The organism is Streptomyces sp. NPDC107522 (genome assembly GCF_055657525.1).
On sequence record NZ_JBVKAU010000005.1, the window covers coordinates 506,267 to 562,051 of the forward strand.

50 protein-coding genes and 1 pseudogene (1 of these 51 running past the window's edge) are annotated in these 55,785 nt (G+C 71.6%); 25 read left to right on the forward strand and 26 right to left on the reverse strand.

Annotated features, from left to right (window positions below; translation table 11 throughout):
* Positions 1–269 precede the first annotated feature (269 nt).
* The 3 genes from ACZ7L6_RS19495 to ACZ7L6_RS19505 all read right to left on the reverse strand — a co-directional run bounded on the left by ACZ7L6_RS19495 (position 270) and on the right by ACZ7L6_RS19505 (position 3,527).
* The gene (locus ACZ7L6_RS19495; RefSeq protein WP_471925411.1) at positions 270–1,361 is read right to left on the reverse strand and encodes an RNA polymerase sigma factor; all 1,092 of its coding nucleotides are present in this window, start codon (positions 1,359–1,361) and stop codon (positions 270–272) included.
* Positions 1,362–1,470: 109 nt separating this feature from the next.
* On the reverse strand, positions 1,471–2,499 hold the full coding sequence (locus ACZ7L6_RS19500; protein ID WP_471925413.1) for a lytic transglycosylase domain-containing protein: 1,029 nt from the start codon (positions 2,497–2,499) through the stop codon (positions 1,471–1,473).
* Positions 2,500–2,582: 83 nt separating this feature from the next.
* Entirely contained in the window at positions 2,583–3,527 is a 945-nt protein-coding gene (locus tag ACZ7L6_RS19505; protein ID WP_471925415.1) for a hypothetical protein, read from the reverse strand.
* A 360-nt stretch (positions 3,528–3,887) separates the two neighbouring features.
* Here ACZ7L6_RS19505 and ACZ7L6_RS19510 point away from each other — a divergent pair, with 360 nt between their 5' ends.
* Together ACZ7L6_RS19510 and ACZ7L6_RS19515 are read left to right on the forward strand one after the other, a co-directional pair.
* The gene (locus ACZ7L6_RS19510; RefSeq protein WP_471925417.1) at positions 3,888–5,387 is read left to right on the forward strand and encodes an esterase/lipase family protein; all 1,500 of its coding nucleotides are present in this window, start codon (positions 3,888–3,890) and stop codon (positions 5,385–5,387) included.
* Between the two features lie 530 nt (positions 5,388–5,917).
* Positions 5,918–6,225 (forward strand): annotated as a pseudogene (locus tag ACZ7L6_RS19515) (hypothetical protein); the annotation flags it as partial.
* Between the two features lie 118 nt (positions 6,226–6,343).
* Here the strand turns inward: ACZ7L6_RS19515 and ACZ7L6_RS19520 are convergent.
* A complete protein-coding gene (locus ACZ7L6_RS19520) occupies positions 6,344–6,910 on the reverse strand; it encodes a DoxX family membrane protein (protein ID WP_471925419.1) in 567 nt (188 codons plus the stop codon).
* A 157-nt stretch (positions 6,911–7,067) separates the two neighbouring features.
* Here ACZ7L6_RS19520 and ACZ7L6_RS19525 point away from each other — a divergent pair, with 157 nt between their 5' ends.
* Positions 7,068–7,394: a nuclear transport factor 2 family protein gene (locus ACZ7L6_RS19525; RefSeq protein ID WP_471925421.1), complete on the forward strand. Its 327-nt coding sequence runs from the start codon at positions 7,068–7,070 to the stop codon at positions 7,392–7,394.
* Positions 7,395–7,460: 66 nt separating this feature from the next.
* Positions 7,461–8,447 carry an aldo/keto reductase gene (locus tag ACZ7L6_RS19530; RefSeq protein ID WP_471925423.1) on the forward strand — a complete coding sequence of 329 codons (987 nt, stop codon included), beginning with the start codon at positions 7,461–7,463 and terminating at the stop codon, positions 8,445–8,447.
* A 260-nt stretch (positions 8,448–8,707) separates the two neighbouring features.
* Here ACZ7L6_RS19530 and ACZ7L6_RS19535 read toward each other — a convergent pair whose 3' ends face one another.
* The gene (locus ACZ7L6_RS19535; protein WP_471925425.1) at positions 8,708–9,472 is read right to left on the reverse strand and encodes an SDR family oxidoreductase; all 765 of its coding nucleotides are present in this window, start codon (positions 9,470–9,472) and stop codon (positions 8,708–8,710) included.
* Positions 9,473–9,606: 134 nt separating this feature from the next.
* Between ACZ7L6_RS19535 and ACZ7L6_RS19540 the strand changes: the two genes are divergently transcribed.
* On the forward strand, positions 9,607–11,247 hold the full coding sequence (locus tag ACZ7L6_RS19540; protein WP_471925427.1) for an alkaline phosphatase D family protein: 1,641 nt from the start codon (positions 9,607–9,609) through the stop codon (positions 11,245–11,247).
* Here ACZ7L6_RS19540 and ACZ7L6_RS19545 read toward each other — a convergent pair.
* On the reverse strand, positions 11,234–12,268 hold the full coding sequence (locus ACZ7L6_RS19545) for a Gfo/Idh/MocA family protein (RefSeq protein ID WP_471925429.1): 1,035 nt from the start codon (positions 12,266–12,268) through the stop codon (positions 11,234–11,236). The two genes, ACZ7L6_RS19540 and ACZ7L6_RS19545, sit on opposite strands and share 14 nt — an antisense overlap.
* 98 nt (positions 12,269–12,366) lie before the next feature.
* Between ACZ7L6_RS19545 and ACZ7L6_RS19550 the strand changes: the two genes are divergently transcribed.
* From ACZ7L6_RS19550 to ACZ7L6_RS19560, 3 genes are all read left to right on the forward strand, one after another.
* Entirely contained in the window at positions 12,367–13,761 is a 1,395-nt protein-coding gene (locus ACZ7L6_RS19550) for a multidrug effflux MFS transporter (protein WP_471925431.1), read from the forward strand.
* Positions 13,686–14,888 carry a serine hydrolase domain-containing protein gene (locus ACZ7L6_RS19555; protein ID WP_471925433.1) on the forward strand — a complete coding sequence of 401 codons (1,203 nt, stop codon included), beginning with the start codon at positions 13,686–13,688 and terminating at the stop codon, positions 14,886–14,888. Before ACZ7L6_RS19550 ends, ACZ7L6_RS19555 begins: the two co-directional genes overlap by 76 nt.
* Positions 14,889–15,203: 315 nt before the next feature.
* Complete coding sequence (locus tag ACZ7L6_RS19560) at positions 15,204–16,196, forward strand: small ribosomal subunit Rsm22 family protein (protein ID WP_471925435.1); 993 nt, start codon at positions 15,204–15,206, stop codon at positions 16,194–16,196.
* A gap of 106 nt (positions 16,197–16,302) precedes the next feature.
* On the opposite strand, the gene ACZ7L6_RS19565 is transcribed toward ACZ7L6_RS19560, so the two are convergent.
* Positions 16,303–16,512 carry a DUF6243 family protein gene (locus ACZ7L6_RS19565; protein WP_471925437.1) on the reverse strand — a complete coding sequence of 70 codons (210 nt, stop codon included), beginning with the start codon at positions 16,510–16,512 and terminating at the stop codon, positions 16,303–16,305.
* Positions 16,513–16,619: 107 nt separating this feature from the next.
* On the opposite strand from ACZ7L6_RS19565, the gene ACZ7L6_RS19570 reads away from it, so the two are divergent.
* Positions 16,620–17,243, forward strand: coding sequence for a TetR/AcrR family transcriptional regulator (locus ACZ7L6_RS19570; RefSeq protein ID WP_471925439.1), 624 nt, complete (start codon positions 16,620–16,622; stop codon positions 17,241–17,243).
* A gap of 182 nt (positions 17,244–17,425) precedes the next feature.
* Complete coding sequence (locus ACZ7L6_RS19575; RefSeq protein WP_471925441.1) at positions 17,426–18,166, forward strand: bifunctional DNA primase/polymerase; 741 nt, start codon at positions 17,426–17,428, stop codon at positions 18,164–18,166.
* Positions 18,167–18,325: 159 nt separating this feature from the next.
* Here the strand turns inward: ACZ7L6_RS19575 and ACZ7L6_RS19580 are convergent, their stop codons facing one another.
* The 6 genes from ACZ7L6_RS19580 to ACZ7L6_RS19605 form a co-directional block, all read right to left on the reverse strand.
* Positions 18,326–19,321: an SCO2278 family lipoprotein gene (locus ACZ7L6_RS19580; protein WP_471925443.1), complete on the reverse strand. Its 996-nt coding sequence runs from the start codon at positions 19,319–19,321 to the stop codon at positions 18,326–18,328.
* The gene (gene efeU, locus ACZ7L6_RS19585) at positions 19,281–20,153 is read right to left on the reverse strand and encodes an iron uptake transporter permease EfeU (RefSeq protein WP_471925445.1); all 873 of its coding nucleotides are present in this window, start codon (positions 20,151–20,153) and stop codon (positions 19,281–19,283) included. The genes ACZ7L6_RS19580 and efeU overlap by 41 nt, the downstream gene beginning before the upstream one ends.
* A gap of 6 nt (positions 20,154–20,159) precedes the next feature.
* Positions 20,160–21,443 (reverse strand): iron uptake transporter deferrochelatase/peroxidase subunit, encoded by a 1,284-nt coding sequence (gene efeB, locus ACZ7L6_RS19590; RefSeq protein WP_471925447.1) that lies wholly within the window; start codon positions 21,441–21,443, stop codon positions 20,160–20,162.
* A 15-nt stretch (positions 21,444–21,458) separates the two neighbouring features.
* Positions 21,459–22,613 (reverse strand): iron uptake system protein EfeO, encoded by a 1,155-nt coding sequence (efeO, locus tag ACZ7L6_RS19595; protein ID WP_471925449.1) that lies wholly within the window; start codon positions 22,611–22,613, stop codon positions 21,459–21,461.
* 176 nt (positions 22,614–22,789) lie between these two features.
* Positions 22,790–23,608 (reverse strand): heme ABC transporter ATP-binding protein, encoded by an 819-nt coding sequence (locus ACZ7L6_RS19600; protein ID WP_471925451.1) that lies wholly within the window; start codon positions 23,606–23,608, stop codon positions 22,790–22,792.
* Positions 23,609–23,746: 138 nt separating this feature from the next.
* Entirely contained in the window at positions 23,747–24,817 is a 1,071-nt protein-coding gene (locus tag ACZ7L6_RS19605) for a FecCD family ABC transporter permease (protein WP_471925713.1), read from the reverse strand.
* Positions 24,818–24,904: 87 nt separating this feature from the next.
* Here ACZ7L6_RS19605 and ACZ7L6_RS19610 point away from each other — a divergent pair, with 87 nt between their 5' ends.
* Both ACZ7L6_RS19610 and ACZ7L6_RS19615 read left to right on the forward strand, forming a co-directional pair.
* A complete protein-coding gene (locus ACZ7L6_RS19610) occupies positions 24,905–25,792 on the forward strand; it encodes a hypothetical protein (protein WP_471925453.1) in 888 nt (295 codons plus the stop codon).
* Positions 25,785–26,468, forward strand: coding sequence for a PhzF family phenazine biosynthesis protein (locus ACZ7L6_RS19615; protein ID WP_471925455.1), 684 nt, complete (start codon positions 25,785–25,787; stop codon positions 26,466–26,468). Before ACZ7L6_RS19610 ends, ACZ7L6_RS19615 begins: the two co-directional genes overlap by 8 nt.
* Before the next feature lie 3 nt (positions 26,469–26,471).
* On the opposite strand, the gene ACZ7L6_RS19620 is transcribed toward ACZ7L6_RS19615, so the two are convergent.
* Both ACZ7L6_RS19620 and map read right to left on the reverse strand, forming a co-directional pair.
* Positions 26,472–27,119, reverse strand: a complete 648-nt coding sequence (locus ACZ7L6_RS19620) for a biliverdin-producing heme oxygenase (RefSeq protein WP_471925457.1) — start codon at positions 27,117–27,119, stop codon at positions 26,472–26,474.
* Positions 27,120–27,252: 133 nt separating this feature from the next.
* The gene (gene map / locus ACZ7L6_RS19625; protein ID WP_471925459.1) at positions 27,253–28,110 is read right to left on the reverse strand and encodes a type I methionyl aminopeptidase; all 858 of its coding nucleotides are present in this window, start codon (positions 28,108–28,110) and stop codon (positions 27,253–27,255) included.
* 69 nt (positions 28,111–28,179) lie between these two features.
* Between map and ACZ7L6_RS19630 the strand changes: the two genes are divergently transcribed.
* On the forward strand, positions 28,180–28,410 hold the full coding sequence (locus tag ACZ7L6_RS19630) for a hypothetical protein (protein ID WP_471925461.1): 231 nt from the start codon (positions 28,180–28,182) through the stop codon (positions 28,408–28,410).
* A gap of 1 nt (position 28,411) precedes the next feature.
* On the opposite strand, the gene ACZ7L6_RS19635 is transcribed toward ACZ7L6_RS19630, so the two are convergent.
* Together ACZ7L6_RS19635 and ACZ7L6_RS19640 are read right to left on the reverse strand one after the other, a co-directional pair.
* Positions 28,412–29,734 (reverse strand): MFS transporter, encoded by a 1,323-nt coding sequence (locus ACZ7L6_RS19635; RefSeq protein ID WP_471925463.1) that lies wholly within the window; start codon positions 29,732–29,734, stop codon positions 28,412–28,414.
* Positions 29,735–29,813: 79 nt separating this feature from the next.
* Positions 29,814–30,416 carry a hypothetical protein gene (locus ACZ7L6_RS19640; protein ID WP_471925465.1) on the reverse strand — a complete coding sequence of 201 codons (603 nt, stop codon included), beginning with the start codon at positions 30,414–30,416 and terminating at the stop codon, positions 29,814–29,816.
* Between the two features lie 109 nt (positions 30,417–30,525).
* Here ACZ7L6_RS19640 and ACZ7L6_RS19645 point away from each other — a divergent pair, with 109 nt between their 5' ends.
* The 3 genes from ACZ7L6_RS19645 to ACZ7L6_RS19655 all read left to right on the forward strand — a co-directional run bounded on the left by ACZ7L6_RS19645 (position 30,526) and on the right by ACZ7L6_RS19655 (position 32,611).
* Positions 30,526–31,599 (forward strand): sialidase family protein, encoded by a 1,074-nt coding sequence (locus ACZ7L6_RS19645; protein ID WP_471925467.1) that lies wholly within the window; start codon positions 30,526–30,528, stop codon positions 31,597–31,599.
* A 37-nt stretch (positions 31,600–31,636) separates the two neighbouring features.
* Complete coding sequence (gene npdG / locus ACZ7L6_RS19650) at positions 31,637–32,362, forward strand: NADPH-dependent F420 reductase (RefSeq protein ID WP_471925469.1); 726 nt, start codon at positions 31,637–31,639, stop codon at positions 32,360–32,362.
* Between the two features lie 63 nt (positions 32,363–32,425).
* Positions 32,426–32,611 (forward strand): hypothetical protein, encoded by a 186-nt coding sequence (locus tag ACZ7L6_RS19655; RefSeq protein WP_471925471.1) that lies wholly within the window; start codon positions 32,426–32,428, stop codon positions 32,609–32,611.
* Here the strand turns inward: ACZ7L6_RS19655 and ACZ7L6_RS19660 are convergent.
* On the reverse strand, positions 32,601–33,401 hold the full coding sequence (locus ACZ7L6_RS19660; protein ID WP_471925473.1) for a site-2 protease family protein: 801 nt from the start codon (positions 33,399–33,401) through the stop codon (positions 32,601–32,603). The two genes, ACZ7L6_RS19655 and ACZ7L6_RS19660, sit on opposite strands and share 11 nt — an antisense overlap.
* Before the next feature lie 94 nt (positions 33,402–33,495).
* Here ACZ7L6_RS19660 and ACZ7L6_RS19665 point away from each other — a divergent pair, with 94 nt between their 5' ends.
* Positions 33,496–34,119 carry a DUF6578 domain-containing protein gene (locus ACZ7L6_RS19665; protein WP_471925475.1) on the forward strand — a complete coding sequence of 208 codons (624 nt, stop codon included), beginning with the start codon at positions 33,496–33,498 and terminating at the stop codon, positions 34,117–34,119.
* 24 nt (positions 34,120–34,143) lie between these two features.
* Complete coding sequence (locus ACZ7L6_RS19670; protein WP_471925477.1) at positions 34,144–37,818, forward strand: AfsR/SARP family transcriptional regulator; 3,675 nt, start codon at positions 34,144–34,146, stop codon at positions 37,816–37,818.
* Positions 37,819–37,847: 29 nt separating this feature from the next.
* Here ACZ7L6_RS19670 and ACZ7L6_RS19675 read toward each other — a convergent pair whose 3' ends face one another.
* The 4 genes from ACZ7L6_RS19675 to panB form a co-directional block, all read right to left on the reverse strand.
* The gene (locus tag ACZ7L6_RS19675) at positions 37,848–38,669 is read right to left on the reverse strand and encodes an ABC transporter permease (RefSeq protein WP_471925479.1); all 822 of its coding nucleotides are present in this window, start codon (positions 38,667–38,669) and stop codon (positions 37,848–37,850) included.
* A complete protein-coding gene (locus ACZ7L6_RS19680; RefSeq protein ID WP_471925481.1) occupies positions 38,666–39,691 on the reverse strand; it encodes an ATP-binding cassette domain-containing protein in 1,026 nt (341 codons plus the stop codon). Before ACZ7L6_RS19680 ends, ACZ7L6_RS19675 begins: the two co-directional genes overlap by 4 nt.
* Positions 39,692–39,814: 123 nt before the next feature.
* Complete coding sequence (locus ACZ7L6_RS19685) at positions 39,815–40,384, reverse strand: DinB family protein (RefSeq protein ID WP_471925483.1); 570 nt, start codon at positions 40,382–40,384, stop codon at positions 39,815–39,817.
* Between the two features lie 169 nt (positions 40,385–40,553).
* The gene (gene panB / locus ACZ7L6_RS19690) at positions 40,554–41,429 is read right to left on the reverse strand and encodes a 3-methyl-2-oxobutanoate hydroxymethyltransferase (RefSeq protein ID WP_471925485.1); all 876 of its coding nucleotides are present in this window, start codon (positions 41,427–41,429) and stop codon (positions 40,554–40,556) included.
* A gap of 202 nt (positions 41,430–41,631) precedes the next feature.
* On the opposite strand from panB, the gene ACZ7L6_RS19695 reads away from it, so the two are divergent.
* From ACZ7L6_RS19695 to ACZ7L6_RS19710, 4 genes are all read left to right on the forward strand, one after another.
* Positions 41,632–43,221 (forward strand): MFS transporter, encoded by a 1,590-nt coding sequence (locus ACZ7L6_RS19695; RefSeq protein WP_471925487.1) that lies wholly within the window; start codon positions 41,632–41,634, stop codon positions 43,219–43,221.
* Between the two features lie 93 nt (positions 43,222–43,314).
* The gene (locus ACZ7L6_RS19700; RefSeq protein ID WP_471925489.1) at positions 43,315–43,944 is read left to right on the forward strand and encodes a TetR/AcrR family transcriptional regulator; all 630 of its coding nucleotides are present in this window, start codon (positions 43,315–43,317) and stop codon (positions 43,942–43,944) included.
* 188 nt (positions 43,945–44,132) lie between these two features.
* Positions 44,133–45,197, forward strand: coding sequence for an endonuclease/exonuclease/phosphatase family protein (locus ACZ7L6_RS19705; protein WP_471925491.1), 1,065 nt, complete (start codon positions 44,133–44,135; stop codon positions 45,195–45,197).
* 106 nt (positions 45,198–45,303) lie between these two features.
* Positions 45,304–46,527: an MFS transporter gene (locus ACZ7L6_RS19710; RefSeq protein ID WP_471925493.1), complete on the forward strand. Its 1,224-nt coding sequence runs from the start codon at positions 45,304–45,306 to the stop codon at positions 46,525–46,527.
* 65 nt (positions 46,528–46,592) lie between these two features.
* Here ACZ7L6_RS19710 and ACZ7L6_RS19715 read toward each other — a convergent pair whose 3' ends face one another.
* The 3 genes from ACZ7L6_RS19715 to ACZ7L6_RS19725 all read right to left on the reverse strand — a co-directional run bounded on the left by ACZ7L6_RS19715 (position 46,593) and on the right by ACZ7L6_RS19725 (position 49,970).
* Entirely contained in the window at positions 46,593–48,533 is a 1,941-nt protein-coding gene (locus ACZ7L6_RS19715) for a S53 family peptidase (protein ID WP_471925495.1), read from the reverse strand.
* Between the two features lie 148 nt (positions 48,534–48,681).
* Complete coding sequence (locus ACZ7L6_RS19720) at positions 48,682–49,305, reverse strand: DUF305 domain-containing protein (protein ID WP_471925497.1); 624 nt, start codon at positions 49,303–49,305, stop codon at positions 48,682–48,684.
* Positions 49,302–49,970, reverse strand: a complete 669-nt coding sequence (locus ACZ7L6_RS19725; protein ID WP_471925499.1) for a DUF3105 domain-containing protein — start codon at positions 49,968–49,970, stop codon at positions 49,302–49,304. Before ACZ7L6_RS19725 ends, ACZ7L6_RS19720 begins: the two co-directional genes overlap by 4 nt.
* A gap of 132 nt (positions 49,971–50,102) precedes the next feature.
* Here ACZ7L6_RS19725 and ACZ7L6_RS19730 point away from each other — a divergent pair, with 132 nt between their 5' ends.
* Positions 50,103–50,537, forward strand: coding sequence for an RrF2 family transcriptional regulator (locus ACZ7L6_RS19730; RefSeq protein WP_471925501.1), 435 nt, complete (start codon positions 50,103–50,105; stop codon positions 50,535–50,537).
* Positions 50,538–50,558: 21 nt separating this feature from the next.
* On the opposite strand, the gene ACZ7L6_RS19735 is transcribed toward ACZ7L6_RS19730, so the two are convergent.
* Positions 50,559–51,752 carry a globin domain-containing protein gene (locus ACZ7L6_RS19735; RefSeq protein WP_471925503.1) on the reverse strand — a complete coding sequence of 398 codons (1,194 nt, stop codon included), beginning with the start codon at positions 51,750–51,752 and terminating at the stop codon, positions 50,559–50,561.
* Between the two features lie 350 nt (positions 51,753–52,102).
* On the opposite strand from ACZ7L6_RS19735, the gene glnA reads away from it, so the two are divergent.
* On the forward strand, positions 52,103–53,464 hold the full coding sequence (glnA, locus tag ACZ7L6_RS19740) for a type I glutamate--ammonia ligase (RefSeq protein WP_433039280.1): 1,362 nt from the start codon (positions 52,103–52,105) through the stop codon (positions 53,462–53,464).
* Between the two features lie 130 nt (positions 53,465–53,594).
* Positions 53,595–55,785: the 5' portion of a SpoIIE family protein phosphatase gene (locus ACZ7L6_RS19745; protein WP_471925505.1), read on the forward strand. 611 nt of this gene lie beyond the right edge of the window; 2,191 of the gene's 2,802 nt are visible here — the first part of the coding sequence; the start codon lies at positions 53,595–53,597; the stop codon falls past the right edge of the window.

The following is a 55,785-nucleotide window of genomic DNA, read 5'->3' on the forward strand; positions in this document are numbered from 1 at the left end:
CTACGGCAGTGTGTCAGCCGTCGGTGCGGGCGGTGAGGCGGACGGTGCGGGGTCGGAGACGTCCGGGACTGCGGCCGTGTCCGTCGGGTCGACGGTGGGGTCTACCGGCAGGTCGGGGACCTCGGGGCTTCGGGGCGTCCAGAGTGCGCCGGGCGCCTGCGGGGCCTTCGGTGTGCGGGGAGTACCGGCAGTCGACGCTGAGGTGGCGGAGGCTTTCGCGTGGGTTGCCGGGTGGGGGTTTGGGAGGGTTTACGGCTGTCTGGGCGTGGCTACGGCAGTGTGTCAGCCGTCGGTGCGGGCAGCGAGGCGGACGGTACGGCGGCGGAGACGTCCGGGACCGTGGCCGTGTCCGTCGGGTCGACGGAGGGCGCCACCGGCAGGTCGGGGACCTCGGGCAGATCCGGCACGCCGGGGACGTCCGGCACCTCGGGGGTCAGCGGGACGTCCGGTGCGGACAGCACCGGCAGCGGGGACACCGGGACCTCCGGGACGGCCGGCACTTCCGGCAGTGACGGCACGGACAGCGGCAGGAACGATTCCCCCGCCGGGGAGTCGGCGGCTTTCCCCTCGTCTGTGGCAGTGGGCGTGTTCCCCTGAGGCGTCCGGCCCGCACCACTGCCGTCGGGCCGCAGCGCCTCCGCGCCGCCCGGCGTGGCGACGGCGGGCCGGGGCGCCGTACCGCCTCCGTCGCCGCTCCCGTCGAGGGCGTACGGCAGCACGAAGCCCGCCACCGCCAGGGTCGCCGCCGTCGAGGCCACGGCCACTGCGTGCACCTTGCCGCCGCCGCGCGCCCGGCCCCACCCGATGAGGAACAGCGCGAACCCGAGCGTGGCGGCCAGCGACTGCCGCAGCGTCCGCCGCGCCCGGGCCAGCAACGACTCGACGGTCCGGTAACTGAGCCCCATCCGGACGGCGACCTGCCCGACGTCCAGGTCCTCCGACTTCAGCCGCAGCGCCTCGGCCTGCCGTGCGGGCAGCTCACCACTGCGCACCGCCAGCCACTTCGCCTCGGCCCGGTCGCACACGGCCTCCTCGACGGGGACGGGGCCGGGGGCGATGAGGGTCGGGCTCGTGCGCACCTGGGCCTCGCGGTTGACCTGCCGGTAGCGGTCGACGCACAGCCGCATCGTGACCGTCGTCAGCCACGCCGCGAGCCGCTCGTCGTCCAGGTCGGGGCGCTCGGCGGCACGCAGCATCGCCTCGTGCACCGCGTCCTCGGCGTCCTCCGCACTCATCGACCTGCGCCGGGCCACCTTGAGCAACTGCTCACGGTGGCTCCACATGCGCCGCCACCGTTCGTCGGCGGCGTCCAGCTCCGCAGGTGTCTCTGCGGGCATGTCCGCAGGCATGTCCGTCGCCATGAGGGCCCCTTCGCGCTCACCCACCGGCGTGGTTCCGTCCGGCGGTGGGCGACATTACCGCCGAGTATCGGCGGTTGTGGAGGGGGTGGCGGTCATCGAGTCCGCGCTGTTACTGGTGAGTGAGGGTGCCGTCGGACAGCAGGTCGTCGTCGGGGAGCTCGATGTCCGGGGTGGGGAGGGGGAGTTGCGGAGTCTCGGTCTCCTCGGGTTCGGCGGCCGGGCGGGACGGAGTGGGGGTCGGTGATGCGGGGCGCGACGACGGCGGGCGGGGCGGGGTGGCGCTCGGACGGGCGGAGGGGGGTGTCGGCGAGGCCTCCTTCGGCTTGGCCGGGGACCGTGACGGCTCGGGGCGTTCCGCGGCGGCGGCAGAGCTGTCCGGGACGACCCTGTGCCCGTCCAGGTAGTACGCGTACCAGGCCCTGACCGTGCGCAGATAGGCCGCCGAGTGGTTGTAGCCGAGGATCGCCCGGTCCAGCTCGGCCGGGACGGACAGGTCCCGGCCGCCCGCGCACAGGTAGCGCCCGGCGGCGAGGGCCGCGTCGAAGACGTTGTTCGGGTCGCTGCGCCCGTCACCGTTGCCGTCCGCGCCCCAGCGGGCCCAGGTCGACGGGATGAACTGCATCGGCCCGACCGCGCGGTCGTACGCCGCGTCCCCGTCGTGGGCGCCGCCGTCGGTGTCCCGGATCAGCGCGAAGGCCACGCCGTCCAGCCGCGGACCGAGGATCGGCGTCACGGTCGTACCGTCCGACGTCACCCGGCCACCCCGGGCCTGCCCGGACTCCACCTGCCCGATCGACGCCAGCAACTGCCACCGCAGCCGGCAGCCGGGCGCCTCGCGCGACAGTCGCTCCTCCGCCCGCCGGTACGCGGCGAACACGCTCGCCGGCAGCGCGGCGGCCGTCTCCGCCGGAGCCTGCGCCTTGTCGCCGTCGCGCTCTTTGGCCCGCAGCGGCGGCAGCTCGGTGCGGTACGGGGCGTCGCCCGAGACGCTCGGGCCGTGCTCGGCGGGCGTCTGCCCCGGTGCCGGCGCCGAGGCGCGTGCCGGGACCGCTCCCGGTGCCTGTGAGGCGGTGAGCGCGACCATCGCCGCCACCGCGGCCGCCGTTCCCCTGACCCGTCTGCCCCTGTCCCCTGCCACGTCCTGATCCCCTCCCTGTGCACTGCTGTCGTCTGCTCTACGTGCCAGGGAGGCGGGTCCGTCGCGGGGTTTGCGCACGTGCGCTAAGGCGGTCGGCGCACCCCGCTCAGCGCCTCCTCCGCCCGCTGGTCGACGATGTGGGTGACCAGGTGCTGGGCCGCTCCGAACACGACCGCCCAGCCGAGGATCTGCGCGGAGCTGTCGAGGTCGCTCAGGCCGGGTACGAAAGCCCCCTTGATGAGCACGATTCCGGCCACCGCGGACAGCGCGCCCACGGGGAACTTCAGCACAGCCGTGGCGAGCGGCAGGCGGAACTTGTACTGCGTGGCCTGGTCCACGTGGAGGTGGTGCACCGCCGCGACCACCGTCAGGGCCGCTCCGATGAGCCCCGCGCACTCCACGGTCAGCACGTCCATCGGGTCGGAGTATGTGCCGGTGACGACATCCGCGCCGGCGGGGGTTTGGGCCGTCGGAGGCGGGCCGTCCACCTTGTGTTCGCCGGTGGGGCAGACGACCCGGTTTCCGGGTGGCTGCGGGCGGAAGCACAGATCCAGGGACTGCTTGTCCAAGTAGCCCCACAGAGCCAGCGCGACAAGCGCCAGCGTCGCCGCCCCCGTGACGATCCAGAGCAGGTCCGCAAGGACACGCACCCGCCGGTACTTGCCGCCCACGGCCGCGTAGGCGAAGCCGAGGGCCCTGACCAGTGCGCTCCGCTGCCGGTCAGTCAGCGGCCCGTCGCGGGCCACGACGCTCTCGGCGATCTCCTCGACGGCCTGCCGCTGGGGGCTGTCCTCCGCCAGATGGCGACGCACGATGCCCAGGACTTCGGGGGCTCTCGCACGCACTTCGTCGTCGGAAGCGAGGGAGAGCAGATCAGTCTCGGCGGCGCGGATGTTGGACCAGGCGCGTTCGAGGGTGCCGGATCTGGGCCGGAACCGCGATGCGTTCAGGCACGCTTCCTCGGCTTGCTGGAGATGCCGCTCGACTCCTTCGAGCACGGCCTGCCGTCGGCCGTCGGCGTCGTCCACGGCACGGTGTCTCTCCTTCGCGAGCTGAGTTCTCATCCGGGAGATGACCGTCAGAGGCAGCTCGCGCCACGACGCGAGATTGGCTCTGCCGCCGGAGCGGGGAGACGGGGGCACCACGAAGAAGCGCCGGGCCTTCCCCGTGTCCCACATCCGGGCCTCCCTGACCTCCCTCGTGAACTCCAGTACGACACGACCGCGGCCCACACCACCAGGCAACCTGCTCCCCATGGGTGAAAGCTCTGACCGCCCACCCGACTCCCGCCCAGCCAGGTACATCACCGATCCGGGCTATCCCCGGAGGCCGGAGCCCCGGGCTTCCTCTAGGCAGGAGAGGTGGACCCCGGTGCTTGGAGGCAAGGCGTGGACGACAACCGCAGACTCCCCATCGTCTACGTGCGGGGCTACGCCGGCGGAACGAGTGGGATCAACAAGGCCGTGGACGACCCCTTCTACGGCTTCAACGAGGGCTCCGTGCACGTCCGTGTCGGCGCGCACAACCAGCCGCGCTTCCACCAGTTCGAGAGCCCGCTGCTGCGCCTGCTGCGGGAGGAGGGCTACGAGCTGCTCGTGAAGGGGAATCAGGAGACCTATCTCTCCGAACACGCCGAGATCCCCGCCAACTCCATCTGGGTCCACCGCTTCTACGACCGCTCGGCGACGACGTGGGGCGGCGAGCCCCAGGAGTACGTGCTGGAGCACGCCGCCGCCGACCTGCTCGACCTGGTCGACCGGCTGCGCGAGAAGTCCGGCGCGCCCGCCGTGATCCTCGTGGCCCACTCGATGGGCGGCCTGATCTGCCGCTGCCTGCTGCAGAAGGTCCTGCCGGACCGGGGGCGGGACGCCGACTGCGTCGCGAAGTTCTTCACCTACGGCACCCCGCACGGCGGCATCACCTTCGACGTCGGGGGCGGATGGGTGGAGCGGGCCAGGGACGCGCTCGGCATGCATGGCTCCGACATCTTCGGCCCCCGGCGGATGTACGAGTACCTCACCCCGCAGGCCGACCTGGACCCCGACGGCCCGCCCGACGGCTGGGACGCCCGGGTCATGCCCCAGGGCCCGGGGAAGCTGCCCGTCGAGCGGGTCTTCTGCCTGGTGGGCACCGACCCGGCCGACTACGACGTCGCCTTCGGGCTGTCCTCGGCCGCCGTCGGCCCGCACAGCGACGGGCTCGTGCAGATCGAGCGGGCGTACGTCCCGGGCGCGCACCGGTCCTTCGTGCACCGCAGCCACAGTGGGCGCTACGGCATGGTCAACTCCGAGGAGGGCTACCAGAACCTGCGGCGCTTCCTGTTCGGGGACACCCGCATCGAGGCGTCGCTCGTCGACTACCGGCTGCCCGACGACGACGATCTCGTGTGGCAGGCCGAGGCCACGCTGTCGGTGCGCGGGCTGCCCGTGGTGATGCACGAGCGGCTCGCGGCCCACTGGTGCCCGATCCAGCTCGATTCCGCCAAGGACGGGCCCGGGGCGTCGGTGTCGCTGGCGACCACCTTCCTCAACAGCGGCCTGCGCCAGTCCACGGACGAGCCCATGCGGTTCATGCTCGACCTGCGGCTCATCTCCCTGCGGGAACGGCGCGGCATCCTCAGCTTCCGCGACCACCTGGAGCAGGGCGCCGACTTCGCCGACACCCTCGTCATCGACGTGGGCACCCCTCAGGCCGGCCCCGGCATCTGGGCCGCCTGGAACTCGGAGATCGAAGGCGCCATCCGCGATCACCGCGTCGCCGGAGCACCCCGCTCCGACGAGGACCCTGCCCCCGGCCGCTGGGTCGCGCACATCGCGCTGCCCGAGACCACGGCCCGGCTCGTCGGCGCAGAGGCGAGGATCCGGCTCGTCGCCACGCCCTGGACGTGAAGGCCGCCCAACTTGGCTTCACCGGCGCTTACTTGCCCCGGACAACCCGCAGGTAAAGTGGCCGTATGCCGAAGCCGCCGTCGACCGACGCGGTACCGGACGTCCCTCTCGTCCTCGGCGATCCCCGCACCTGCGAGCCGCTCTCCGCGCTGCTGGGGCTCGCCGGATACCGCACCGTCGCGGTGGTCAGCGGCACCGAGGCCACCGTTCTGCTCGCCGAGCGCCGGTTCGATCTGGTCATCCTCGATGTGACGCTGCGCGACACCGCGGCGCTCCGGCACAGTCGCCGTCTCCTCGCCCCCGACCGGCCGGCGGTCCTGCTGCTCACCGGGACCGGCGAGTTCCTCGGCAGCCTCCCCGGCGGCGACCCCGGCGCGGACGGGCAACCGGGCGGGAGCCAGGGCCGAGTGGCCGAAGTCCTCGCCAGGGCACGCCAGTTGGTGAGGGGCGGGGAGCCCACCGGATGGGACGGCGCGCTGCGCTACGGCGACCTCGTCCTCGACGACGTCACCTGCCGGGCCCGCCGCGGGGTCGTCGTGGACGGGCTGGATGCGCCGCAGGGGCTCGCGGTACTGGGCGACGAGCTGTTCACGGTGGAGACCGGGCGGCGCAGGCTGCGGGCGGTGTCCCTGTCGACGGGGGAGAGCCGTATCGACACGGGGGCCTGCCGGTCGGGGCACCGCCAGGGGTGGTCCCGCGAGCGGAACCTGCTCTCTTTGCCAACGGGATGCCAGGCATGGCCCGTCGGTTTGCGGGGTTGGCGGAGACACCGGACGGCGAGCTGCTGCTGTCGGCGAACGGGGAGGGGACGGTGTTGCGGTTGAAGCCGAGACTGTGAGTGCCGCGACAGGTCGTAGGTCGGCTGCGGCACCATCGTGGCTGGTCGCGCAGTTCCCCGCGCCCCTTTGGGCGCTGGCGAACCGGACCCGATTTGCTCAGCCTCCGTAACGGGCCCCCTACTCCCCGAACAAGGACTCCTGCCCCTCGAACCCGGCCGCTCCCTCGTCCTTCTCCGGCTTGTCCAGCCTCCGGTTCCGCGCGCCCACCACCAGCGCCGTCGCGGCGGCCGTCGCCGCGAGGGCCGTCGGCACCATCCAGCCGCGGTCGAGGACATGGCCGAGCGCGTGGTCGAGGGAGAGACGGCCGGGGCCCGCGACCGCGAGGCCGGCCGCGGCGAGGCCGAGGGTGGCCGCGTACTCGAAGCCGCCCTCCTGGTTGAAGAAGCCGTTCGGGGCGTGCACCGTGGCCGCGCCCGCCATCCCGCCGGCCGCCGCCGCACCCGCCGCCGGGGTCGCAAGACCCAGCGCCAGCAGCGTGCCGCCGCCGGTCTCCGCGAGGCCCGCCGCCACCGCGCTGGCCTTGCCCGGCTTGTAGCCGACCGACTCCATGAACTGGCCGGTCCCCTGGATGCCGTGCCCGCCGAACCAGCCGAACAGCTTCTGCGCGCCGTGCGCGGCCAGCACCCCGCCGGCACCCAGCCGGAGCAACAGCAGGCCCAGATCACGTCGGTCGTAAGTGCTCACAGTGCCTCCCGGACAGAGAGCAGGAACGGACAGCGGTTCATACCGCAGGAACAGATCCCCTCCCGCGTATCCACCGTCGCACCGACGACACCCGCCCGGCCTCCCGTCGCCGCCGTTCGGGTGGCGGGCCGCCGAGGCCGGTGTGACGCTGACCGGTATGACGATTCAGACGTCCAAACTCAGCGACCCCGCCGTCCGCGCCTTCGTCACCGCCGTCAACGCCCATGACCGCGAGGGCTTCCTGAGCATCCTCGCGCCCGGCGCGACCATGGCCGACGACGGCACCGACCGCGACCTCGCCGACTGGATCGAGAGCGAGATCTTCTCCTCCAACGGCCACATGGAGGTCGACAACGAGTCGAACCACGGCCGCGACCTCCTCGCGAGCTACCGCAACGACACCTGGGGCGAGATGCGCACCCGGTGGCACTTCGAGGTCGAGGACGACGGCAGGATCTCCCGCTTCGAGACCGGTCAGGCGTAATCGCTTTCAGGAAGTTCACTCAAAGGCTTGCCTTCGTGTGCACTCCAACCCCTAACGTCCCACCTCATGGAGACCAAGAGGACTTTGGGGCGGACCGGCATCGAGGTAAGCGCTCTCGGCTTCGGCTGCTGGGCCATCGGCGGTGAGTGGCAGGCGGCGGACGGGCAGCCGCTCGGCTGGGGCAAGGTCGACGACGAGGAGTCGATACGGGCGATCCGGCGCGCCCTCGACCTGGGCATCACCTTCTTCGACACCGCTGACACCTACGGCGCCGGCCACAGCGAACGCGTCCTCGGCCGCGCCCTCGGCAAGCGCCGCGCCGATGTCGTCGTCGCCACCAAGTGGGGCAACGTCTTCGACGAGGAGACCCGCACCCTCACCGGCGCCGACGACTCCCCGCAGTACGTCCGCCGGGCGCTGACCGCCTCGCTGAAGCGGCTGGACACCGACCACGTCGACCTCTACCAGCTGCACCTGTCCGACGCCGCCCCGGAACGCGCCGCCGAACTCCGTGACATGTGCGAGGAGTTGGTGCGCGAGGGGCTCATCCGGGCCTACGCATGGAGCACCGACGACCCGGCCCGCGCCGCCGTCTTCGCGCAAGGGGGGCACTGTGCGGCCGTACAGCACATGGCCAATGTGCTCCAGGACGCGCCGGAGATGTTCGCGCTGTGCGGGGAGCTGGGGCTGGCGAGCATCAACCGCAGTCCGCTGGCGATGGGCCTGCTGACCGGCAAGCGCAGGACCGGGCAGGCCCTGGAGGCGGGGGACATCCGCAGCCGGCCGCCGCAGTGGCTGCAGGGGTTCGAGGACGGGTCGGGCGCGGACCCCGAGTGGGTCGCCCGCGTCGACGCGCTCAAGGACATCCTCACCAGCAACGGCCGCACGCTCGGCCAGGGCGCCCTCGCCTGGCTGTGGGCCCGCAGCCCGCGCACGGTACCGATCCCGGGGTTCCGCTCCGTCGCCCAGGCCGAGCAGAACGCGGGCGCGCTGGAGAAGGGGGCGCTGACGGCGGAGCAGGTGGCCGAGGTCGACCGGATCCTGGGTCGTTGAGCACCGCTGTACCGCTTGTGCGGCAGCCGTTCCACGCACCGGTGCGTACCTCGCGGTCCCGCGCGAAGTCCACCCCCACCCGGTGATCGTGGAACGGCTGCCGCATCCCCCCTCGGTATGGCTTGCGGAAGCTCTCTGCTCCATGTGTGAAGCTCTGGTGCAGATGAAGGTGAGCATATGTCGCTCACCGGCCGCGATGCAGCGGAACTTCACATTCCGGTTGTGCAAGTTGTGGAGGTGACGGAGGTCGCCGGGGCTTTTCAGCCACGCCCCACGTACGGCATCGCCGTCGCCAGCACCGTCGCGAACTGCACGTTCGCCTCCAGCGGCAGCTCCGCCATGTGCCGCACGGTCCGCGCCACGTCGGCGACGTCCATCACGGGCTCGGGCACCACCGAGCCGTCGGCCTGAAGCGCGCCCGTCTGCATACGCGCGGTCATGTCGGTCGCCGCGTTGCCGATGTCGATCTGGCCGACGGCGATGCGGTACGGCCGCCCGTCCAGCGACAGCGACTTGGTCAGGCCGGTCAGCGCGTGCTTGGTGGCCGTGTAGGCGACGGAGTGCGGCCGTGGGGTGTGCGCGGAGATCGAGCCGTTGTTGATGATCCGGCCGCCCTGCGGGTCCTGCTCCTTCATCTGCCGGTACGCAGCCTGCGCGCACAGGAACGCCCCGTTGAGGTTGGTGTCCACCACATGCCGCCAGGCGTCGTACGACAGCTCCTCCACCGGCACCCCGCCCGGCCCGAACGTCCCCGCGTTGTTGAACAGGAGGTCGACCCGCCCGAACCGCTCCACGGTGGCGGTGAACAGGGCCGCCACGTCCTCCTGCCGTGACACGTCCGTCCGTACCGCGAGCGATGCGCTGCCCGGTACCAGCCCCGCCGTCTCCTCCAGCGTCTCGACGCGTCGCCCCGCCAGCGCGACCGACCAGCCCGCGCGCAGCAGTTCCACGGCGACCGCGCGCCCGATGCCGGAGCCCGCGCCGGTCACCACGGCGATCCTCGTGTCCGTTTGCCTGTCATTCATGGGACGGCAGGTTAGGCGAGGGTCCGCCATCCGGAACTCATACGTCCGCCATCCGGGTGTTGTGTACGCGCCAAGCGAGTGTCGTCCCCGGCCACTCCAATGCCTCATGCATCCATCAGGCAGGGGAGGACCGTATGACCATCACACCACACGCGCCCCAGCACGCCCCCGAACTACGCGCCGCCGCCCGCCATATCGGCCGCCGCCATTTCCTGACCCTCACCGGCGCGGCCGCCGCGCTGGCCTTCGCCGTGAACCTGCCCACCGCGGGCGTCGCGAGCGCCGCGGAGCTCGACGCCCGACGGATCGACGACGACCCCTTCACCCTCGGCGTCGCCTCCGGTGACCCGCTGCCCGGCTCCGTCGTCCTGTGGACCCGCCTCGCCCCCGCCCCGTACCAGCCCGACGGCGGACTGCCCGCCGAACGGGTCACCGTCCACTGGGAGCTCGCGCACGACGAGAAGTTCAGCCGGATCGCCAGACGGGGCACCGCCACCGCGCACCCCGAGTTCCACCACACGGTCCACGTCGAGGTCGACCAGCTCGGCGCGGACCGCGTCTTCTACTACCGCTTCCGCACCGGCAGCTGGATCAGCCCGACGGGCCGCACCCGCACCGCCCCGGCCGCGAACGCCTCGACGAGCTCGCTGACCCTCGCGGCCGTCTCCTGCCAGGCGTACACCGACGGCTACTACACGTCGTACCGCCATCTCGCCGAGGACGACGTGGACGTCGTCTTCCACCTCGGCGACTACCTGTACGAGTACGCCGTCAACTCCGTCGGTGGCTACCGCAACTACACCGACCGCACGCTCCCCACCCTCTTCAACCGCGAGACGGTGACCCTGGAGGACTACCGCCTGCGCTACGCCCTCTACAAGACCGACCCCGACCTCAGGGCCGCACACGCCGCGCACCCCTTCGTCGTCACCTGGGACGACCACGAGACCGAGAACAACTACGCCGACGACACCCCCGAGAACAACGTCCCGCCGGAGGAGTTCCTGCTGCGCCGGGCCTCCGCCTACCGCGCCTACTGGGAGAACCAGCCCCTGCGCAGCCCCCAGCAGCCCACGGGCTCCGACATGCGGCTCTACCGGCGCCTCCAATGGGGTCGGCTCGCCCAGTTCGACGTGCTGGACACCCGGCAGTACCGCTCCAACCAGGCGTACGGCGACGGCGCCCAGATCCCCGGACCGGACGTCGACGACCCGGCGCGCACGATGACCGGCGAGACCCAGGAGCGCTGGCTGCTCGACGGGTGGCGCGAGTCGACGGCGCTGTGGAACGTCGTACCGCAGCAGGTCACCTTCTCCCAGCGCAAGTTCGACCTCACCACGCCGTCCCGGGTGTCGATGGACGCCTGGGACGGCTACCGCGCCTCCCGGCGCCGGGTGCTGGACGGGGCGAAGGCCGCCGGCATCGAGAACCTGATGGTGCTCACCGGGGACGTGCACGTCGGCTACTGCTTCGACATCAAGGACGACTTCGACGACCCCGACTCCGCCACCCTCGGCACGGAGATCGTGGCCACGTCCGTCGCGAGCGGCCGGGACGGCATCGACAAGCCCGCCAACTGGGACACGTACATGCAGGCCAACCCGCACATGAGGTTCTACAACGGACGCCGCGGCTATGTGACCGTCGCGCTGGAGGAGGACCAGGCGCGGGCCGACTTCAAGACGGTGCCGTACGTGACCAGGCCCGGGGCGCCGGTCACGACGGCCGCGTCCTTCGTCACCGAGGCCGGGGAGCCGGGGCTCAAGCAGGCGTGAGCTCGTGCGCGGGGTCCTCTTCGGGGGCCTCGCCCGGGTAGCGGACGCCGACGCGGTCCCGGATCGCGTCGAGCGTCCGCATCACGGCCAGCGTGCCGTCCAGCGGGACCAGCGGGGACTCCGTCTCACCGGCGCGCAGGGCCCGCATCACCTCGGCGGCCTCGTGCCGCAGGCTGTTGCGGGGCCCGTCCGCCGGGTCGGCCGTGAACTCCTCGGGTTCACGGCCGTCGCGGTGCACGACGAAGCGGTCCGGGAAGAAGAAGCCGGACGGCACGTCGATACGGCCCTGCGAGCCGGTGACGGAGGCGGACGTCGCCGTACCGCCGACGATGGAGCAGTGCACCGAGGCCATCGCGCCGCCGTCCCAGGAAAGCAGGGCTCCCGTCTGCAGGTCGACGCCCTCCGCGGACAGCGTCGCGCGCGCCGCGACGTCCGACGGCTCCCCGAGCAGCAGCTGGGCGAAGGACACCGGGTACACGCCCAGGTCCAGCAGGGCGCCGCCGCCCTGCGCCGGGTCGCGCAGGCGGTGCGCGGGCGGGAAGGGGCCGGCCAGCCCGAAGTCGGCCTGGACATGGCGTACTTCGCCGATCGCGCCGTCGTCCACCAGGGCCTTGAGCCGCCGGACCAGGGGATTGCAGTACATCCACATCGCTTCCATCAGGAAGCTCCCGCGCGCCTGCGCCAGGGCGACCAGTTCCTCGGCCTCCCGCGCGTTCAGCGTGAACGCCTTCTCGCACAGCACGTTCCGCCCGGCCTCCAGGCACAGGCCCGCGGCCGCGCGGTGCGCCGAGTGCGGGGTGGCGACGTACACGACATCGATGTCGCCGTCCTGGGCGAGCGCGGCCCAGTCGCCGTACGCCCGCGGTATCCCGAACCGCTCCGCGAACGCGTCCGCGGAGGCCTGGCTGCGCGAGGCCACCGCGACCACCTCGGCGTCGGGCAGGTCGACCAGGTCCGCCGTGAGCGCGGCCGCGATCCCGCCGGTCGCCAGGATCCCCCACCGCACGCTGCGTTCCGCCACCGCGGCCCCACCCCTCGCTCATGTCAGCACATGTGACGCTCGGCACTCTGTACGAGCTGAGAGCATAGAGGGCGGATCACTCGGAGAGGGAGGGGCGCATGGGCGACCGTGGGGGGCCGGCACAGGACGTGCCGCAGCCGGCCATACCGCAGCCGGCGATACCGGAGAAAGTCACTCCGAAGCCGGCGACTTCGAAGACAGCCACCCCGAAGGCAGCGCAACCGCCCACCCGCTCCCTCCGCCGCACCGGCCTCCTCGTCACCCTCGTCCTGGGCGGCCTCACCGCCACGCCCCCGCTGTCGATGGACATGTACCTCCCGGCGCTCCCGGAGGTCACCCGCTCCCTGCACGCGCCCGCCGCGACCGTCCAGCTCACGCTCACCGCCTGCCTGGCCGGCATGGCACTCGGGCAGCTGGTGGTCGGCCCGATGAGCGACCGATGGGGCCGCAGACGCCCGCTCCTGGCCGGCCTCGTCGTCTACGTCGTCGCCACGGCGCTCTGCGCGCTCGCGCCCACCGTCGAGTTCCTGGTCGCCTTCCGGTTGGCGCAGGGCCTCGCGGGCGCGGCGGCGATCGTGATCGCGCGGGCGGTCGTACGCGACCTCTACGACGGTGTGGCCATGGCCCGCTTCTTCTCGACCCTCATGCTGATCTCCGGGGTCGCCCCGATCGTGGCGCCGCTCATCGGCGGGCAGATCCTGCGGGTGACGGACTGGCGGGGCGTGTTCGTCGTGCTCACGGTCGTCGGGTTGCTGCTCGCCGGGCTCGTCTGGCGGAAGCTCCCCGAGACACTCGCGCCGGCCGACCGGCACGGCGGTGGGGTCGGCGAGGCCCTGCGCGCCATGCGCGGTCTGCTCGCCGACGGTGCCTTCGCCGGGTACATGCTGGCCGGCGGGTTCGCCTTCGCCGCGCTGTTCGCGTACATATCGGCGTCGCCGTTCGTGATCCAGGAGATCTACGGGGCCTCGCCGCAGACCTTCAGCCTGCTGTTCGGGCTCAACTCGGTCGGGCTGGTGGTCGTCGGCCAGATCAACGGCAAGCTGCTGGTGGGGCGGGTCAGCCTGGACCGGGTGCTGGGCGCGGGCCTGGCCGTGGTGATCCTCGCGGCGACGGCGCTGCTGCTGATGTCCGTCGGCGTCTTCGGCGAGGTCGGACTGGCGCCGGTCGCCGCGGCGCTGTTCGTCCTGATGTCCGCGATGGGGGTGACGCTCCCCAACGCCCAGTCCCTGGCCCTGCTGCGCACCAAGCACGCCGCCGGATCCGCCTCCGCGCTCCTCGGTACGTCCTCCTTCCTCGTCGGCGCGATCGCCTCGCCGCTCGTGGGCATCGCCGGGGAGGACACCGCCGTCCCGATGGCCGTCGTCCAACTGGCGGCAGCACTGGTGGCGCTGGCGTGCTTCATGGGAATGTGCCGTCCTTGGAACAGACGTACGGATGGACGTGCGGATGGCCGTGTGGATGGACGTGTGGGTGCGGAGGGAGCAGACAGCTGAGCGCGCCGAGACTGCGCGGGGACACGCCGGAAAGGGCCGGACTCGACCCCGAGGAGATCCGTCATCTCGTCCGTGAGGTCCACGACCTCACCACCGGCTCCCGCCCCTGGGCGGCCGGAGCGGTGCTGCTCGTCGGGCGGGGGCCGTACGTCGCCGTCGAGGAGGCGGCGGGCTGGGCGGTGAGGTACGCGTCCTACGACGAGGAGTCGGACGAGGGGGTGGAGCTGCCGGCCGACTCACGCGTCCCGATGACCACGGCCACGCCCTTCGATCTGGCCTCTCTCACCAAGCTCTTCACCTCGGTGGCCGCGGTGCAGCAGATCGAGCGGGGCACGCTCGGCATCGACGCGCGGGTCGGGGCGTATCTGCCGGACTTCCGGGCGGCCGCCCGGCACGGCATCACCGTGCGCCAGCTGCTCACCCACACGTCGGGGCTGCGGCCCGAACTGCCGCTGTACGACTGTGCGGACGACGCGGAGCGCCTCGAGCGGCTGCGTGCGGAACCGCCGATCGGCGTGCCCGGCACGTACTGTTACTCGGACCTGAACCTCCTGCTGTTGCAGCACGTCCTGGAACGCATCACGAACCGCGCGCTCGACGTCCTGATCCACGACGGCATCACCCGTCCCCTCGGCATGACCGCGACCCGCTTCGGCCCCTGCCCCGATGCGGCGGCGACCGAGGACCAGCGGCGTCCCTGGGCCAAGGCGGACCGGGGGATGCTGCGGGGTGTCGTCCACGACGAGAACGCGTGGGCGCTGGGCGGGGTGGCGGGCCATGCGGGCCTGTTCTCCACGGCCCGGGACCTGGCGGTCTTCTCCCGCGCCCTGCTCTCCGGCGGCGCGTACGGCCCCGCCCGCATCCTCGGCCCCGACTTCGTGGAACTGCTCCTGACCCCGCCCGGACTTGGCTTCGCGGTCGACCAGCCGTGGTTCATGGGAGAGCTGGCGGGGCGGGGAGCGGCGGGACACACCGGTTTCACGGGGACGTCCCTCGTGGTGGATCCGGCGACGGACACGTTCCTGGTGCTGCTGGCGAACACGGTGCATCCGCGCAGACGCGGGGCGGACAACGGGCCGAGGGCACGGGCGGGGACGCGGGTGGCACGGGCGGTGCGGGGCCTGTAGCAAGGCCGCAGAGAGTTTTCGCGTCAAGAGGCTGGACTTGAGGTACTCAGCCCGTCCGGCGTTTGAGGACGAGCCCGCCGCCGTCCCAAGCCCCCACCCACCCGCAGTGGGCGGCCACCTCTCGACGCAGGCCCAGGCAATTCAGCCCGTCCGGCGTTTGAGGACGAGGCCCCTTCAGGGCCGAAGCGGGGGTCTGGGGGCCGCAGGCCCCCAGGGACCGGGGTCGAAGGGGCAGCGCCCCTGGGGACGGGACGGGGAGGGGCGGCGGGGGCGAGGAGCTGTGAGGCCTGCGCACGCGCCTCGTAGAATCGGCGAGTGAACGCCCCCGCATCCCCGGCAGACGCCCTCCGCAGCAGTCTCGCCACCCTCCTCGACGGCCTCCCACCCCGCCAGGCCGCCCAGGCCGTCGACCGGCTGATCGCCAGCTACCGGGGCGCCACCCCCACCGACGCCCCGATCCTCCGCGACCGCGCCGACGTGGCCGCCTACGCCGCCTACCGGATGCCCGCCACGTTCGAGGCCGTCCACGCGGCACTGGAGGCGCTCGCGGCGGCCGTACCGAAGTGGACCCCCGCCACCCACACCGACGTCGGCGGTGGAACAGGCGCCGCGACCTGGGCCGTCACCGCCACCTGGCCAGGCGAGCGCAGCGTCACCGTGCTGGACTGGGCCGAGCCCGCCCTGGCGATCGGCAAGGAGATCGCCGTAGCCAACCCCGCACTGGCGAACGCCCGTTGGCACCGCGCCCGGATCGGCTCGGCGCTCACCCTCGACCCCACCGACCTCGTCACCGTCTCCTACGTCCTCAACGAGCTCACCGCCCCGGACCGCACCGCCCTCCTCGACACCGTCGCGTCCGCCGCCCAGACCGTCGTGATCGTCGAGCCCGGCACCCCGGACGGCTACACCCGCGTCATCGAGGCCCGCGACCACCTGATCACCGCAGGCTTCCGCATCGCCGCCCCCTGCCCGCACAGCGCCGCCTGCCCCATCGCCCCCGGCACGGACTGGTGCCACTTCTCGGCCCGCGTCAGCCGTTCCTCCCTGCACCGCCAGATCAAGGGCGGCTCCCTCGCCTACGAGGACGAGAAGTTCAGCTACGTCGCCGCCACCCGCCTCCCGGCCGCCCCGGCCCCCGCCCGCATCGTCCGCAAACCCCAGATCCGCAAGGGCCAGGTCCTCCTCGACCTGTGCGAGACGGAACCCTCCCTGCGCCGCACCACGGTCACCAAACGCCACGGCGACCTCTACAAGGCGGCCCGCGACGCGGACTGGGGCGACGCCTGGCCCCCGGCCGAGGACCAGTAAACCCAGGAAACCCAGGAAACCCAGGAGATCCAGGAAGCCCAGGAATCCCGGCCCACTTAGGCAACCCAGGAGCTGCTGACCGCTTCAGTACAGCCGGCGCGCGCTGTCACGACGACTCGTCGGATATCGGCCCGTCCTGTGGTTTCTCCTGGAGTCGTTCCTCCTGGAGCCTGCGCAACAGCTCCTTCTTCTGGGTCTGGGCGTCGGTCCCGCCGCCGATCCGGCCGCTCCGCCCACCGCCGCGCAGCGCCTTGCGGCAGAGGTTCCGTCGCGTCCCGCCGACTCCCAGCATGTTTCCGGCTCCGCTTCGGGTCATGAGTGTCGCTCCTTTCATCCCGACAAACAACGAGACGTATCGTCTCGCGTTCGCTCCCTCAGGGTCCGGCGAGACGCTCCGTCTTGTCAACCTGATAAATTCGGACCATGGCAGCCCAGAAGTCCGCCCCCAACGCCACCCGCCGCAGCGAGAAGTCCCGCCGGGCCATCTACGACGCCGCCCTCGCCCTCGTCGCCGAGGTCGGCTACCCCAGGACCACCGTCGAGGGCATCGCCGCCCGTGCCGGCGTCGGCAAGCAGACGATCTACCGGTGGTGGCCGTCCAAGGCCGAGGTGCTGATGGAGGCGTTCCTCGACCTCGGGGAGCAGGCCGCGCAGGAAGCCGGGCAGGAGCCGTACGTCATCCCGGACACCGGAGACCTCGCGGCCGATCTGAAGGCCGTACTGCGTCTCACCGTCGACCAGATGAAGGACCCCCGCTTCGAGGCCCCGGCCCGCGCCCTCGCCGCCGAGGGCCTGGTCAACGAGCCGCTCGGCCGGGAGTACGTGGCCAAGCTCCTCGAACCCTCGCTCCAGCTCTACGTCGACCGGCTGCGCGCCGCGCAGGAGGCCGGGGAGGTGCGGCCCGACATCGATCCGCGCATCGCACTCGAACTCTTCGTCTCGCCCCTCGCCCAGCGCTGGCTCCAGCACACGGGGCCGATCTCGTACGACTACACCGACACCCTCGTCGAGTACGCCCTCCACGGCATCGCGGCCCGAAGGGGATAGGTGTGCACGCGTTCGTGCACGGTAGGGGCGTAAATCCCGCCAAAGCAGCCCATTACCCCTGATCAAGGTGCTGTGTATCACCTCGTCCCACCTGGCCCGGTTGTCCGCTACGGCCCCCCGGAGCGCACGATGGTGGGACCATAGGGCATGCTGTTCCGCACGACAGCGAGGCGAGGGGATAGATGAGCGCGGAGTTGGGCGGCCGGACCGGCCTGCAGGGCAAACTCTCCCAGTGGCTGCGTGGACGCCGCCCGAAGGAGGCCGCCTCGGACGAAGGCGGTCGTGAGGCCCTGCTGCTGGCCGCCGCCGGAGCGGGTCTGCCGCTCGCGCCCGCCGCGCACCCCGCCCCCGGCTACCGGTGTTCCTGCGACCGCGTCGGCTGCCCCACACCCGCCCGGCACCCGGTGTCCTTCGCCTGGCAGACGCAGTCCACCACCGACCGCGCCCAGATCGAGCGCTGGGCCCGCCACCAGCCACAGGCCAACTTCATCACCGCCACCGGCATGGTCCACGACGTGCTCGACGTGCCGCTGGAGGCCGGGCGCGAGGCGCTGGAGCGGCTGCTCGGCGCGGGGATCGAGGTCGGACCCGTCGCCGAGAGCGACGACGGACGCCTGCTGTTCTTCACCCTCACCCGCGGCACCCCCGAGGACGAGGACGAGTGGTGGCCCTGTGAGCTGGACTGCCACCCCGAGACCATGGACGAGCACCCGGGACTGCGCTGGCACTGCCGGGGGTCGTACGTCCTCGTACCGCCCGCGCAGTTGCCCGGCGAGGGACAGACGGTGCACTGGGTGCGCGGGCTCGAACACCCGCTGCCCGACCCGCTGAGCCTGCTGGAAGTCCTCACCGACGCCTGCGCCCGCCACGTCGGCGAGGAGCCCGAGCACCACGTCCCGGCGGCCTGGCCCCTGCGCCACTGAGCGCTCCGCGCGGAGAGCCGCGATGTGCCGTCGTTCGGCTGCGGCCGTCGTTCGGCTGCGGCGCCGTCGTGGCTTGTCGCGCCCACGCGGCGGAGCCGCATATTCAATGCAGCCCCGCGCCCCTCAGGGCGTTGCCGAACCGCCCCTTGAAGGCGCCCGCTACTCGCCCTTCGCCGCCGTCAGGCCCTGGATTCGGCCGAGGACGTCCACCTTTCCGGAGCCCTTCTTCGGGGTCAGGGCCGCCTCGTTGGAGACGATCTCCATCGTCAGCGACTGCTTGATCTCGCCTTCGGTCAGCGCCTCCACGGCCGGGTTCGGCGCGGTGAGCGTGGTGCCGGTGTAGGCCGTCTGCTTCTCGAAGTGGTGCGTGGTGAAGAACACCAGCGCGCCACCGTCCGCGGTGCGCAGGGCCAGCGGCGCGTAGTCGCCGTTCGTCATCGGCTCGTCGATGTACTGCCTGACCAGGCCCGGCTTCTTGGCCTCCTTCGCCCGGTCGGCGCGCCACTTGCTGGTGTTCAGGCCGGCCGCGAAGGTGGTCCCGCCGTGCTTGAGGTAGTTCGCGTATTCCTTGCTCAAGTCCGCGGGGGCGACGGCCAGTTCGGTCGAGTTCGCCGGGACGGCCTCGGCCCAGCCGTCCTTGTCCGTCCTGAACCTCGGTACGTCGCCGGGGGCCATCAGCGTCAGATACGTCGCCTCCCACGGCTCGGACAGGCTGTTGCGGCTGAACACGAAGACCCAGCGCGCGCTGCCGCCCTTGTTGGCGGCCGCGTCGGCGACGAACCAGCGCGGCCAGCCCGCCTTCTTCGGGATCGTGAACTTGGCGTCCGACAACTCCAGCGGGGTGTACGACGGATTGCCGCCGGGGCTGGTCGCCTTGCTCGCCTTCAGCCGCGCCTCGAGTATGTCGCTCAGGGCGCCGCTGACGTGATCGGCCTCCAGGGAGATGTCGTAGGCCTTCTCGGCCTTGTTGTACGCGGTAGTGAACTGCTGGAGCGCCTTGGCGGCGTCCGCCTTGGTGGCCGAGGGGAGAATCTCCTTCTCCCCGTGGACCACCACGCATCCGCTCGCCGTCAACGACAAAGCGGTCACCGACGCCGCAATCAGTGCGCTCCGGTCAAGCCTGCGGAGCCTTCGAGGGCCGCGTTCCCTGCTCATCAGGTCCCTTCACCTTCCCCTTCCCGGAGGCGAACCCTACCGGGGCCAGGAAGAGCGCGAGCGTCGGGATCAGGTACAGCAGCCACACCGTGACCTGGAGGACGGTCGGGTCCGGCTGGAAGTTGAAGACACCCTTCAGCAGAGTGCCGTACCAACTGGACGGATCGATGGTGTCGCTGATGTCGAAGGCCCGCGTGTTCAGGCCCGGCAGGAAGCGGGCCTCCTGGAGGTCGTGGAAGCCGTACGCCAGCACACCCGCGGCCACGACGACCAGCATGCCGCCGGTCCAGGTGAAGAACTTGGCCAGGTTGATGCGCAGCGCGCCCCGGTAGAACAGCCAGCCCAGCAACACCGCCGTGGCCAGGCCCAGTCCGGCGCCGATCACCGGGCGCGGGCTGCCGTCACCGGCCGCGCGCACCGACGTCCACACGAACAGGGACGTCTCCAACCCCTCCCGGCCGACGGCGAGGAACGCGGTGGCGACCAGGGCGCCGGTGCCCATCTGCAGGGCCGCGTCCAGCTTGCCGTGCAGCTCGGCCTTGAGGTGCCGGGCGGTGCGCCGCATCCAGAACACCATCCAGGTCACCAGGCCGACCGCGATGAGGGACAGGGAGCCGCCGAGCGCCTCCTGCGCCTCGAACGTCAGCTCCTGGGAGCCGAATTCGAGGGCGCAGCCGAAGCCGAGGGCGAGCGCGACCGCGACGCCGATGCCGATCCAGATCGGCTTCAGCGCGTCCCGCCGGTCCGTCTTGACCAGGTAGGCGATGAGGATGCAGACGACGAGGCTGGCCTCCAGGCCCTCGCGCAGACCGATCAGATAGTTGGAGAACACGGTCCCTTACGCCTCCTTGGAGAACAGCGTGCTGCCCCACCAGTCGTCCTTGTCGCGGACGCCGGGCGGGACGGCGAAGACCGCCGAACCCACGTGCTGGATGTACTCGTTGAGCGTGTCGGTGGCCAGGTTGCGCTGGATCGGGATGAAGCCCTTGCGGACGTCGTTCTGGTACGCGAGGAAGAACAGGCCCGCGTCCAGGCGGCCCAGGCCGTCGGTGCCGTCGGTGAAGGAGTAGCCGCGGCGCAGGATCGTCGCCCCGTGGTTGGAGTCGGGGTGTGCGAGCCGGACGTGCGCGGTGGGCAGCATCGCCTTCAGGAACGGCTCGTCGCGCTCCTTGGCCTTGCCGACCGGGGCGCCCTCGCCCTTGTCGCGGCCGATGATGTCCTCCTGCTCCTGCAGGGAGGTGCGGTCCCAGGTCTCGATGTGCATGCGGATACGCCGTGCGACGAGGTAGGAGCCGCCCACCATCCAGTCGGGACCGGCCTTCTCGTCCACCCACACGAACTTCTTGAGCCGGTCCGTCTCGGTGCCCGCGATGTTGCGGGTGCCGTCCTTGAACCCCATGAGATTGCGCGGGGTCTGCTCCTCCGGCGTCGTCGACGACGTCTTGCCGAAGCCGAGCTGCGACCACTTGATGACGACCTTGCCGAAGCCGATGCGGGCCAGGTTGCGGATCGCGTGCACCGCGACCTGCGGGTCGTCGGCGCAGGCCTGGATGCACAGGTCGCCGCCGCTGCGGTTCCTGTCGAGGTTGTCGCCGGCGAAGTGCGGCAGGTCGACGAGCGCTTCGGGCCGCTCGTCCGCCAGCCCGAACTTCTCGAACAGCGACGGGCCGAAGCCGATGGTGAGGGTCAGCCGCGACGGCTTGAGCCCCAGCGCCTCACCGGTGTCGTCCGGCGGCGCCTCGGCCAGGCCGCCGTACGCGCCCTCGCCGACCGCCTGCCCGGCGGTCATCCGGCGCGCGGCCGCCGTCCAGTCCTTGAGCATCTGCACGAACTCGGCGCGGTCGTCGGTCTTCACGTCGAACGCGGCGAAGTGCAGCCGGTCCTGCACCGGAGTGGCGATGCCGGCCTGGTGCGTGCCGTGGAAGGCGACCGCGGCGCCCGTCGCGGCGCCGGCCGGGTCCACGTCGTTGCCGGTACGGGTCATGGCGACCGTACCGCCGGCCGCGGCGGCGCCGAGCGCGAGGCCCGCACCGCCCCAGCCGATGAGCGCGCGCCGGGTGGGCGCCTTGGGACCGCTGTCCGTGTCCGTGGGCGCCTTCGGGCTGCTGTCCGTGTCCGTCATGGCTCGGTCTCCCGGTTACTTCGCGACGGCGGCGGCGAGCTTGGACAGCGGCTCCGCAAGGGCGTTGACGCCGTCCGACAGCTCCTTCTGCTGGGCCTCGGTGACCTTGTCGTAGGAGACGAAGTCGTACGAGTCCTTGTCCGCGCGGTACTTGTCGAGCAGCGTGTTCAGCGCGGTGAACTGCTTGTCGAGCTCGGTGACCAGCGCCTGGTCGTTCTCCTTGGCGACCGGCTTCAGCAGCTCGTACGCCTTCTGCGCGCCCTCGACGTTGGCCTTGAAGTCGACCAGGTCGGTGTGCGAGTAGCGCTCCTCCTCGCCGGTGACCTTGCCGGTGGCGACCTCGTCGAGCAGCTCCTTGGCGCCGTTGGCCATGGAGGTCGGGGTGATCTCGGCCTTGCCGACCCGCTCCTGCCAGTCCTTCAGGTCGGTGATCAGCTGGTCGGCGAGCTCCTTCTCGCGGTCGCCGATCTTCTTGTCCTTCCAGAGCGAGCGCTCCAGGCGGTGCCAGCCGGTCCAGTCCTTCTCCGGGTCCTGGCCGGCCTCCAGGCCGTCCTCGCGGACGTCGACCTTCGGGTCGATGTCGCCGAAGGACTCGGCGACCGGCTCGGTGCGCTCCCAGCCGATGCGGGAGGGGGCGTAGGCCTTCTTCGCGGCCTCGATGTCGCCGTCCTTGACCGCCTTGGCGAAGGTCTCGGCGAGCGGCAGGGTCTGGTCGGCCTGCTCCTGCGCGTACTCGCGGTAGGCGGCGACGGCCTTGTCCAGGCGCGGGTCGCGCTTGGCGGCGGCGCCCCCGCCGGTGGCCTTGACGGTCTGCCGGATGCCGTCGCCCTTCATGCCGGGCTTGCAGGCGATCGTGTAGTTGCCCGCCTTCACCTCCGCAGTGACGGTCTGCTTGGTGCCGGGGCCTATGTTCTCGCGCTCGGTGACGATGCGGTCGTCCGGGAAGAGGATGTAGACCTCGGTGACCTTGGAGCCCTTGTTCTCGATGGCGAGCTCGACGTGCCCGGCCGGAAACTCCTTCTTCGACACGTCGCACTTGTCGTCCGCCGCGATCACGTTGATGACCCGGTCGCCGCCCTCCGAGCTGCCTTTCTCGGTGCAGCCGGTGACGGCGGTGAGCGCCGCCACGGTCGTGGCGGCGGCTACGGCGGACAGTCTGAAGGGGCGCATTTCGGCTCCAAGGAGGTACCTAGCGGGCACACAGATAAGGTGAGGTTGCCCAAACTTATCTGAGGCTTACCTCACCAAAACCGGTACGTCCAGTGAAGCTTCTCTCATTGGCGGCGTACGAGCACAGCTTGATCACGGTGGCCCAAAACAGCCCCCATGGCCCGGTCAAGGGGCGGTCAAGCAAGCCGCTTCGGAGTGATGAGCACGGCCCCGGTCCTCGGATGCGGGAACACCTCGACCGGCTGCTGGTACACCTCCGACAGCAGCCGCTCCTCGAACACCTCGGCCGGCGGACCCCCGGCCGCGACCCGACCGGCGCACAGCAGCGCGACCCGGTGCGCGTAGGCCGCAGCGAGCCCCAGATCGTGCAGCACGACGACCACCGCGCCCCCCGCCCGCGCTCGCTCCCGGCACACCCTCAACACCAGCTCCTGGTGCCGGAGGTCCAGCGCCGCCGTCGGCTCGTCGAGCAGCAGGAGCGGGGCGCGCTGGGCGAGCACCCGCGCGAACGCCACCCGGGCCCGCTCGCCGCCGCTGAGCGCGGAGAACGGCCGTCCGGCGAAGGCGCTCACCTCGGTGGCGGCCATCGCCTCGGCCACGGCGAGGTCGTCCTCCGCGGGCGAGGAGGCGTGCGGTGCGCGGCCCATCCGCACGACGTCCTCCACCGCGAAGGGAAACGAGAGCGTCGCCGCCTGCGGCAGCACCGCCCGACGCAGGGCCAGTTCGGCGGCGGACCAGCCGGCCGCCGGACGCCCGTGGATCCGTACGACACCCTCGGCGGCCGGGAGATCGGCGGCCAGCGCGCTCAACAGGGTCGACTTCCCGGCGCCGTTGGGGCCGACGAGGGCGAGCACCTCGCCGGCGCGGGCGGCGACGGAGACGCCTTGGAGGACGAGACGGGTGCCGAGGCGGACGTGGAGGTCCTGGGCTTCTGCGACGACGTCTCCGGGGGTGACGGGTGACGGAGGCGTGGGGCGCAGGCGGAGCAAGCTCATGGGAGGTCCTTCAGCAGCGGGTCGGATGTCATCGCCGGGTGGGCCGACGTCCCTCAGGGGCGCGGGGCTGTGTCGATTTGCGGCTCCGCCGCGCGGGCGCGACAAGCCCCCCCCACACCCGCAGTCGGCATACGACCCTTAGGCCCACCCCCCTTGTCGCCGCCGAGTCCTACGCAGAAGCCAGAAGAAGAACGGACTCCCGAGCAGCGCCGTCAGCACCCCGAGAGGCAGCTCCGCGGGCGCCGCGATCGTGCGGGACGCAAGGTCCGCGGCGAGAAGCACCACCGCTCCGAGCAGAGCACTGCCCGGCACCAGGAACCGGTGCCCGGGGCCCGCGGCCATCCGCAGCAGATGCGGCACGACGAGGCCGACGAAGCCGATGATTCCGGAGACGCTCACGGCGGCCGCCGTCAGCAGCGCGATGACGAGCACGAGGACGATCCGCAACCGCTCCACGTCCACGCCCAGATGCCGCGCGGGCCGCTCGCCCAGCGCCAGCAGGTCCAGCCGGCGGGCGTACAGCGGCGCGACGGCCAGCCCGAGTGCCGCGCACGGCAGCACGGCCAGCACCTTCGGCCAGGTCGCCTGGGAGAGCGAGCCGAGCTGCCAGAAGGTGATCTGCTGGATGGCCGCGGCGTCCGCGAAGAACAGGAACAGCCCGATCACCGCTCCGCCGAAGGCGTTCACCGCGATGCCGGTGAGGATGAGCGTGACGACTTCCGTACGGCCGCCCGAGCGTGACATCGCGTACACGAGCAGGACGGTGCCGAGCCCGGCGACGAAGGCGAACACGGAGACCGTCCAGGTCCCGAGAAAGCCGACACCGAGCGCGATCGCACCGACCGCGCCGACCGCCGCGCCCGACGAGACGCCGATGACGCCGGGTTCGGCGAGCGGGTTGCCGAACACGCCCTGCATCAGCGCACCGGCACAACCGAGGGAAGCCCCGATGAGCAACGCCAGCACAATGCGCGGGAACCGCACGCTCCAGAGCACCGACTCGGCGACCCGGTCGAGCTCCGCGCCACCGAGTCCGATGCGGTGCTGCAGGGAGGCGAGGACGTCACCGACGGGGATTGGGTAGGCGCCGATGGCTGCGGCGATCGGGATCAGGGTGAGGAGGGCGACGATCAGGGCGGTGGTCAGGAGCCAGGGGCGGCGTCTGGGGCGTCGGGTGGCCGGGATGGTCTCGGGGGCGGCCTCTTCCAGTACGGTCACGCGGATAGTTTAGGTTAGCCTTACCTTTGTTCGCTGATGGTTGATGGGCAAGGCCGTTGCTGCGGCACACTGGTCGCCGTGAAGAGGGGGACCAGGGAGTTTCTGCCGGGAGGCGGACTGGTGCTGGCCGTGTCGGGCCGGCCCGGGCCGCCGTCGTTGCGCTTCGAGACGGCGGGCGGCGGCCGGATACTGCTGCGGCAGGGGGAGCGGCCGCTGTTGCTGGGCCGGTCGGTGGGTGAGGGCTGCTGCCCGGAGCTCCATCTGCACCGCCTCGAGGGCCACCGCTCGCCGCTGCCGCGCCTGCGTTCGGCGACCATGCGATCGTCCGTCAACTGGACGCACCAGTTCGCCCGTTGGCTGGAGCAGGCGGACGGGAGCCCCTTGGAGGACGGCCGCTGGGAGCTGGCCCGGCGGACGGTCTTCCAGCCGGGCGTCTGGACCGAGGACTTCGTACGGGACTGGCCGACCGGTCGGCTCGAGTTGTACTGCGGGGGCGGCTGGCACGGAGTCCTCCCCTTGCGCCCGCTCTCGCCGCCGGACGCCGGGCGGGTGAGGGCCTACCGCAAGCATGCCCGCGAGGGCACCCTCGCGCCCGTCCTGCTGTGGTGGGTGACCTTCCTCGACGGTTGGGTGATCCTCGACGGCCACGACCGGGCGGTGGCGGCGCTGGCGGAGGGAGGGGTGCCGGAGTGCGTGGAGCTGAGCCGAGTGCCCGACGAGGAGGGCTGGAAGCGGGCGGCCGCAGAGGTGACCGCGGGGCACGAGCACCGTATGCAACAGCTGGAGGCACGCTCCGGCGATCCGGGCGCGGAACGCCGACGGGCCACCATGGAACGGGCGTACGCCGACACGATCGCCTCGCTGCCCTACGGTGCGCCCCCCACTCGCTTCTCGCCCCTCCCCGGCGGAGCCCCCGCCTGGGACGACCTCGCCGCCCGCGCGATGCTTGAATTCCCCCGTGACTGACTACGACGTCCTGCGCGTCTTCTGCGGCCCCAAGGGCGGATACGGCAACGAACTCGGCGTCGTCCGTGAAGGATCGGTGATGCCCGAGCGGAGCGACCGGCAGGCGTTCGCGGCCAAGCTGGGGTTCAGTGAGACCGTGTTCGTCGACGACCCCGAGCGCGGGGTCATCGACATCTATACGCCGACTCTGCGGTTGCCCTTCGCCGGTCACCCCTGCGTCGGTACGGCCTGGCTGCTCGACGTGCCCGAACTGGTCACCCCGGCCGGCGTGGTGGGGGCGCGGCTGGACGGGGAGTTCAGCTGGATCGAGGCGCGGGCGGAGTGGGCCCCGCCGCGCGCCCTGCGGCAGTACGCGACGGCAGCCGAGGTCGACGACCTGGACGTCCCGCCGCCTGGCGAGCGAAGCGAGATGGGGGTCCCCCCGGACGAAGTCTGGGGGAGGATCTATGCCTGGGCCTGGGAGGACGAGGCGGCCGGACGTGTCAGGGCCCGGGCCTTCCCCGGCCGTGCCGACGGCATCGAGGAGGACGAGGCCACGGGCGCGGCGGCACTGCTGCTCACGGACCGGCTGGGTCGCGCCCTCAACATCACGCAAGGGGCCGGGTCGCAGATCCTCACCGCACCGCAGCCCGGGGGCTGGGTGGAGGTCGGCGGGCGGGTCTTCCTGGAGCGCTGAGGCTCAGGCGGTCAGCGGGAACTCCTCGCCCAGCGCCCGGAACACGGCCGTGTTGAGGGCGAACGCCTTCTTGCACTCCGCCACGATCCGCTGCTTCTCCAGGTCGTCGGCGTGGACGGCGTCCAGCAGTTCCCGGTAACCCCGCTTGAACGCCGCCGGGTTGGGGACCTGCTCGAAGACGTAGAACCGGACCCCGTCGCCCTTCCTTGCGAAGCCCCATGTCTTCTCCGCCTTGTCGCGGATGATCTGGCCGCCGGAGAGGTCGCCGAGGTAGCGGGTGTAGTGGTGGGCGATGTAGCCGCCCGGCCAGCGCTCGGCGCACTCGCGCACCCGGTCCGCATACGTCCGCGTCGCCGGGAGCGAAGACAGCCCCGCCCGCCAGCCCGGACCCCGCAGATGCGCCAGGTCCCGCTCCAGCGCCGGCAACCGGAACAGCTCCGGCCGGACGAAGGGGCCCGCCACCGGATCCGCCGCCAGCCGCTCGGCCCCGGCCTCCAGCGCCTCGTACACGAACCACAGCTGCTCGGTGTACCGCGCGTACGCGTCGACGCCGAGCCGTCCGCCGAGCAGGTCGCTCATGAACGTCGAGGTCTCGGCCTCGACGTGCTGTTCATGGGACGCCGTGCGGATGAGTGTCGAGAAGGAGTCCATGAGCCATATCCTCTAAGGTAAGGCTAACCTAAGTCAATAGCCTTGCCGACACTCTGTCGGTAAAAGCGTACAAGAGAAAGCCCGCCCTGGCAGGGCGGGCTCGGTGATCCGTGATCGGTGACCGGATCGGTGATCAGGGGAGCGTCAGGATCTCCGCCCCTGTCTCCGTCACCACCAGCGTGTGCTCGAACTGGGCCGTCCGCTTCCGGTCCTTGGTGACGACCGTCCAGCCGTCGTCCCACATGTCGTACTCGTGGGTCCCGAGCGTCAGCATCGGCTCGATCGTGAAGGTCATGCCGGGCTGCATCACCGTGGTCGCGTGCGGGCTGTCGTAGTGCGGGATGATCAGGCCCGAGTGGAAGGACGAGTTGATGCCGTGGCCCGTGAAGTCGCGGACCACTCCGTAGCCGAAGCGCTTCGCGTACGACTCGATCACCCGGCCGATCACATTGATCTGGCGGCCCGGCCTGACCGCCTTGATCGCGCGGTTGAGGGACTCGCGGGTGCGCTCCACCAGCAGGCGGCTCTCCTCGTCGACGTCACCCACCAGGTACGTGGCGTTGTTGTCACCGTGCACCCCGCCGATGTACGCCGTCACGTCGAGGTTGATGATGTCGCCGTCGCGCAGCACCGTGGAGTCCGGGATGCCGTGGCAGATCACCTCGTTGAGCGAGGTGCACAGGGACTTGGGGAAGCCGCGGTAGCCGAGCGTCGAGGGGTAGGCGCCGTGGTCGCACATGAACTCGTGCGCCACCTTGTCCAGCTCGTCCGTCGTCACACCGGGGGCGATCAGCTTCGCCGCCTCGGCCATCGCCTGCGCGGCGATCCGGCCGGCGACACGCATCGCCTCGATGGTCTCCGGGGTCTGCACCTCCGGACCCGAGTACGGCGTCGGCGCGGGCTTGCCGACGTACTCGGGGCGGCGGATGTTTCCGGGCACGGAACGGGTGGGAGAGAGCTCCCCTGGGACGAGCAGCGACTGGCCAGACATGCCAGCGAGTCTAAGACAGCGGCCATGGGGGACGATGTCCGTGGCGAGCCCAGGCGAAAGGAGCCGGTCATGGCCCTGTTCAAGAAGCGGACGGTCGGGAAGCCGGGGGAGTGGTACTACTGCCTCGTGCACAAGAAGGTCGAGGAGGGGCCGGAGTGCCCCGCCAAGGACCGCTTCGGGCCGTACGCCTCCCGGGAAGAGGCCCAGCACGCGATGGACCTCGCGCGCGAGCGCAATCTCGAGTGGGAGAACGACCCCCGCTGGCACGACGCCCCGGCCGGCCCGGCGGACGAGGACTGAATCAGCCCTCCACGGGCGCCGATGCAGGCGCCGATGGCGGTGCCGGTGCGGTTCCCGCTGCCGCCGCCCGCTGCTCCCGCACCCGTACCGCGTGCTCGTTCGTGCGCGCGTCGTACGACATCAGCTTCGGCAGACACAGCGCCAGCAGCCCCACCGCACCCACACACAGCAGCCCGCCCGACCAGACGGACGTCCTGACACCCTTCCAGGCGGCGACGCCACCCACGTAGGTCTGGCCGAGCTGCGGGCCGACCGAGTACGACAGCAGCTCGATCCCGGCGAGCCGGCCGCGCAGCTCGTCCGGGATCGTCTGGTTCCACATCACCCCGCGGAAGATGCCGCTGACCATGTCGGCGGCGCCGCCCAGCGTCAGGAACAGCAGCACCAGCCAGACGTTCCGGGAGACGCCGGCCGCCGCGATCGCCACGCCCCACAGCGCGGCCGACACGACGACGGCCCGCCCGTGCCGGTGCACCCGCGACGTCCAGCCGCTGGTCAGGCTCACCAGCATCGCGCCGGCCGGGACGGCCGCGTACATCAGGCCCAGCGACCACGGGGCGGCCAACTCGTCCGCGAGGAACGGCAGTACGGCGAGCGGCATCGCGAAGAGCATCGCCGCGATGTCGATGACGTACGTACCGAGGAGCTCCTTGCGGCTCCAGGCGTACCGGGCGCCCTCGGCGATGGCCTTGAGGGACGGCTTCGCCGCCGTGTGGGAGGCGGGGGAGGGGGCGATGCCGAGGGTGAGCAGGACGGAGGCGACGAAGGTCAGCAGGTCCGCGCCGTAGGCCCAGCCGAGCCCCGCGTACGCCACGACGACGCCGGCCAGGGCCGGGCCCGCCACGCCGCCGACCTGCCAGCGCAGCGCGTTCAGCGAGGCGGCGGCCGGGAGGTGCTCGTGAGCCACGATCCGGGGCCACAGGGCGTCCAGTGCCGGGCGCTGCACCGAGACGAGGGCGGAGGACAGGGCGGCGACGGCGAACAGCGGCCACACGGCCGGGCTCGGCAGCAGCGCGTTGACCAGCAGCGCCGCGCTCAGCACCGCCTGCCCGGCCTCCGTCCACACGATCAGCTTCCGCTTGTCGAGCGCGTCGGCGAGCGCGCCCCCGTACAGCCCGAACACGACCAGCGGCACCAGCTCCACGGCCCCGATCGCCCCGACCGCCGCGGCCGAACCGGTCAGCTCCTTGATCTGCACGGGCAGCGCGACGAAGGTCAGGAAACTGCCGAAGGACGAGATCAGCCCGGCGAGCCACAACCTGCGGAAGTCGGCGGAGGCCCGCCAGGGCGCGAGGTCGGGCAGCACGGAGGTCACGAGGGGCATGTTCGGGTGGGGCCGGAGCCGGAGGCAACCGGTTTTGCCAGCGGGTGAGCCTGGTGAGGGACGAGCCGGGTGGCCGGTGTCACCAGCGCGCAGGCGGCGGTGCCGTCAGCAGCTCCGCCAGCTGGGCCAGACGGTCACGGAAGCGCCGGCGCCCCCTCGGAGAGGGCAGTGCGTTCTCCCCGGCCGCCGCGCTGACCAGGTGCTGCACCGTGTCCAGGTCCAGCTCCGCGCCCTCCGGCACGGACAGCGCCTCATGCGCCAGGGCCGTCAACTCCCGCTCCTCGGCACCGAGCGTCAGCACCGTCGCCCCGGCCTGCCGGGCGTCGTGCACCCGTTCCAGCAGCGGTGCCCCGGGCCCGCCCGGCGACACCACGAGCAGCGTCTCCCCGCGCCGCGCCGCCGCCAACCGTCCCAGGCCCACCGCCAGATGCGCCGGATCAGAGGCACGCGCGCCATGCCGTACGAGGGTCGGGGCCAGCTCCGGCGTCCCCGACCACGCGGCCTCGTCCACCAGGTGGGCCGCCAGATGCCACGGCTCGTACTCCGGCGTGCCGACCAGCAGCAGCCCGCCCCCGTGCGCCACCGCCGACGCCCGCAACGCCCCCGCGAACCGTCGCGTGGACCCCAACCACTCGGTCCCGGCGAGCACTTCACGGAGCAACGCGACACGTACGGCGTCCATACGACCGCATCCTGCCGCAACCGAACACTCGTGACCCCGAGTTCACCTCGAATTCGCCCGGCATGGGGAAGCAGAGGGGCCCCGGCGGCCAGGCTTGAGGAGTCCGACCATGACCGAGACCAGCGTCCCCTTCCGTGCGGGCGAGGCGGGGTACGCCTCCTTCCGTATCCCGGCCGTCGTCGTCAGCCTCCAGGGCACGGTGCTCGCCTTCTGCGAGGGTCGGGTCGACTCCGCCCGCGACCACGGGCACATCGACATCGTGCTGAAGCGGTCGACGGACGGCGGCCGCACCTGGGGCCCGCTCAAGGTGGTCGCCGACAACAACTGGCACCTCGCCGGCAATCCCGCCCCCGTCGTCCTCGACACCGGCCGCGTCCTGCTCGTCCACATCCGCAACCACGCCACCGCCACCGAGGACGCCATCCTGCGCGGCGAGGTGAGCGACGCCGACGGCCGCCGGATATGGGTGCGCCACAGCGACGACGACGGCCTCACCTGGTCGAGCTCCAAGGAGATCACCGCGCAGGTGAAGAAGCCGGGGTGGCGCTGGTACGCCACCACGCCCGGCCATGCGATCCAGCTGAGCACCGGCCGGGTGGTCGTCCCCGCCAACCACACCATCCCGCCCACCGGCGACGACATCGGCACCGAGGCCAGGTACAACAGCGGCCACTGTCTGCTCAGCGACGACCGCGGCGCCACCTGGTACCTCGGCTACATCGACGAGAACACCGACGGCTACGTCAACGTCAACGAGACCACCGCCGCCGAACTCCCCGACGGCCGCGTCTACTTCAACACCCGCAACGACTCCCCGTCCCCCGGCAACCGCGCCGACGCCCACTCCGCGGACGGCGGACGGACGTTGATCAAGCCCTTCCGTCCGCAGGCCGGCCTCGTCGCCCCCATCTGCGAGGGCAGCGTGCTCCAGCTCCGCGACCCCGACGTGCTGCTCTTCTCCGGACCCGCCGACCCGGCCGCCCGCGCCCTGATGACCATCCGCGCCTCCACCGACGGCGGCACCACCTGGCGGCCCGTGCACACGGTCGACGGGCTGCCCGCCGCCTACTCGGACCTCGTACGGATCGACGCCGCCACCGTCGGACTCCTCTACGAGACCGGCGACTTCGGCCCGTACGAGACCGTCACCTTCCGGCGGGTGCCGGTGACGCGGCTCACCTGACGGGCTGGGGTGCGCGGGACGGACGTAAGGTCGGCCCATGACCTCTACCGACAGTGCACAGCAGGCCACCGACGCCCCCGCGAAGGCCCCGGCCAAGGACCCCTGGGACCTTCCCGACGTCTCCGGGCTCGTCGTCGGCGTGCTCGGCGGGACCGGGCCGCAGGGCAAGGGCCTCGCCTACCGGCTCGCCAGGGCCGGCCAGAAGGTGATCATCGGTTCGCGAGCCGCCGAGCGTGCCCGGGCCGCCGCCGAGGAGCTCGGGCACGGCATCGAGGGCGCCGACAACGCCGAGTGCGCGCGGCGCAGCGACATCGTGATCGTCGCCGTGCCGTGGGAGGGCCACGGCAAGACCCTCGAAGCGCTGCGCGAGGAGCTGGCCGGCAAGCTGGTCGTCGACTGCGTCAACCCGCTCGGCTTCGACAAGAAGGGCGCCTACGCGCTCAAGCCGGAGGAGGGCAGCGCCGCCGAGCAGGCCGCCGCCCTGCTGCCGGACTCCCGGGTGACGGCGGCCTTCCACCACCTGTCGGCGGTCCTGCTCCAGGACCCGGAGATCGACGAGATCGACACGGACGTGATGGTCCTCGGCGAGGTGCGGGCGGACGTCGAGATCGTCCAGGCCCTGGCCGGCCGTATCCCCGGCATGCGCGGCATCTTCGCGGGGCGGCTGCGAGGCGCCCACCAGGTGGAGTCGCTGGTCGCGAACCTGATCTCGGTGAACCGCCGGTACAAGGCACACGCCGGGCTCCGCGTCACGGACGTGTGAGCCGATGGGGGACACTGGTCGGCACAAGCAGTGCAGCAGTGTCCCCCGACAGGAGCCGACCCCATGTCCCGCCTCGCCTACTACACCCTCATCGTCTGCGTGCTCTCCGTGGCCGCGGCGGTCGTGTCCTTCGCCCAGGGCAGCTGGCTCGGGATCGTGTGGGTGCTGCTGGCCGGGCTCTCGTCGAACATGACGTGGTACTACGTCAAGCGCTCCAGGGACGCCCGGCGGGGCTCGGTCACGAGCTGATCGAGCAGAGCTCGTTCGTGTCCTGCCAGAAGCGGAACAGGTCGTAGCCGCAGTACGTCTCGAAGTCGCTGATTCCCAGACCGCGCAGGACGGCGTCGATCGCGTCGAAGAACGCGCCGTTGACCGACGGCACCCACAGCAGCGCGAACACGAACAGCAGGCCGAACGGGGCGAACGGCTCCACCTGGCGCTTGATGTTCTGCGACAGCCAGGGCTCGATCACGCCGTAGCCGTCGAGGCCCGGGACCGGCAGGAAGTTCAGGATCGCGGCCGTGACCTGCAGCAGCGCGAGGAAGGCGAGCGCGAAACGGAAGTCCCGCGGGACACCGTCGAGCGCGTCCAGCCAGAACGGGGCGGTGCAGACGACGGCGAAGAGGACGTTGGTCAAGGGTCCCGCCGCCGAGATCAGACTGTGCCGCCAGCGCCCCCGGATCCGCCCGCGCTCGATGAAGACGGCGCCGCCGGGGAGGCCGATGCCGCCCATGATCACGAAGATGACGGGCAGCACGATGCTGAGCAGCGCGTGCGTGTACTTCAGCGGGTTGAGCGTGAGATAGCCCTTCGCCCCGACCGAGATGTCGCCGCTGTGCAGGGCCGTACGCGCGTGTGCGTACTCGTGCAGACACAGGGACACGATCCAGGCGGCGGTCACGAACAGGAACACGGCGACACCGGGCTGCTCGGCGAACCCGGTCCAGGTGGCCCAGCCCGTCACCGCCGTGACGGCCAGGATCCCGACGAAGACGGGGCTGATCCGCCGGTCGCTGCGGCGGCTGAGGGCGGTGGTCATGAGGAGCGGCTCCTGGGGGACGGGACGTCGGGCCTGCCCGACCGTACCGGGAAAACGTCTCGCGGTGAGCGGTGGTTCCGTGGAGGGTGGGGGCATGGGGCTTTGGCATGTCTTCTACGAGGACTGGCAGATGGAGTGCTGCGGTACGCCGTTCAGGGTGGGCGACGAGGTGAGCTGGCCGCTGCTGTTCACGGACGCGGACGAGGCGCTCGGGGGCGGCTGGGACGACGAGCTCTCCAAGATCGTGGGACCGGTGGAGGAACTGCAGGGGGACGGGGGCGGCTCGGTGCGGGTCCTGCGGGACGAGACGGGGCTCACGGTGGCCTTGGGCGGGGAGACCGGCGCCGATGTCGGCCCGGGGGACCGGGTCCGGCTGGTCGGCCTCCTCGCGGTGGAGACGCACGGCGGCGAGTGGCCCGAGGCGAGCGGTCGCGTACGGGCGGTGCGGGTGGTGATCCAGCAGTACGCGGAGACGGCACCGGGCTCGCGGTCCTGGGAGCCGGTGAGGGGGCCCGGGGCGCGGCGGCTGCGGTCGGTGGACGAGTGCCCGAAGTGGTTCGCCGACGGGATGCCGGGGGAGCGGGGGCGGCGGTCGCTGGAGGCGGGGATGGTGGTGACGCTGGAGGTGCCGGACGAGGGGACGACCGATGCCGGGATGCGAGACGACCACGGCGCCTCACGATCCGTCACGATCTCCCCGCCCCGCCCCACCCTGTGACCTCCCCCTGACCGACCGGAGACAATGGACCCCGTGCGCTATCGCATCCTCGGCACCACCCAGGCGCTCCGCCCCGACGGCACCCCCGTTCCGGTGGGCGGAGCGCGGTTGCGTGCTCTGCTGACCGTGCTGGCGCTGCGGGGCGGACGTACCGTGCCCGTGAGCGTGCTGGTCGACGAGGTGTGGGACGGGGATTCGCCCGCCGATGCCACGGCGGCGCTGCAGGCGTTGGTCGGGCGGCTGCGCAGGGCCCTCGGCGCGGATGCCGTCGCCTCGGTGGACGGCGGCTACCGCCTCGCCGCCGCGCCCGACGACATCGACCTGTACCGCTTCGAACGCCTCGCCGGCGAGGGCACGCGCGCGTTGGCCGACGGCGACCCCGCCAAGGCGGCGGTCGTCCTGGACGACGCCCTCGCCCTGTGGCACGGCCCCGCCCTCGCCGACCTCCCCGACCGCACCGCCGAGTCGGCCCGCTGGGAGACCCGCCGCCTCGACGCCCTGCGCGCCCGGCACACCGCCGCCCTCGCCCTCGGCCGCGCCGACGAGTCCCTCCCCGAGCTGACCGCCCTGTGCGACACGCACCCCCTGGACGAGCCCCTCCAGGCCCTGCGCCTGCGCGCCCTGCGCGACGCGGGCCGCACGGCGGAGGCCCTGGTCGCCTACGAGGACGTACGACGACTGCTGGCGGACCGGCTCGGCTCCGACCCGGGGCCGGAACTGCGGGCGCTGCACGGGGAGTTGCTCCGGCCAGGAGTGGATGCGCACAGAGGAGGGGCCGGTCCGCGCACGCGCGAGGGACTGCGACCCGCCCATGGCGCGCCGCGGGCCGAGCACGACGGGCAGGAGGCCCGGCCGCACGGCGACACCGACGCGGAGGTCCGCCGACCCGGGGCCGGGGGTGCAGACACGGGCGTGTCCGACACGGCGGCCGCCGCAGGCCCGGGTGCGCCCGGGGCGCCGCACGGCACAGGCTCGCGTACCTCCGGCACGTCGACCGGCCCCGGGGTTCCCGCCGACCCCGATGCCCGTGCTCCGGCCGAGTCCGGTGAGGTGCGCATACAGGGCTTCCCGGGCGGCCCGGTCGTTCCCGCCGGCCGCGATGCCCGCCCCACGGTCGCGCCCGGCCGGCCCCATACGCTCAACGCCCCGTCCGTCCACGGTGAATCCCCTGCCTCCGTCCCCGCCCCACCGCCACCCACCGGCAACCTCCGCGCCCGTCTCACCTCCTTCGTCGGCCGGGAAGCGGACATCGAGGCCATCCGTGGTGACCTCGGTGCCGCCCGGCTCGTCACCCTGCTCGGTCCCGGCGGTGCCGGGAAGACACGGTTGTCGCAGGAGGCCGGTGAGACCGTGCGGGATGCCGCCCCGGACGGGGTGTGGCTGGCCGAGCTCGCGCCGGTCGACGACCCGCAGGCCGTGCCGGAGGCCGTGCTCACCGCCGTCGGCGCCCGCGAGACCGTGCTGTACGGCGCCGGGGCCGAGGCGATGCGCGCCGGGTCCGACCGGCACGACGACCCCGTCGAGCGGCTCGCCGAGCACTGCGCGAAGCGCCGCATGCTGCTGATCCTCGACAACTGCGAGCACGTCGTCGAGGCCGCCGCCCGCCTCGTGGAGGAGCTGCTGGAGCGGTGCCCGGAGCTGACGGTGCTCGCGACGAGCCGTGAACCCCTCGGCGTACCAGGGGAGTTGCTGCGGCCCGTGGAGCCGCTGCCGGAGCCGGTGGCGCTGAAGCTGCTCGCCGACCGGGGAGCCGCGGCGAGGCCCGGGTTCCGGATCGGGGACGATCCGGAGGCGTGCGCGGAGATCTGCCGGCGGCTCGACGGGCTGCCCCTCGCCATCGAGCTCGCGGCCGCCCGCCTCCGCGTGCTGACCCCGCGGCAGATCGCCGACCGGCTCGACGACCGCTTCCGGCTGCTCACCTCGGGCAGCCGCACCGTGCTGCCCCGCCAGCAGACCCTGCGGGCCGTCGTCGACTGGTCCTGGGAGCTGCTGGACGAGGGCGAACGGGAGGTGCTGCGGCGGCTGTCCGTGTTCGCCGGCGGGTGCGATCTCGCCGCCGCCGAGGCCGTGTGCGGGCCCGTCGCGCTGGAGGCGCTCGGCTCGCTCGTGGACAAGTCCCTGGTGGTGGCCGCCCCTTCGGGGGACGGGGAGATGCGCTACCGGCTGCTGGAGACCGTCGCCGAGTACGCCGGCGAGCGTCTCGACGAGAGCGGGCGGCGCGGCGAGGCCGAGCGCGCGCATCTGACGTACTACCGCGAACTCGCCCGTACCACCGAGCCGTTGCTGCGCGGCGCCGGTCAACTCGCCGCCATTGGACGGCTGGAGCGCGAGAGCGAGAACGTCCGAGCCGCCTTGCACCACGCCGTCGCCCTGCGCGACGAGCAGGAAGCGCTGTGCCTGGTGCTGTCGATGGCCTGGTACTGGCAGATGCGCGACCAGCGCATCCTCGCCCGCAACTGGTGCCAGGAGGTCCAGGAGCTCGGCCCCGACCCCTTCACCGAGCCCGTCCGGCCCGCCGCCCCGCTGTGGGAGCGCTGCACGGCCACGCCGCCGCCCTGGACGGGCGAGGTCCTCGCGGAGGCCCGCCGCGGCGTCCACCTGGTGCATGTCGCCTGCATGGACACGGAGCTGGACGCCTGGCAGACCCCCGAGCGGCGGCAGAAGCTGCGCATCATCGGCGAGACGTACGCGCCCGGACTCCCGCAGGGCTGCCGGTTCCCCGGCTCCCTGTGGTTCTACGCCGTCCTGATCACCGGGGACATCGCGCGGGTCCGGGAGATCGTCGACGCCGCCGTCGACACCTGCCGCCGTGTGCCCGGATACGAGTGGGACCTCGCCGCCGGCCTGCAGATGCGGGCCAATCTGCTCGCCAACCGCACCGAGTGGAGCGGTGACGCCACCCGCGACGCCGACGAGTCGCTGGCCATCTACGGCCGCCTCGGTGATCTGTGGGGCACCGCGGAGGCGCACGCCGCGCGCGCCGAGGCGCGGGAGAAGAAGGGCGACTACCGCCTGGCCGCAGCCGACTACGAGGCGGCGATCGAACACGCCGAACGCCTCGGCGCCCATGCCCACACGGGCGTCCTCAGCGCCCGACTCGGCAGCGTGCTCATCGAGGCGGGCGAGGCCGAGCAGGGTGAGCGGCTGCTGCGCGAGGTCATCGACCGGGCGACCGGCCCGAACGACCAGTCGATGCCCTTCGCCCGGCTCATACTGGCCGGCTGGCTCGGTGTGACCGGCCGGGTTCCCGAGGCGCGCGAGCACCTCCGGCTGCTGCGCGAGCAGTTCGAGCTCGCCCACTTCGTCGTCTTCGACGCCTACATCCTCGGCGCCGAGGCGTGGCTGGACGCGGTCGACGGCCACTGCGAAAGGTCTCTCGACCTGATCCTGCGCGCCTTGGAACGGGCCGAGGACCCGCTGTCCGAGGCCCTCACCCCGCACATCCGCTCCGCGTTCCTGACCACAGCCGCGTATGCCCTCGCCGGCCTCGACGAGGGTGGCCGAGGCCGCGACGCCGCCCGCTGCCTCGGCGCCGCCGACGCGGGGCTGCCGCCCGCGTACGTCGAGACGTTCCACGAGCGCGAGGTGCGCGACCGGACCAGGGAGCGCATCCGTGCCGTGCTGGGCGACGAGGCCTACGAGTCGGCGTACGCGGAGGGCGGCGCCCTCTCCCCCCAGGAGGCCGCCGCCCTGATCTGACGCGCACCGAGACGGACCGGGTCCGTACGTCAGCTCTTCGTGCGGAACTTGTGGATCGCGATCGGCGCCATCACCGCCGTGATCGCCACCGACCAGCCCAGCGTCACCCACAGATCGTGCGCGACCGGCCCGCCCACCATCAGTCCGCGCGCGGCGTCCGCGAGCGTGGACAGCGGGTTGTAGTCGGTGAAGGCCTGCAGCCAGCCCGGCATCGACGTGGTCGGCGCGAAGATCGACGAGCCGAACTGGAGCGGGAACAGCACCAGGAAGCCCATCGCCTGCACGGACTGCGCGTTCTTCATGATCACGCCCAGGGTGAGGAACACCCACATGATCGACGAGGCGAAGGCCGTGGACAGGGCCACGGTCGCGAACAGACCGGGCCAGCTCTTGATGTCGAACCCGACCGCGACCGAGACGATCATCAGCACGGCGGTCGCGAACAGCATCCGCAGCAGCTCCACCGAGATCTTCGCGAAGAGCACCGAGCCGCGCCCGATCGGCAGGGACCGGAAGCGGTCCATGACACCGGAGTTGAAGTCCTGGCTGAAGCCGGTGCCGACGCCCTGCGACAGCGTCATGCTCATCATCGCGATCATGCCGGGGATCACGTACTGCACGTACTGGTCCTGTCCGCCGCCCAACGCCTGCCCGATCGAGCCGCCGAAGACGAAAACGAACAGCAGGGTGAAGATGACCGGCATCAGCAGCGCGTCGGCCATCGACTCCGGGTCCTGACGGATCCACAGCAGATTGCGGCGGACGAGGGCGCCGGTGTGCCGCAGGTGCCCGCGCAGGGGGATGCGGGCGTCGTCGTTCGTCGCAGGTGTGGAAAGGGTGGCGGCGCTCATACGGCGACCTCCTCGCGGTCGTCGGCGGGCACGGCGTCCTGCGGCGCACTGGCGCGGTGGCCGGTGAGGGACAGGAACACCTCGTCCAGGCTGGGCAGTTCGGTGGTGATGGAGGCGAGCGTGACGCCGCGCGCGGTGACGGCACCGACGATCGCGGTGAGCTGCTCGTCGCTGAGGACCGGGACGAGCAGCGTGCCGGTCTGGGTGTCCACGGTGGTGGTGGCGAGCCCGGTGATGCCGAGCTCGTCCAGATATCCGGCGAGGGGCCGCAACTGCAGGGCATCGGCCGGCCGGACGCGCAGGGTCCGGCCGCCGACCTTGGCCTTGAGCTCCTCGATGCCACCGCCCGCGATGACCTTGCCCCGGTCGACGACCGTCAGCTCGGAGGCGAGCTGCTCGGCCTCCTCCATGTACTGGGTGGTCAGCAGCACGGTCACACCGTCCCCGACCATGGCCTTGACCTCGTCCCACACCTCGTTGCGGGTGCGCGGGTCGAGCCCCGTGGTCGGCTCGTCGAGGAACAGCACCGCGGGCCGTCCGATCATGGAGGCGGCCAGGTCGAGCCGCCGCCGCATACCGCCGGAGTAGGTCGAGGCGGGCCGCTTGGCCGCCTCCGTCAGGGAGAACCGCTCCAGCAGCTCGTCGGCACGCGCGCGTGCCTCCTTGCGGGGCAGATCGAGGAGCCGCCCGATGAGGTACAGGTTCTCCCACCCGGGGAGCTTCTCGTCCACGGAGGCGTACTGCCCGGTGAGCCCGATCACCCGCCGCAGCTGCCGGGGCTGCCGTACGACGTCGTACCCGGCGACGGTGGCCTGTCCGGCGTCCGGCGCCAGCAGCGTGGACAGGATCCGCACCAGGGTGGTCTTCCCGGCGCCGTTCGGCCCGAGCACGCCCATGACGGTGCCTTCGCGCACCGTGAGGTCAACACCGTCCAGAGCCTTGGTCTCGCCGTAGTGCTTGACCAGCCCCCGCACGGACACGGCGCTGCTCACGCCGTCGGGGTTCTTGTCGATTCGCGTCATGCAGAGGACGGTGTCAGCACCCACCGACAAACGACCGACAGATCACCGACATGGCCTACAGGGCGCCGACAGGGCGGATCCGCCTCTCACTCGGATCCGCTCCCGCCCGGGTCGGTCACCGGCTCACTGACCCACCCGCCCGTCGACGCACTCGCGCAACAGGTCGGCATGCCCGCAGTGCCGGGCGTACTCCTCGATCCGGTGCACCAGGAGCTCCCGCACGGCGAACCCCTCCTTGCCCAGGCGCTCGCCCAGATCCGGGTGCGCGGCCAGCGCGGCGTCGGTCGCCGCCTGCTCGCTTTCCAGGTCGGCGTACGCGGCGTCCACGACGGCCTGTTCGGCGACGGCTCCCAGGAAATCCCCGTCGGGGTCGCCGTACAGCTTCGGCAGCGGATCGCCCTCGGTGATCCAGCCGCGCCAGTCCCGTTCCACCTCGGCGAGGTGCCGGATCAGGCCGAGCAGCGACATCGTGGAGGGCGGCACCGAACGGCGGGCCAGCTGCTCCGGGTCCAGGCCCTCGCACTTCATGCGCAGGGTCATGCGGTAGTTCGTCAGGAAGTCCTGCAGCGTAGCGAGTTCGCCGTCCGGACTGACTCCGTCGCTGTTGCGGGGGTCGTCGTCGGGGTCGACCCACATGTCGGGGTAGGTGGTCGCCTGGCTCCATCGTGCGGGTTCGTCAGTCATGCGGCTCATGCTCGTCCGCGAGGGACCGGGCCCGCCAGCGAGTTTCGGGAGCCCCGCCGGTGAGTTCCGGGAAGTCCGGGACAAAGGGGCGCCCCGCCGACGGGGGAAGATCGGCGGGGCGCTGTGGTGCCGCAGTGGTTCAGGGGTGCCGGAGCCCGGAAGGGGGCACCGGACCGGCTCAGTGGACCGAGTGCTCCTCGAGCGGGAACGTTCCGCCCACCACGTCCTCCGCGAACGCCTTCGCCGCGTTGCCCATGACCTCACGGAGGTCGGCGTACTGCTTGACGAACTTGGGGACCCGGCCGCCGGTCAGGCCCAGCATGTCCGTCCAGACCAGCACCTGGGCGTCCGTCTCGGCGCCGGCGCCGATCCCGACCGTCGGGATGTGCAGGATCCGCGTCACCTCGGCCGCCAGCTCCGCCGGCACCAGCTCCAGGACGACCGCGAACGCGCCCGCGTCCTGGACCGCCTTCGCGTCCCGCAGCAGCTGCGCGGCCGCCTCCTCGCCGCGGCCCTGGACGCGGTAGCCCATGGCGTTGACGGACTGCGGGGTCAGGCCGATGTGGGCCATGACCGGGATGCCGGACTCGACCAGCAGCTCGATCTGGCGGTGCGAGCGCTCGCCGCCCTCCAGCTTCACCGCGCCGACCCCGGCCTCCTTCACCAGCCGGGTCGCCGAGCGCAGCGCCTGCACCGGGCCCTCCTGGTAGGAGCCGAAGGGCAGGTCACCGACGATCAGGGCGCGCGAGGTGCCCCGTACGACGGCCGCCGACAGCATGGTCATTTCGTCGAGGGTGACGGGCACGGTCGTGTCGTACCCGAGGTGACAGTTGCCCGCGGAGTCGCCGACGAGCATGACCGGGATGCCGGCCTCGTCGAACACGGACGCGGTCATCGCGTCGTACGCGGTGAGCATGGGCCACTTCTCGCCCCGCTCCTTGGCGAGAGCGATGTCGCGAACGGTGATGCGGCGGGTGCCCTTCCCCCCGTACAGCGCCTTGCTGCCGTCGGAGGGCTTCGCCTGAGGCGTCTGGGCAGCCGAAAGCTGCGTCATGGCAACGGCTCCTTCATGTCATCTCGAGGCGCCCTGACGGCGTCCCCGGACCGACTCCATGGTGGCACTTCGTGCCAGGGAGGGCCAGGCCTCCCCCTGTGAGTTCCGCCCCGTCGTGCCCCTCTCGCGCCGCGCGTAAGAGATCGGTAAAAATTTACGATACGAGACGGTGCCGTATCGAAAATCCCCTACGCTCCACGGCATGACTTCTCCCGTCCCAGACACCGGCCATCGGATACCGGAGGCCGTGCACCGGCGCCGCTGGGCGATCCTCGGCGTGCTGATGCTCAGCCTGCTGATCGTCGTCCTGGACAACTCGATTCTGAACGTCGCCATCAAGACCATCTCGACCCCGGCCCCGACCGGCCTGGGCGCCACGCAGAGCGAGCTGGAGTGGGCGATCAACGCCTACACCCTCGTCTTCGCCGGCCTGTTGTTCAGCGCCGGCCTCCTCGGCGACCGGCTCGGCCGCAAGAAGGTCCTGCTGGGCGGGCTCGCCGTGTTCGGCATCGGCTCCGCGCTCGCCGCGTTCTCCGGCTCGCCCGGCGAGCTCATCGCCTTCCGCGCGGTGATGGGCCTCGGTGCCGCGTTCGTCATGCCGGCCACGCTCGCCGTCCTGATGAACGTCTTCGAGCGGGACGAGCAGCCGAAGGCCATCGGCATCTGGGCGGGCGGCGTCGGGCTCGCCATCGCCATCGGGCCCATCACCGGCGGCGTCCTCCTCGACCACTTCTGGTGGGGCTCGGTCTTCCTCATCAACGTGCCGATCGTGCTCCTCGCGCTCGCGCTGATGCTGTGGCTGGTCCCGGACTCGCGCGACCCGAACCCCGGCCGCATCGACCCCGTCGGCGTCGTGCTCTCCGTGGTCGGCCTGGTCCTGCTCGTCTACGGCATCATCAAGGGCGGCCAGCTCGCCGACTTCACCGACACGACGGTCCTCGCGACCATCGCCGCGGGCCTCGCCGTCCTCGTCGGCTTCGTCGTGTTCGAGAAGCGCAGCGACCATCCGTCCATCGACGTCACGTACTTCAAGAACAAGGTCTTCTCGGCCGCGATCGGCGTCATCGCGCTGGTCTTCTTCGCCCTCATGGGCGTGACCTTCTTCTCCGTCTTCTACACCCAGAGCGTGCGCGGCTACTCGCCCCTGCAGACCGGCCTGCTGATGCTGCCGCTCGCCGCCGCCCAGATGATCTTTGCGCCGCGCGCCCGGCTCCTCGTCGACCGCTTCGGCAACAGGGCGACGACCACCGGCGCCATGCTGCTGATCGCCGCCACCCTGGCCGCGTTCGCCGCCTTCGAGGCGGACACGCCGATCTGGCTCCTGGAGGTGGTGTTCTTCCTCATGGGCGCCGCCATGGCGCACATCATGACCCCGCTCAGCGTCGTCATCATGCAGGCCCTGCCCCGCGAGAAGGCCGGCTCCGCCTCCGCCCTCAGCAACACCTTCCGCCAGGTCGGCGGCGCACTCGGCGTCGCCGTACTGGGCTCGGTCATGTCGACCGCGTACCGGGGCGGCATCGAGGACAAGCTCACGGTGCTGCCGGAGGGCGTACGGCACACGGCGGGCGAGTCCATCGAGGCCACGCTCGGCGTCGCGGCCCGGCTCGGGTCGCGGGGCGAGGCCCTCGTCGGCCCGGCCCACGACGCCTTCCTGCACGCCATGCATGTGACGGCGCTGTGGGGAGCGGGCATCGCCGTGCTCGGCGCGGTGGTCGTGGCGCTGTTCCTGCCCGGGCGGCCGACGGCATCTCAGGAGGGGGAGACGGAGCGGGAGTTCGCGGCCGCGGAGTAGCACGCGCGCCGACACACGCCTCGTGCACGCCGACGTCGTACACCGTCGTACACCAGGGAGAATCAGCACAGCCCACCGAAAGGACCGAACCCAGTGAGCCTCGCCGACAGCCACCCCCGGCACGACGGCCCCACCCGGGGCCGCCCCCGCAGCGAGGCCGTGGAGCGGGCCATCATGGAGGGCATCCTGAAGCTGCTGGAGGACGGTGTGCCGCTCTCGGAGCTGTCCATCGAGCGCATCGCCCGTACCGCGGGCGTCGGCAAGGCCACCATCTACCGGCGCTGGCGCGGCAAGGAGGAGCTCTTCGTCGACGTCGTGCGCGCCGCCGAACCCCCGGACCCCGAACTGCCCGGGACCTCGGTGCGCGACGATCTCGTGGTGCTGATGGAGCAGTTGCGCAGGCGCGGCCTGATGACCCGTTCGTCGGTGCTGCTGCACAACGTCATCGCCCAGATGAAGAGCACGCCGAAGATCTGGGACGCCTATCACGCGATCGTCGTCGAGCCGCGGCGCAGGAAACAGCACGCGATCCTGCGCCGCGGGCAGGAGAGCGGTGAACTGCGCACCGACCTCGACGTCGACGTGATGAACGACATCATCTTCGGCCCCATGCTGGTCCGTGCCGTCATGCGCCCGGACGCCGACCTTCCCGAAGGGCTGGCGGAGCAGATGGTCGACGCCGTACTCGAAGGTCTACGGCCCGTCAGTTCGCGCAACTCGTAGATCGCATGTGCGCGTTTCGTCACAGAGCGCGCTTTCCCTCGCGGTGAGCGGAACTCCTGAAGGTGACTTGTACGTCCTCGCCCCCGTACGGCCGTCATGAGTACGGCAGGAACGGAGCCGATCATCCCCTAGGGTTTCTCTGGGCGCGGGGGGACGACGGAGTGCACGGCAGGTAGTGAGGCGACGGTATGGCGCAGCAGGCGTACGTGACGGAGACGGACAACGGAGGCTCGGGGCCCGAGCGCCGGGAATCCGGGCTTCGGCGCCTGACGGACCGCCTGAAGAACAACCGCCTGGTCGCGGCCTGGCGCGGTGATCCGCGCATCTGGCGACGCGGCATCGTGCTGGCCGCCCTCGCGGTGATCCTCGCCCTGGTGATGCTGCTGCACGCGCAGATCCCGAACCGGATCGGCAACCTCGGCAGCCTCACCGAGACGTTCCTGCCGTGGCTCGGCCTGTTCGTCCCGCTGCTTCTCCTGCTGGCCCTGGTCCGCAGGTCCGCGACCGCGCTCATCGCGGTGCTGCTCCCGGCGACCGTGTGGCTGAACCTCTTCGGCGGCCTCCTCGTCGACCGCACCGGCCCCGGCGGCGACCTCACGGTGGCCACGCACAACGTCAACGCCGACAACACCGATCCGTCCGGCACCGCCCGCGACGTGGCCGCGTCCGGCGCGGACGTGCTGGCCCTGGAGGAGCTGACGGCCGCGGCGGTGCCGACGTACGAGAAGGCGCTGGCGTCGACGTACAAGTACCACTCGGTGCAGGGCACCGTCGGGGTGTGGAGCAAGTACCCGCTGAGCGGGGTCGGGCCCGTCGACATCAAGCTGGGCTGGACGCGCGCCATGCGGGCCGTGGTGACCACGCCGTCCGGGCAGGTCGCGGTGTACGTCGCCCACCTGCCGTCGGTGCGGGTGAAGATGGAGGCCGGGTTCACCGCCCGCCAGCGCGACAAGAGCGCCAACGCGCTGGGCGAGGCCATCGCCGACGAGCCCGTGCAGAAGGTCGTCCTGCTCGGCGACCTGAACGGCACGATGAACGACCGCGCGCTCAACGCCGTCACCGCCCAGATGCGCTCCACGCAGGGCGCCTCGGGCAGCGGGTTCGGGTTCAGCTGGCCGGCGTCGTTCCCGATGGCCCGGATCGACCAGATCATGGTGCGGGGCGTCGAGCCGGAGAGCTCCTGGACGCTGCCGGAGACGGGCAGCGACCACCTCCCGGTGGCTGCTCGTGTGAAGGTCGACACGTCCTCGTAACCAGGGGGAATACGGGGGCTGCGAGTCTTTGTTCCGGAACTGAACATAAGCTTGGTCCGGAACATCGCTCTCGCTTGAATCTCCCTCGAAAGGCACGGCTCTTTTCATGCCCCTGGCCCTGCTCGCCCTGGCCGTCGGCGCCTTCGGCATAGGTACGACCGAGTTCGTGATGATGGGCCTGCTGCCCGACGTCGCGGACGACCTGCACACCTCCATCCCCACCGCCGGACACCTGGTCTCGGCGTACGCGCTCGGCGTCGTCATCGGCGCCCCGCTGCTGGCGGCCGCGACCGCGCGGATGCCGCGCCGTAGGGTCCTGATTGCGCTGATGGCCCTGTTCGTGGCCGGCAACGCGGCGTCGGCCCTCGCGCCGGACCACTCCTGGCTGCTCGTGGCCCGCTTCGTCAGCGGTCTGCCGCACGGTGCCTTCTTCGGCGTCGGCGCGGTGGTCGCCACGGCCATGGTCGCGCCGGAGCGCAAGGCCCGGTCGGTGTCCCTGATGTTCCTCGGGCTGACCGTCGCGAACATCGCCGGCGTGCCGGTCGCCACGCTCGTGGGGCAGCACCTGGGCTGGCGGGCGACCTTCCTGGGCGTCAGCGCGATCGGCCTGGCCGCCATCGCCTCGCTCGCGCTGCTGATCCCGCACGACCGGGTGCCGGCGCCGTCCGCCGGCCTGCGCGGGGAGCTGGCCGCGCTGAAGTCGCTGCCGGTGTGGCTCGCCCTCGGGACGACGGTCGCGGGCTTCGGCGCGCTCTTCGCCGCGTACAGCTACGTCACGCCGATGCTGACCGACTCCGCCGGGTACGCCGACGCCAGCGTGACGCTGCTGCTGGCGCTGTTCGGGGTGGGCGCGACGGTGGGCAACCTGCTGGGCGGGCGGCTGGCGGACCACTCGATGCGCAGGACCCTGTTCGGGGGCCTGCTCTCCCTCGCCGCCGTGCTGGCCCTGTTCCCGCTCCTGATGTCCACGGCGTGGAGCGCGGCCCTGGCGGTGACGCTGCTCGGCATGGCGGCGTTCGTGGCCGGCTCCCCGCTCAACCTGATGGTGATGGAGAAGGCGTCGTCGGCCCCGTCCCTGGCCTCCTCGGCCAACCAGGCGGCCTTCAACCTCGCCAACGCGGGCGGCGCCTGGATCGGCGGCCTGGCCCTCGCCGCAGGCTTCGGCGTGACCTCGCCTGCCCTGGCCGGTGCCGCGCTGGCCGTGCTCGGGCTGGGCGTCGCGGGCGCCGCGTACGCGGTGGACCGGCGGCGGGTCGCCGCTCCGCGGGCCGGGCGGGAGCGGGTGGTCGCCGGGCATGTTCCGCACCAGGCGGAGAGTGTCCGGTCCTGAGGTACGACGAGGGGGGCGCCCGGTGATCACCGGGCGCCCCCCATGTGTTTCTCTCTGCGTTTCTCTCAGCGGCGGTACGACTCCACGTAACCGTTCGCAGGTGTCCCCACGCCCGTGACGTCGTCGTAGCCCTTCACGGCCTGGAGCGAGCTGTCCTTGCCGAGGCTGCGCACGGACGTCGTCAGGCCGCCTGTGGCGTCGTAGCCGTTGACGTAGTCGACGCGCGCGACCGCGAGCCCGGAGCCCGTGGGGTTGTCCGTGACGTCGTGGTACGCCTTCGAGCCGTACTTCGCGTAGATCGCCGGGTTGGCGAAACCGAGCGGCTTGCCGCCGCGCGCCTCCTGCGCCAGCGCCTGGACGGCCGCGATCACCGGTGCGGCGAGCGAGGTGCCGCCGATGCGGTACTCGTCGTACGCCTGGGTCCTTCCGTCCGGCAGGGTCTGCGTCTGGCCCACCAGGAACCCGGTGTTCGGGTCGGCGATCGCCGCGATGTCCGGCACGACACGGTTGCCGTCGGCGCTGTTGGCCTTGGCCAGCGCGTCCGGCACGACGCCCTTCTGCCAGTACGGCTCGGCGACGGTCCTGCTGGTTCCGCCGCCCGCGCCCGAGGTGAAGGCGCCGGGGAAGTCCGTCCAGCTCTTGCCGTCGGCCGACAGCACCGCCTTCTGCGTGCCCCAGCCCGTCTCCCACAGGTACGAGTCGCCCTTGCCGACGGCCAGCGAAGTGCCGCCGACCGCCGTCACCCACGCCGAGTTGGCCGGGGTGTCGACCTGCTTGGTACCGGTGTTGGCGACCTCGTCGCCGTTGTCGCCCGAGGAGAAGTAGAAGCCGATGCCCTCGACCGCGCCGAACTGGAAGACCTGGTCGTAGGCGGCCGCGAGGTCGGGCGTCTGGTTGGCCTCGATGTCGCCCCAGGAGTTGGAGACGATGTCGGCGAGATGGTTGTCGACGATCTTGCTGAGCGAGTCGAGCAGGTCGTCGTCGTAGCAGGAGGCGGCGCCGACGTAAGTGATCTGCGCGCCGGGCGCGACCGCGTGCACGGCCTCGACGTCGAGGGTCTCCTCGCCGTACCAGCCGGCCGCGCCGCACTCCTTGGTCCGCGTGTACTTGTCCGGCAGGACCTGGTGCAACTGGCCGCTGGTGTAGGCCGCGTCGCCGTGCTTCTTCGCGTAGGTGGCCGCGTCGAAGGCGATGGTCGGCGAGGCGTACGCGTCGGTGATGGCGATGCGCACGCCCTTGCCGGTGCGCGTGCCCGCCCCGTAGGCGGCGCGCAGCTGCTTGCCGGTGTAGCCCTTCACGGCGTACGGGATCTTCGTGCCGTACGCGTCCGGCAGCGTGCTCGCCACGTTCGAGCCGTGGTACGAGGAGAAGGGCCCGGCGTTGCGGAACACGGTCTCCGGCGGCGGGAGCTGGTCCTGGTGGCGCGCCAGGTGCGGCGCGTTGTCCAGGCCGGTGACGGTCAGGACGGCGTCCTTGAGGCCCTCCGGTACCGAGGCCGACGTCGCGGGCGCGCGGTAGGTCCGGGCGCCCTTGGTGTAGTTGTGCAGCTGGGCGCCGAACGCCTTCTCGGCGGCGGCCACATCGCCGGTGACGGCGACATAGTGCTGTGTGACGTCCGTGACCTTCAGGCCCGCCGACGTCAACCAGCTCTTCACGGCGGCCACTTGGGCCTTCGTCGCGCCGAAGCGGGCCTGCGTCTGCCTGGCGGTGAGGTATTTGCCGTACGACGCCGAGTCCGGGTCGGACACGGCTTTGGCGTAGGCGGCGAGACCGGTCGCGTCCCGTCCCGCCAGGTAGACGCGGACGGAGACCGGGGCGCTGTCGGCGGTCGCGCCCCGGTCGGCCTTGGTCGTGGCCCAAGCGGGCTTGGTTCCCGCGAGCGTGTCCCGGTCCGCGTGGTCGGCGGCGTGCGCCGCGGGTATGCCGAGCGCGAGCGCGCCGGCGAGCAGGGGCAGTGTCGCTGCCAGGCTCACTCCGGCGCGCAGGGTGGCGCGGTTGGATCTCATGAAACCCCCTGTGCGGTTCGTCGCGAGTGGATCACTCGACAGGCGTCACTCTTTCGATGAACCGTTCATGCCAGGGGAATGCGAGGGCCAAGAAGCCCTCAATTAACCTAATGACAAGGCCATTTGATGGTCGAGGAGGGAGCGAGGATCACGGCCGCGGCTTCGCGCCCCGCTCCTCCAGCATGTCCTTCATCAGGTCGATCTCCGACTGCTGCCCCTCGACCATGCCCTGCGCGAGCTTCTTCTCGACGTCGACCGTGCACTTGTCCACACAGCCCTCGGCCATGTGGATGCCGCCCTTGTGATGGTCCGTCATCAACTGCAGATAGAAGACCTCCGCCTGCTTGCCGCTGAGGCCCTCGAGCTTCTTCATCTCCGCGTTGGTCGCCATGCCCGGCATCAGCGCGCCGTCCCCGGCGGAGGGCATGTCGCCCATGCCCATCCAGGCCATCGGCCCGTCCGACGACACCTTCGGCAGCTTCCACAGATCCAGCCAGCCCAGCAGCATGCCGCGCTGGTTGGCCTGCGTCTGCGCGATGTCGTACGCGAGCCGCCGCACCTCCTCGTCCTTGGTGCGGTCGCGCACGACGTACGACATCTCCACGGCCTGCTGATGGTGCACCGCCATGTCGCGCGCGAACCCGGCGTCCGCCGAGTCGGCGCTCGGGGTCTGCCCGGAGCCCCCGTCCTCGGCGACGGCGTAGGTGATCGCGCCGGCCGCGACGAGCACGGCCGCCACGGTCCCGGCGATCCAGCCGACGTGCTGCCTCACTCCGACAGACCGCCCGTGCACGCCGCGCCCGGCTCCGGCGTCTGCTCACCCTGGACGTACGTCTCGAAGAACTTGTTCACGTTCGGGTCGCTCGCGCTCGTCACCGTGCGCTGGTGCCCCCACGCGCTGAGCATGATCGGGTCCTTCTGCTTCTCGTCCGGGCTCATCAGCGTGTACGGCGTCTTCTTGACCTTCTCCGCCAGCGCGGCGACATCGGCCTTGGATGCCTTGCTGGTGTACGTCACCCAGACGGCGCCGTGCTCCAGGGAGTGCACGGCGTTCTCGTTCCTGAGTTCCTTGGTGTAGACGTCGCCGTTGCAGTTCATCCACGCCCGGTTGTGGTTGCCGCCGACCGGCGGTTCCACCGGGTACTTCACGCTCGTCTCGACGTGGGTGCGGGCCAGGGTGCCCTTCCAGGTGTTCACGCCGTCCTTGCCGGCGACGAACTTCCCGGTGGTCTTGTCCTTCTCGGACTGCGCCGAGTCGCTCTTGTCGGACTGCGACTGGATGAGGACGACACCGCCGACGACGAGACCGGCGACCACCACGACGCTGGCCGCGATGGTGAGGATGCGGTTGCGGCGCTCACGGGCACGCTCGGCACGCCGCATCTCCTCTATCCGCGCCTTGCGATCCGCGCTGTTCTTGTTCTTGGCGGAGCCCATGAGGTGTGCCCTTCTGAGGGGGGTGGGACATTCGGGTGCGCTGATCGTAATGGGGGCGATGGGGCGAGATGTAGGGAGGCTGCGAACGCCCGATATTTGGAACCCCGAATGCGCATTATCTACGCTGCCCACATGCGGCTGCTGCGCTCCACCGACCTCGCCCTGCGGCTCCTCATGCGGCTCGCCGTCCTGGGCGACGCCACGCCGACGACCCGCGAGGTCGCGGCGGACATGGAGGTGCCCTACACGCACGCCGCCAAGGTCGTCGCCGAGCTGCAGCACATGGGTCTCGTCGACGCCCGCCGGGGCCGCGGCGGAGGGCTCTGGCTCAGCGACAAGGGCCGTACCGCATCGGTCGGCGCCATCGTGCGCGCCTTCGAGGGGGACGGCGACGTCGTCGAGTGCGAGGGCGACAGCCCCTGCCCGCTCCACTCCGCGTGCCGGCTGCGGGGCGCGCTGCGGCGGGCCCAGGAGGCCTTCTACGCCTCACTGGACCCGCTGACGGTGACCGACGTGACCGCGGACCCCACCGGTCCGCTGCTGCTCCAGATCGGCCGCGCGCCCTAAGGCAGGTTCCAGGGACAGGGCCTAGCTCTCCTGGGCCAGCCAGAGGTCCGGCCCGAACACCTCGTAGTGGATGTCGGCCGGCGCCACGCCCTTCGCGATCAGCTGCGCCCGTACCGCCCGCATGAAGGGCAGCGGACCGCACAGGTACGCGCGCGTGCCCTGCGCTACGGCGATGTCGGTGAGGTCGACCAGGCCGGTGCGGTGGGAATCCTCGGCGCCGTCGGCGCCCGTCTCGTACCAGAAGTGCACCGAGGCGTCCGCGAGCTTCCCGGCGTACGCCTCGTGGTCGGCGCGCAGGGCGTGATCGGCTGGGGAGCGGTCTCCGTGCACGACGGTCACCGGGCCCTCGTGCCCGGCGTCCGCGAGCTCACCCAGCATGGCGACCATCGGGGTCACGCCGATGCCGGCGGAGGCGAGGAGCAGCGGGGCGTCGGTGCCGGCGAGCACGAGATCGCCGTACGGCGCCGACAGGCGCAGCCGGTCGCCGACCCGCACGCGCGCGTGGAGGTGGTTCGAGACCTCGCCGTCGGGGGCGGCCCCGCCGCGCACGCGCTTCACGCTGATCTGGCGGATCGGCGAGCCGGGTGCCGCGGAGAGGCTGTACTGGCGTATCTGCCGGGCCCCGTCCGCCAGCTCGGCCTGGACGGAGACGTACTGCCCGGCCCGGAAGCCGGGCGCCGGGCGGCCGTCGGCCGGGCGCAGCCGGAAGGTGGCGACGTCGGCGGTCTCCTCGACCCGCTCGACGACCTCCCACTCCTGCCACTCGCCCCCGCCGTGCTCCTTGTACAGCCGCTTCTCGATCGCGATGAGCGCGTTCGCCATCAGCCAGTAGACCTCGTCCCAGGCGGCGGCCACTTCGGGCGTGACGGCCTCGCCGAGGACGTCGGCGATGGCGGCGAAGAGGTGCTCGTGGACGAGCCCGTACTGCTCCGCCGTGACGCCCAGGGAGGCGTGCTTGTGGGCGATACGGCTCAGCATCGCGTCGGGCCGCTCGTCGGGGTGGTCCAGGAGGTGCGTCGCGAAGGCGGCGATCGACCCCGCCAGAGCCTGCCGCTGGGTGTCCGCCGCCTGGTTGCCGCGGTTGAACAGGTCGCGCAGCAGCTCGGGGTGGGCGGCGAACAACCCGGCGTAGAAACGCTCGGTGATCTCGGCGAGGGATGCACCGACCGCAGGCAGGGTGGCGCGGACGGTGACGGCGGACTGCTCGGACAGCATCGGGTCTCCTCAGGCTCGAAGGGGCGGTGAGGGTGACCGCCCGCCCTCATTAAAACTTGCATCCAAGATTCCAATTAAAGCGGGGTGGGTCTTGAGGGGCCGGGCATTACGGATGTCGGTTCAAGCAGGCAAGATGGGCGGCAGAGCAGTTCACCGAGCGCCGGAGCGGTGCACCGGGCACCGTGGCAGGACACCTGCCGTATGCCGGGCGTTCGCCCCGGGGTCGCCGCGGCGATCAAGGTGCGCAACGCGCCTGAAACGGTGTTGTGGTGGGATGCTCATGTGCCCGACCGCCTCTCCCGCGGTACCGGAGACAGGCGGCCTGACCAGCAAGGATGGGGAAGCGGAAGATGGACAAGCAGCAGGAGTTCGTGCTCCGGACGTTGGAGGAGCGCGACATCCGGTTCGTACGGCTGTGGTTCACGGACGTGCTGGGCTTCCTCAAGTCCGTGGCCGTGGCCCCGGCCGAGCTGGAGCAGGCCTTCGACGAGGGCATCGGCTTCGACGGCTCGGCGATCGAGGGCTTCGCCCGCGTCTACGAGTCCGACATGATCGCCAAGCCGGACCCGTCGACCTTCCAGATCCTGCCCTGGCGCGCCGAGGCCCCCGGCACCGCGCGCATGTTCTGCGACATCCTCATGCCGGACGGCTCGCCGTCCTTCGCGGACCCGCGCTACGTCCTCAAGCGCGCCCTGGCCCGCGCCTCCGACCTGGGCTTCACCTTCTACACCCACCCCGAGATCGAGTTCTTCCTGCTGAAGGACAAGCCGGTCGACGGCACGGTGCCGACGCCCGCCGACAACTCCGGCTACTTCGATCACACCCCGCAGAACATCGGCATGGACTTCCGCCGCCAGGCGATCACCATGCTGGAGTCGATGGGCATCTCGGTCGAGTTCTCCCACCACGAGGGCGCCCCCGGCCAGCAGGAGATCGACCTCCGCTACGCCGACGCCCTCTCGACGGCGGACAACATCATGACGTTCCGCCTGGTCATGAAGCAGGTGGCGCTGGAGCAGGGTGTCCAGGCGACGTTCATGCCCAAGCCCTTCTCGGAGCACCCGGGTTCCGGTATGCACACGCACCTGTCGTTGTTCGAGGGCGACAGGAACGCCTTCTACGAGTCGGGCGCGGAATACCAGCTCTCCAAGGTCGGCCGCTCCTTCATCGCGGGCCTGCTGCGGCACGCCGCGGAGATCGCCGCCGTCACCAACCAGTGGGTGAACTCCTACAAGCGCATCTGGGGCGGCTCGGAGCGCACCGCCGGCGCCGGCGGCGAGGCCCCGTCGTACATCTGCTGGGGCCACAACAACCGCTCGGCCCTGGTCCGCGTGCCGATGTACAAGCCCGGCAAGACCGGCTCCGCGCGGGTCGAGGTCCGCTCCCTCGACTCCGGCGCCAACCCGTACCTGGCCTACGCGGTCCTCCTCGCCGCCGGCCTCAAGGGCATCGAGGAGGGCTACGAACTCCCTCCGGGCGCCGAGGACGACGTCTGGGCCCTCTCCGACGCCGAGCGCCGCGCGATGGGCATCGAGCCGCTGCCGCAGAACCTGGGCGAGGCGCTGACGCTGATGGAGCGCAGCGATCTCGTTGCCGAGACGCTCGGGGAGCACGTCTTCGACTTCTTCCTGCGCAACAAGCGGGCGGAGTGGCACGAGTACCGGTCCGAGGTGACGGCGTTCGAGCTGCGGAAGAACCTGCCGGTGCTGTAGGGGCAGTTCGGAGCGGGTTTCCCGCTGGTTCGGCGGATGGGGCCGACGGTCACGGACCGTCGGCCCCATCGCGTCTCACTGGCCCTGGGCGCGTGCGTCGGGTTCCTGGCAGCGGTGTTATCAAGGGTGTATGCGAGTATTTTCCGGGCGTCCACGGGGTCCGGAACGTCATCTGCCCGTGGGGGGCTCGCGCCCACCTCGCGCCTCCCTGCTGGACCTGCGCAGTGCGGCCGGTCAGGTGTTCCTTCTCCAGGTCGTGATCGTGGTCCTGCTGGTCGTGGCCGCCGTGGGCGGCATGGTGTTCCAGGCGGCAAATGACGCCTTGCAGCAGGGGCGCAGGGAGTCGATCGTCGCGGCGCAGTCGTTCGCGAGTGCTCCTGGCGTGGCCGAGGCGCTGCAGAGCCCGGATCCCACGGCGGTGCTCCAGCCTCGGGCCGAGGAGGCGCGGAAGCGCGCGGGCCTGGACTTCGTCATCGCCATGAGCACGGACGGGATTCGTTATACGTATCCCTACCCGCGGGAGATCGGAAAGAAGTTCGTCGGCACCATCGAACCGGCGCTTAAGGGCCGTACCGTCGTCGAGCAGGCCGGTGGGCCGCCTCTGCCCGCGGGCAAGGGCACGGACGTGCAGGCGGTGGTCCCGGTGACCGACTCGCACGGCAAGGTGGTCGGCCTGGTCTCCGCCGGAATCACGGTCAGGAACGTGGCGGCCCTGTGGCTGCCAGAGGTGCCGATCATCCTCGTCAGCGGCGTGGTCGCGCTGGCGCTGGCCGTGGCGGGAACGACGCTGGTGTCCCGGCGGCTGCGGCGGCAGACGCACGGCATGGCCCCGGCGGAGCTGGCGGAGCTGTACAGGCACCACGACGCGGTCCTGCACTCGGTGCGGGAAGGATTGTTGATCACCGACGCCGACGGACGACTGCTGATGGCCAACGACGAGGCGACACGGCTGCTCGGGCTGTCGGCGGACTCGCGGGGGCGCCCGGTGCAGGAGCTGGGACTGCCGGAGCCGATCACGCGTGTGCTGTTGTCGCCGGAGGCGGTCACCGATGAGGTCCGGCTCGCGGGGGACCGGTTGCTGGCGCTGAACAAGCGGCCGACATACCCGCAGGCCGACCCGGAGGGCAGCGTGGTGACTCTGCGGGACACCACGGAGCTGGCTGCGGTCTCAGGGCGGGCCGAGGTCGCGCGGGAGCGGCTGAATCTGCTGTATGAGGCCGGGGTGGGGATCGGGACCACGCTGGATGTGGAGCGTACGGCCCAGGAGCTCGCCGACGTGGCGGTACCGCAGTTCGCCGACCTCGTGACGGTGGACCTGCTCGAAGCGGTGCTGCGGGGGTGGGAGCCCACGGCGGAGGGCTGGCGGCATATGCGCCGGGCGGCGATCGGCGGCGACCGGCGGATGATTCCGGTGTATCCGCGGGGCCAGATGATCTCGTTCTCGCGCCGAACGCCGCAGATGCGGGCACTGCAGGAGTCACGGGTGACGCTCGAGGCGGACCTGCGACAGGCACAGGGCTGGCGGGAACAAGATCCGGAGCGTGCCAAGAGGGCACTGGAGCGCGGGTTGCGTTCACTGGTGGCCGTGCCACTGCGGGCGCGGAACGTAACGCTGGGCGTGGCGAACTTCTACCGGACGGCGGATTCCGCGGCGTTCGAGCCGGATGACCTCACCTTCGCGGAGGAACTGGCCACGCGGGCGGCGGTGGCCATCGACAACGCCCGGAGGTTCACCCGGGAGCACGCGATGGCGGTGACGCTGCAGCGCAGCCTGCTGCCGCGGCGGCAGCCGGAACAGGACGCACTGGAGGTGGCCTGGCGGTACATGCCTGCGGAGGCAGGGGTGGGCGGGGACTGGTTCGACGTCATCCCGCTTCCGGGCGCTCGCGTGGCTCTGGCGATGGGTGATGTCGTCGGTCACGGGCTGCACGCGGCGGCGACGATGGGCCGGCTGCGCACCGCGGTGCACAACTTCTCCACCCTGGACCTGCCCGTGGACGAGGTGCTCGGGAACCTGGACGATCTGGTCGTCCGCATGGACAACGAGGAGAACACGGACGATGCCGGCGCCGGCCGGGAAGGCGAGGGCGTGACCGGAGCGACCTGCCTCTACGCGGTCTACGACCCGGTGACGGGGGCCTGCACGATGGCCCGTGCGGGGCATCCGGAGCCGGTGGTGGTGCGCCCGGACGGGACGGTCACTTGTCCGGACGTGCCGGCCTCGGCGCCGCTCGGCCTGGGCGGCTACCCCTTCGAGACCGTGGAACTGTCCTTGCCGGAGGGTTCGCAACTGGTGCTGTACACCGACGGCCTCGTGGAGG

Excerpts from the sequence above, each read along its gene's own strand:
- ACZ7L6_RS19565 (WP_471925437.1), bottom strand. The coding sequence starts at position 16,512 with ATGACCCGAAGCGGAGCCGGAAACATGCTGGGAGTCGGCGGGACGCGA.
- panB (WP_471925485.1), bottom strand. The coding sequence starts at position 41,429 with ATGACGCAGCTTTCGGCTGCCCAGACGCCTCAGGCGAAGCCCTCCGAC.
- efeB (WP_471925447.1), bottom strand. The coding sequence starts at position 21,443 with ATGACGGACACGGACAGCAGCCCGAAGGCGCCCACGGACACGGACAGC.
- ACZ7L6_RS19660 (WP_471925473.1), bottom strand. The coding sequence starts at position 33,401 with ATGACCACCGCCCTCAGCCGCCGCAGCGACCGGCGGATCAGCCCCGTC.
- ACZ7L6_RS19705 (WP_471925491.1), top strand. The coding sequence starts at position 44,133 with ATGGCGCAGCAGGCGTACGTGACGGAGACGGACAACGGAGGCTCGGGG.
- ACZ7L6_RS19620 (WP_471925457.1), bottom strand. The coding sequence starts at position 27,119 with ATGGACTCCTTCTCGACACTCATCCGCACGGCGTCCCATGAACAGCAC.
- ACZ7L6_RS19675 (WP_471925479.1), bottom strand. The coding sequence starts at position 38,669 with ATGAGCGCCGCCACCCTTTCCACACCTGCGACGAACGACGACGCCCGC.
- ACZ7L6_RS19630 (WP_471925461.1), top strand. The coding sequence starts at position 28,180 with ATGGCCCTGTTCAAGAAGCGGACGGTCGGGAAGCCGGGGGAGTGGTAC.
- ACZ7L6_RS19730 (WP_471925501.1), top strand. The coding sequence starts at position 50,103 with ATGCGGCTGCTGCGCTCCACCGACCTCGCCCTGCGGCTCCTCATGCGG.
- ACZ7L6_RS19535 (WP_471925425.1), bottom strand. The coding sequence starts at position 9,472 with ATGAATGACAGGCAAACGGACACGAGGATCGCCGTGGTGACCGGCGCG.
- ACZ7L6_RS19695 (WP_471925487.1), top strand. The coding sequence starts at position 41,632 with ATGACTTCTCCCGTCCCAGACACCGGCCATCGGATACCGGAGGCCGTG.
- ACZ7L6_RS19540 (WP_471925427.1), top strand. The coding sequence starts at position 9,607 with ATGACCATCACACCACACGCGCCCCAGCACGCCCCCGAACTACGCGCC.
- ACZ7L6_RS19680 (WP_471925481.1), bottom strand. The coding sequence starts at position 39,691 with ATGACGCGAATCGACAAGAACCCCGACGGCGTGAGCAGCGCCGTGTCC.
- glnA (WP_433039280.1), top strand. The coding sequence starts at position 52,103 with ATGGACAAGCAGCAGGAGTTCGTGCTCCGGACGTTGGAGGAGCGCGAC.
- ACZ7L6_RS19735 (WP_471925503.1), bottom strand. The coding sequence starts at position 51,752 with ATGCTGTCCGAGCAGTCCGCCGTCACCGTCCGCGCCACCCTGCCTGCG.
- ACZ7L6_RS19570 (WP_471925439.1), top strand. The coding sequence starts at position 16,620 with ATGGCAGCCCAGAAGTCCGCCCCCAACGCCACCCGCCGCAGCGAGAAG.
- ACZ7L6_RS19495 (WP_471925411.1), bottom strand. The coding sequence starts at position 1,361 with ATGGCGACGGACATGCCTGCGGACATGCCCGCAGAGACACCTGCGGAG.
- ACZ7L6_RS19645 (WP_471925467.1), top strand. The coding sequence starts at position 30,526 with ATGACCGAGACCAGCGTCCCCTTCCGTGCGGGCGAGGCGGGGTACGCC.
- ACZ7L6_RS19530 (WP_471925423.1), top strand. The coding sequence starts at position 7,461 with ATGGAGACCAAGAGGACTTTGGGGCGGACCGGCATCGAGGTAAGCGCT.
- ACZ7L6_RS19525 (WP_471925421.1), top strand. The coding sequence starts at position 7,068 with ATGACGATTCAGACGTCCAAACTCAGCGACCCCGCCGTCCGCGCCTTC.
- efeO (WP_471925449.1), bottom strand. The coding sequence starts at position 22,613 with ATGCGCCCCTTCAGACTGTCCGCCGTAGCCGCCGCCACGACCGTGGCG.
- ACZ7L6_RS19640 (WP_471925465.1), bottom strand. The coding sequence starts at position 30,416 with ATGGACGCCGTACGTGTCGCGTTGCTCCGTGAAGTGCTCGCCGGGACC.
- ACZ7L6_RS19580 (WP_471925443.1), bottom strand. The coding sequence starts at position 19,321 with ATGAGCAGGGAACGCGGCCCTCGAAGGCTCCGCAGGCTTGACCGGAGC.
- ACZ7L6_RS19635 (WP_471925463.1), bottom strand. The coding sequence starts at position 29,734 with ATGCCCCTCGTGACCTCCGTGCTGCCCGACCTCGCGCCCTGGCGGGCC.
- ACZ7L6_RS19670 (WP_471925477.1), top strand. The coding sequence starts at position 34,144 with ATGGACCCCGTGCGCTATCGCATCCTCGGCACCACCCAGGCGCTCCGC.
- map (WP_471925459.1), bottom strand. The coding sequence starts at position 28,110 with ATGTCTGGCCAGTCGCTGCTCGTCCCAGGGGAGCTCTCTCCCACCCGT.
- ACZ7L6_RS19655 (WP_471925471.1), top strand. The coding sequence starts at position 32,426 with ATGTCCCGCCTCGCCTACTACACCCTCATCGTCTGCGTGCTCTCCGTG.
- ACZ7L6_RS19600 (WP_471925451.1), bottom strand. The coding sequence starts at position 23,608 with ATGAGCTTGCTCCGCCTGCGCCCCACGCCTCCGTCACCCGTCACCCCC.
- npdG (WP_471925469.1), top strand. The coding sequence starts at position 31,637 with ATGACCTCTACCGACAGTGCACAGCAGGCCACCGACGCCCCCGCGAAG.
- ACZ7L6_RS19550 (WP_471925431.1), top strand. The coding sequence starts at position 12,367 with ATGGGCGACCGTGGGGGGCCGGCACAGGACGTGCCGCAGCCGGCCATA.
- ACZ7L6_RS19665 (WP_471925475.1), top strand. The coding sequence starts at position 33,496 with ATGGGGCTTTGGCATGTCTTCTACGAGGACTGGCAGATGGAGTGCTGC.
- ACZ7L6_RS19725 (WP_471925499.1), bottom strand. The coding sequence starts at position 49,970 with ATGGGCTCCGCCAAGAACAAGAACAGCGCGGATCGCAAGGCGCGGATA.
- ACZ7L6_RS19685 (WP_471925483.1), bottom strand. The coding sequence starts at position 40,384 with ATGAGCCGCATGACTGACGAACCCGCACGATGGAGCCAGGCGACCACC.
- ACZ7L6_RS19715 (WP_471925495.1), bottom strand. The coding sequence starts at position 48,533 with ATGAGATCCAACCGCGCCACCCTGCGCGCCGGAGTGAGCCTGGCAGCG.
- ACZ7L6_RS19710 (WP_471925493.1), top strand. The coding sequence starts at position 45,304 with ATGCCCCTGGCCCTGCTCGCCCTGGCCGTCGGCGCCTTCGGCATAGGT.
- ACZ7L6_RS19575 (WP_471925441.1), top strand. The coding sequence starts at position 17,426 with ATGAGCGCGGAGTTGGGCGGCCGGACCGGCCTGCAGGGCAAACTCTCC.